This is a genomic window from Verrucomicrobiia bacterium (genome assembly GCA_019634635.1).
GTDB lineage: Bacteria > Verrucomicrobiota > Verrucomicrobiia > Limisphaerales > UBA9464 > UBA9464.
Genome location: JAHCBB010000002.1, coordinates 229,760 through 287,430 on the forward strand (window position 1 = coordinate 229,760; position 57,671 = coordinate 287,430).

The window sequence follows — 57,671 nt, forward strand, 5'->3', positions numbered from 1 at the left end:
CAGTAGCCCCCACTGAAAATGAACACCCGTATCCATTCCACCGATGAACTCCACCATTCGAACCTCCGACGCCGGTCATTGGTCTGCCGGCCGGCTGCCGGGCTTGCTCGTGCTCGCCGGGGTCCTGCTTACGAGCGGTCCGGCACTTCACGGCCATTCCGGGCCTGCCATTCATGAAGCGGCGCCTCCATTGCCAGCACCCGGCTTTCCTGGTTCGCCGGCGCTGTCTGCGTCCGCGCCTCCGTTGGCGCCCCCGGAAGCCGGGGCTGCGGATTGGGCGTTGGGTCCGGTAGCCCTCGACACCCGGTCGCTGCACGCCGAATCCCGGGCATCGGACCCGTCCATCGCCGCAGCGACCGATCCCGGGCAGCCGGGCACCGGCCTGCGGTCGGAGCCGGAGCGTCCGCTGCTCAAACCGGTGCTGAACCAGGTCATCACCGAGGGAATTCCGGTGCTGCGCGTCCGGTGGCTTGAGGCGGATCCCGGCAGAGGGGTTCGCCTGGAAGCAACGACTGCGGACGGCAATCGAACGGTGCGGGTCAACATCCTGCGGGACGGAGGACCGGTCCTTTTGGAACTGATCCCGGTGGTGCGCAATCTCTCCACCCCGGCGCGGACGACGGTGACGCTGACAGCCATCCTTCAGGGCGTCTCCCAAACAACCCATTTCGTGGTCACCATACACCCCCGGGATTTCTCGCCCATCGAGCCCCGAAGGTCGCCGGGCCCGGCCGGATGGAGTCTCCCGCAGGTTCCCCGATTCCCACCGCTTCCGTTGGCGGCTGCGGCCCATCGCCTTTTCTGGGTGGATGTGACCTTGGACGGCTACCCGGACTTGGCGACCGCTGTTGATGGCGCCGTCACCATGAATCCTTTTGCCCGATCGTTCAGCGGCACCCAGCCGATTTCCCGGGCGGATCCGGGGCCGCTTCAGGTCATGGCATGGGGCGACATGGACGGCGACGGAGTTCCCGATGCATTTGTGTCGGGTCCGCGTCTGATGGGCACGTTTCGCACCCGGCGCAACCGGGTCACGCCCTTCTTTGACCGGGTCACCAATCACCTGGAGGAGATTGCGGTGCAGGGGGCGTCCTGGGTGGATCTTGACGGCAACGGGACACTGGACCTCGTGTACTCCGGGGTGGCCGCCGATGAAAGCCGCCGGGTGGTTGTCGCCCTCAACGACGGTTCGGGAAAGTTGACGATGGTTTCGCACGATCTTCCGCCGGCAGGCGGGCCAATCGTTGCAGCGGACTTCAACCAGGACGGCCGCCCCGACCTGGTGCTGTTCAGCCGGTTGAATCCCGGAGGCAACCCGAGAGTTCAGTTCAACCGTGGCGGTGGTGTGTTTGAAGCAGGGCCGGTGGTGCCGGCGCTGCATCCCGTGACCGCCGCCGGGGCTCTCGACATCAACGGTGACGGGGTGACCGACCTGTGGCTGGTGGAGGATCCGCAGGGCGATCCCCGGCAGCGCGCGCTCCGGGTGCTGGTGCAGCGGGCGGGTCACTTTGTGGAATCGTACCGGGTGGGCGCGAGGGACTTTGCCACCGCCGCGGCTCCGGCCTGGGGGGATATGGATCATGACGGATGGCCGGACTTTGTGGCCCCGTATGAGGAGCTGGTGCTGCAGGCCTTCGGACGCGAAACCACCACGAATCACTTCGCCGTGTACCACAACCGCGGCGAAGGCCGGTTCGAGCGCGGACGGTTTCTCTTTGCCGGTCCGCCCCCATCGTCCACGGCCAGCGCGAGTTTTGTTCCGGTCGCGGCCGACTCGAACCTGGACGGCGCGCTCGACATCGTCGGTTACGAAGACGGATTCCGGATCTTCTTCAATCATCAACGGCAACCCAACCTGCCACCCGATGCCCCCTCGGGACTCCGGGCCTTCGACATGGGGGACGAGGTGCTGATGTTCTGGAACGTTGCAAGGGATCCCAACCAGACCACACCGCTGACCTACAATGTCCGCGCGGGCAGTTCGCCTGGTGCGCACGATCTCGTCTCAGCCCAGTCCCTCCCGGATGGCACCCGGCTTCTCCCGCAGGCCGGCAACGCGGGCCATCTGCTGACGTTCCAGTTCCGCCTGCCGCGTCCGGACATCAATCGTGTGTACTGGTCGGTGCAGGCCGTGGACGCCAGCATGTCCGGCGGTCCGTTCGCACCAGAACTCAGCCTTGCAGTTGGACGGCCGGACAACCGGCCTCCAGGCATCCTTGCCCCCTCGGTGTTCGTTCTCGCCGAGGACACGGCCGGGTATTTCGACATCGAGGTCAGCGACGATCTCACACCGGCCGGGGCCATCGAGGTTCGTGTCGAAACGGACCGGGGCGAACTGTTCGCCCGGCCACCCGCGGTGCAGCGTCCACCCACGGACGAAGACGGATCCGTGCGCCGGGTGACGTTGATCCCGGCACGCGACGCCTCGGGCAACGCCACATTGACGATTGTTGCCATGGACCGGAACGGGGCGGAGACACGAAGGCAGGTCTCGGTTCTCGTTCTGGAGGACAACGACCGGCCCACGATCACCGCGCAGATCGCCGGCCCCCAGTACCTGGGTCGTCCGATCACCGGGGTGGTGTGGGTCGGGGACGTCGAGACACCGCCGGACGCGCTGCGAATCACCGCACGCAGCTCCGAGCCGTCGCTGGTGCCGGATGCCCAGATCGTCGTGTCGGGTTCCGGTGCGGAGCGATCACTTCGGATCACGCCGCTTCGACCCGAGCCGGGAAGGGTGGTCATCACCCTGACGGTCACGGATGCCGATGGGTTGTCGGATTCAGTGGACCTGATTGGGCTCTGGCAGGCTCAGCTTCTGGATTCCGAGCGGCTCGCGGGGCCGGTCTCCGGGCTGACGTCGCCGCAGTGGGTGGACTTCGACGCGGACGGTCGCCTGGATTTGATCGGGATCGGCCCCGGGTCACCGTCGGAGGTTTCGGTTTGGCGACTAGGGGAGGATGGCACCTGGAGTGAGGCCCTGCGCCACGACACCGGCATGCCCATCGGGTCGCTCCACTTGTGGGATTTCGATGGTGATGGCGACGTGGATCTGCTGGTTGCCGCCCCGCCGGGTTCGGTCGGCGCCGAAGGCGTGACCCTGGTCGTGTTGGAGAACGAGGACGGCCGGATCGGCCAAAGCATCCGACTGCGGTCGGTGGACTCCTTTCAAACGCTGGCGATCTTCGATGCTGATGCCGACGGCGACCCCGACATTGTTGCGGCGCGAAGCGGCACCGAGCTCGAGCTCTGGCGCCATCCCGGAGGCCCCTTGTTGGGCGATGCGTCGGATCACTGGAGTCCGATGCCGCTGGTCAATCCGCGGTCGCTGACCGCGGGCATCACCGGGAGCTCATCCATGGAGGGCCTCCTTCCCGCTGACCTTGACGGGGATGGCCGCCTGGACCTGATCGTGACGCGCGATGCCAGCGCGGCCTCTTCGCGAAGCCGATGGCTGCGTCAGCAGCCGGACGGGCAATTCATCGTCGAGCCTCCCCGTTGGGTCCCGACCTCCCGGGCCCTGGGGTGGACCGATTTTTCCAACGATGGGGCTCCGGACCTGCTCGTTGAATTTCCTTTGAACACCGGTGTCCGCGTGAATCGGTTGTACCCGGACGGCGCGGGATCCGTGGATTTTCTGGTGGGGTCCGGATCGGGTCCGCTGGGCGACCTGGACGGTGATGGCTTCGAGGATCTGCTGGTGACATTTCGTGGAGCTCGCGATGTTTCCCTGGTTTCCAATTTGACGCGCACCCCCTATCGGGTCCTGCCACAGCTCGAATCCCTTGCCCGCTTTACTTCGTTGCTTCCGGCGGACGTCAGTGCTGACGGCCGTCTCGAACTCCTCGGGGTTTCACCCGATGGCCTGGAACTGATCCGCAATCTGGGTGCGCCCACCAACACTCCACCTTCGGTGCCGACGGGTCTGCGCGTGGAACGACTCGATGATGACACCGTGGAGCTCGTGTGGACGGCTGCGCGCGATCGCGAACAGGCCGGTGGTCTGAGCTATGGCGTCCGGATGGGAACAACGCCCGGCGGACACGACGTTGTCCCCGCCGTTGCACGGGCGGACGGCATTGCGCTGGTTCCCGGTCGCGGCAACGCCGGATGGCGGGGCCGGTTTCTCATCGCCGGGTTGCGGGCGGGGGAGACCTACCACTGGTCGGTGCAGGCGGTGGACAGCGGCTTTGCCCGGAGTGCCTTTGCCCCTGAAGTGTCCTTCACACTGAATGCGCGCCCGACAATCTCCAGACTCGCCGACGTGGTGCTGCCCGTGGGGGCTGGTCCTCAGGAACTGGCCTTTCAGGTTGCTGATCTCGAGACACCCTCGGAGGCCCTTGAAGTGACGGTGGCGTCCTCGAACCCGGTGCTCCTGCCGGCGTCGCGGGTGCAGATCACCGGAAGCGGTGCCGACCGCAGGGTGGTTTTTGAACTCAAGCCGGATCGTGCCGGGACCGCAGATGTCACGGTTCGGGTCACGGATGCGGACGCGCAGGTCACGGACCGGAGCTTTACGGTCTTCGTACCGTCGCCCGACGGCTGGGCCACCCGCGCCGTGAGAACCCTGGAGGTTCCCGCGGGCGGCGAATTGCCGTTTGTCCTGAGCGAGTTTGATCCCGAAGGTGATTTCCAGTCCTACCGGATCTCACTGCGGCCCCGGCATGGCCGCCTGATTGTGGAACCGGATGGCACCCAGGTGCGTTATCAGCCGGACACCGGGTTCCTCGGGCAGGACACGCTGGAGTTCATTGCCAGCACTCCGGGAAGCTGGAACGCGTGGGGACAGGTGCGGCTCCAGGTGATCCCCGCACACCGACTGCATCCCGAACTGAGGTTGGGTTCCTTCGGGGTGCCTTCGCGCCTGCGCCTCGTTCTGCGGGCACGCGAGGGCGTCACCCTTCGACTCGAACACAGCCGCGACCTCCGGAATTGGCAATCCCTGGGTGAACACCGGATGCCGCAGGATGAGGCGTTGCTGGTGGACCCGCCGGCACCTTCGGATGTCCTCCCGCAGTTCTTCCGCCTCCTGCGCGTTGATAATTAGGCAACGCAGGAACCCCAGCGGATGACGGGCACCGTAGTTCCGGGCGCGAGAACGGCGCCCGGGGGCACGTCCACCAGGCCGTTGGCCGCCGCGAGGGAGGCGAGGCGGTGCGAGGCTTGAGGCCCCGCGGACCGGACCCGTCCCGAGCGATCACAGTGCACCCGCATGAAATGTCGCCGTGGTTCGGGATTCGCCAGGGTCGCCGCCAGTACGCCGGGCGTTTCCGGGGGCAGCACGTCGCGCATTCCCTGGAGCCGGCGCAGCGCCGGCAACACCAGCAGCACCGCGGTCACAAACGCGGAGACTGGATTGCCGGGAACGCCCAGCACGGGGCGCCCCGCCAGGCGTCCGTGAAAGAGCGGTTTTCCCGGTTTGATGGCGATTCGCCAGTCCTGCACAACGCCGCCAGCATCGGTGATGACCCGGCGCACCAGGTCGTGGTCACCGACGGATGCCCCTCCGGCAGTCACCACCAGGTCCGCGCCAGCCGCGGCGGTCTCCAGGGCTGCCCGCAACGCGTCCGCATCGTCCGGCAGTGGCGGCGTCACATCCGCCAGCCCTCCGACACTTCGAATCAGCGCGGTGAGCATGATGGCGTTGCTTTCGTGGATTTGTCCGGGCTTCAGCGGCATTCCGGCGACCGCCAGTTCGTCACCGGTGACGCGGATGACCACGAGCGGTTGACGAAAGACCGCAACTTCGTGAACGCCCGCAGCCGCCAGCAACGCCAGCGCGGCGGCGTCCAACACCCGGCCTTCGGGCACCAGCGGCGCATCGAGGTTCACATCCTCCCCCCGAAATCTCACATGCTCCCAGGGCTTGACCGGGGTGAGGAACCGGATCCGTCCCGGGTCCTCCGGATCCGGTTCCGTATCCTCCTGCATGACGACGGCATCGGCGCCCTCCGGCAACGGGGCGCCCGTAAACACGCGGACCGTCTCTCCGGCACCGACGGGGGACTTGGGCCAGCCGCCGGCCGGGACAGTCTCGCGAAGCCAGAGGGCGACCGGCACGGTGCCCAGGTCGGCCGCACGGACCGCGTAACCATCCATGGCTGAATTGTCGAAGGGTGGCAGCGCCGTCCGGGCTCGCGGAGAGATTGCCATCACCCGTCCCGCGGCGGCGACCAGCGGCACGACCTCCTGCCCGACAGGCTCCAGTCCCGCCAGCAATTCCTCCCGAACGGATTCCAGTGCGCTCAGCATACCTCGTGATTGCGGGCCGGCCCGCAACGGGAGTCATCGTCAGCGTGCCGTTTGGTTCCTGGAAGGATTTCTCCAGATTTTCGGCCAATCGGGCACGACGCCTGCCACCCCGGTTCAGACCCTGGGCGATAGGAAGTCGACGGGTTGGCTGAGCCTTGACAACGCGTTACCTTCGTCTCGTGGATTGGCCTTCCCGAACAGGATGAAGGCGGCCTCGTTGCCACGGCCGTCTCGATGATTCGTTACGCGGGGCTGGGAATTGGCCCATTCGATCCCCTGCCGCAGCGTGTTGATGCCGCTATCGAGGATGCTGAGGATGGCGAAGGTATCGGTTTGGGTGGCGCTGGCGCCAAGCAGGAGGCGTTCGACGAACAACCACCGGGCCCAGCGGGCGTCTAAATCGTCGCCGGGAGGCGTAGTGAGCGCGGCGCTGAGCGTTCGGGGGGGGCACAGGTTTCTGGCGACCGTTCGCGCGGAGACGGTGACCGGCCACGGCTTCGGCGAGGTCCGGTAGCCGCACGGACTCCGCCATACCTGACGCCGTCGGGATGCGCCGTCAGATTGACCGGACCGCCGGCGGACCGCCGGGATTTGCCTGCGGGATCACATTCACTCCGCGCAGGCCGAAGCGCGGGGCGGCGGCGAGGAGGTGGGTGTCGTTGGAGTAAATCTCGGCGAATCCGTGTTCGGCGGCGGTGGCAAGGTGGAGGGCGTCGGCGGCGCGGAGATAGGCGGTGACCGGGGCAGTGGCGAAGACGCTTTCGACGCGGTCGAGGATGGTGTCGGTGAGGGGAAGCAGCAGGATGATCCCGGACAGGCAATCCGCACGAAACTGGGTCATGAGTCGCCGGAAATCAGCAGGCGAGGCGACCCCTTCCCTGACCTTGCGGAAGGCGGCAGACGCAAATTCTGCTCTTCCGTGATGAGCCGAATGAATTTCGCGGACGGTGGAGGCGTGAGCCCGGACTGCGATGGTTCCCGATTCCACGATCTGGAGTTTCAGCAGGTAACTGGCATCATAGTAGGCGGGATTCATCGGGCATCGCGGTCTTCTGAGAGGGCGATGGTGGAGTCGGTGCCGCCGCTGAAAGCGCCGTTCTTTAGCATCACTTCATACTCCGGCAGGAGTTTCCGGTTGGCCCATTTCGACTGGCTGCTGCTGGTGGCGGGGGGGGCGGCTTCCTCTGAGGCGATGGCCGCTTTCAGCAGGTGGATGGTCTCCTGGGTCACTGAACGACGATGGGCGGCGGCGATCTGCCGCAGTCTGGCGTGCAGATCTTCCGGGAATGCCTTGATGACGAGTGCAGGCACGATGCGAAAAAGGTGGCATTCTGCTTCCATCAAGCAACCAATGTTTCGGTCCCACGCCAGGTCCACGCAGCGTCGGTGCCACCTTCTGATACCTTACGGCCCGAACTCTGCCGGATGGGGCTGGAGACGTTCGACGAAGAACCATCTGGCCCAGCGGGCGTGGAATTCGTTGCCGGGGAACGCGGCGAGGGTGGCGCTGACCGCTGGCCACCGTTCGAGAGGTGCGGATTCCTGGAGGCCGTCCGCGCGGAGGCGGTGACCGGCCACGGCTTCGGCGAGTTCCGGCAGCCATGCGGGTGCGGGCAGGGGCGCGATCAAGACCGGCCAGACCCGGATCGAGGCATTCTCGTCGGCGCTCAGGCCGTAGCGCTCATCGGGACTGAGATCGGTGCGTCGGAGGCCGGGGGTGGGGCCGATACAACCGCCGAGCGGCAGCCCGCTTTCCGCATCCCAGAGGCGCGCGCGGTGGATATTGCCCGTGAGGATTCGCCGTCCGTCCGGGCTGACCGCGTTGAAGTAGGCCGTCTTGGAAAAGTCGAGCACCGACGCACTGATGGGCCGCAGCTCGGTGGCGTCCCATAACTGGGGGCTTCCGTCGTTTCCATTCAGCACGACGACGGTTCTGGTTGTTGTCGGCCGGGTCGGTGACGAAAAGGGCATCACCCGAAACAGAGACACCTGGTCTCCAGGCTCCCTGGCCATTCGTGGTCAACCAAGAGCTGCCACAGATCAGAAGGCACACGGATCGGAACATCATTTCATAGTGGAACCAAAAGCAGGAATTTGATCTTTATGGTCTCCGCCGGGGCTGGTTGCTCTGCGGTGTTGCCGCAAGAAATGGATGCCTTTCACCGCGCTTGACCCGGCATCCGGGAATTCGAAACTGGCCGCGTGCCAATTTACGAGTTCGCCTGTCCGCGTTGCCGGCGGATCTTCAGTTTTCTCTCCCGGACGGTGAACCCGACGCACACTCCGGCTTGTCCGCAATGCGGCTCCAAACGGTTGTCGAAGGAAGTGAGCCGCTTCGCGATGATCAAGGGGGTGTCAGAGCCCAAGGCGGCGGATCCCGGTGGCGACGAGGGGCCGCCCCTGCCGGACATGGATGATCCCCGGGTGGCCCGGGCCATGGCCGAGATGGAGCGGGACATGGAACATCTCGACGAAAACAACCCGCGTCACATGGCCCATATGCTCCGCAAGATGAAGGACGTCATGCCGGCAGGGACCATGCCGAAGGACTTCGAAGTGGCCATCCGGCGTCTCGAGGCGGGTGAAGACCCTGAAAAAATCGAAGCCGACATGGGAGACTTGTTGGGGGGACTGATGGGCGACGATCCCGAGGACGATGGCGGTGGCGGTGGCGGTGGTGCCTACAGCCGGGATCCCGGACTGTACGACTACTGAGCCGACGTCCGGATCGTCTCGGACGTTGGGAGGCGGCCAGAGACTGCTGGCGGTCCCCCTTTGGGCAAATCCGGCTTCCTTGCCGCTTCACCGATCATCGCTGCCGCCAAGTGATGGCGGGCGGGAGAGAAAGGACTCGATGTGCATCCAGGCATTGACCGGATCCCCCGGGGATTCCAACCAGTGACCGCCCCGTTCCAAGAATTCAAAGGTCACGGGAGCGCCCGCGCGCGCCGCCCGGAGCGCAGCGCGTCGGGGACGGTCGGATGGGATCACCGTGTCATCCCTTGCGTGCAGCACCAGAAACGGAACCTGGAGCGCTTCGAGTCGCGGCCGCTCGAGGGCTCCCCGCGGGCCTTCCAGCCACGCGCGCCGGACACGTCGCACCGTCGGGATCAACGGGCCACCCGAATCCTCAAGCCACGCCTTCAGGTCGAAGGCGGCGCCGAGGCTGGCTCCGGCCCGATACCCGCTGCCATCCGGTTCGAGTGCCAGCGCTGCAAGATACCCTCCGAAGCTCGCCCCCGCGACGGCCACTTCACCGGGAAGCGCAAACTGATGGGCCACGGCCCATGCGACGCCGTCCGCAAGATCCTCAACGGCTCCGGTACCCCACTGTCCTGCGCCCAATTCCTGAAACCGGCGGCCGAAGCCCGCCGATCCCCGGTAGTTGACCTGCAACACCGTCCATCCGCTGGCGGCGAAGACATGCGCCTCGGAGGACCAGGCCCAGGTATCGCGCGTCCAGGGTCCACCATGGATCAGGACCACCAGCCGCCCGGGGACGGCTCCGGGCGGCCGTGTAACATAGCCGCTGAGGGGTTCACCATCCCTGGCGGTCCATTCTACGGGGCGTCTGGAGAATCCGGGTGCCGGCGGCGGAGCGTCGGGCAGCTCAAGCCATCGGGGACCCATCGGATCCTCCAGCCGGATCCAGGCCCAGCGGTCCGGCTGCCGGTCACTGGTGATCCGAAAGAGCACGACGTCCCCGTTCAACGAGGCCGCAACTGGAATCCAGGCCTGGTCAGGATTCCGTTCGGCAATTGGCCGGACCGCCGCCGCCCATGCCGAATCCAGCCACTCGGTGTGCGGCAACATCCGCTCCCAGGCAACGGCGATCGGGTGGCCGCCGGCGAGTACCGGCGCGGTGGTGATGTCGAACCGGGAATCCTCCACCAACATCCTTCGGATCCGGGCACCCGGTACATCGAGCTCCGAGAGGCCGAGGGTGTCGCGTCCCAGGCGCGCCGTCAGCCAGGCGCGATCTCCATCCGATGTCATGGAGACGAGCGAGGCGGGATCGCGGACCGCATCGAACCGGGTCACCCGGTGCCAACGAATGGGTAGGGCCTCACCCTTGCGGACCCTCAGCTCGATCTGCGCTCCATCCACGGCGAGGGCGCCCCGGACCATTCCCGCATCATCTGAAATCCATTGAACCACGTCTCCCGGGTTGTGAGTTGCCCGCAGCAGGTGCCCGGTCTCCGGATCCACGGCCATCAGATCGAGCCACCGTCCGGAGCCCGACCGGTGCGAGCGACCCGGTGCCACGCCCTCGATCAACGCCACCCGGGCCGCCGAAGGCTGCGGATGCATCAGGCGAACCCAGGCCCCTCCGGGGGGCGGCTTCAGCAGATGGCCGTCCAGACGGGTCCGATGGACGGACCACAGGCCGCCGGACGCTTCAGGACCGAGGCCGAGGCAGATCACATGCTCCCGGCCCGCCCACGCGAAGTCTGCCACCGAGACGCCGTCGGGCAGTTGGAACCGCCGGGGTTGCTCTGCGGAATCCGTCCCGGTGAGCCAAAGGGCTGGATTGGCTTCGGACGCAATTGCGGCGACCTGGCTGCCGTCGGGTGCGAGCCGCACGGTGGTCCACGCGGTCGTGGGTATTACGGCGGCTCCCGCGGATGCGGCCAGGCTCAGCACCATCAGCCCGCGCGTGCACGGACGCTGGAGTGGGTTCATGACAGGTCCGGGGGACCGGTTGGCCGCGGCGTGCAACCGGCTGGCCGCAGGTGGTGTGGGAGGTGGGGTGACCGACGGGACTCGAACCCGCAACAACCAGAATCACAATCTGGGGATCTACCATTGATCTACGGCCACCAACCGGGCGGGAAGCTAGAAACGCCCCCCGGGACCGTCAAGCGACCCTTTGCCGCAGCCTCGGATCCGCGGAGTCGTCACGGCCGGGTCATCCGTTCCGGGTTCACCCATTCGTCGAATTGCCCGGCGGTCAGATACCCGAGGGACAGGGCCGCCTCACGAAGGCTGGTGCCTTCCTTTTGGGCCTTTTTTGCGATGGCGGCCGCCTTCTCGTAGCCGATGTGCGGATTGAGCGCCGTCACGTTCATGAGGCTGACCTTCAGGTAGTGCTCCACCACGTCGCGATTGACCTTCAGGCCCGTGAGGCAATGCCGGGCGAAACTGGTCATGGTATCGGCGAGGAGGCGAACCGAGTTGAGGAAGTTGAACACCATGACGGGGTTGAACACGTTGAGTTCAAAATTGCCCTGGCTGCCCGCGATCCCGATGGCGACGTCATTTCCAAGCACCTGCACGGCGACCATCGTCATCGCCTCGCTCTGGGTCGGGTTGACCTTGCCGGGCATGATGGAGGATCCGGGTTCGTTCTCCGGCAATTGCAGTTCACGCAACCCGCAGCGCGGTCCGGATCCGAGCCAGCGGATGTCATTGGCGATCTTCATGAGCGAACCCGCCAGGGTTCGCAGGGCACCGGACGCGAAGACAAATTCGTCGTGGGCGCTGAGGGCGGCGAATTTGTTGGGGTGACTGGCAAATGGCAGTCCGGTCAACTCCGCGATGCGGGCGGCTGCGCGGTGTCCGAACTCCGGGTGGGAATTCAGCCCCGTGCCCACCGCGGTGCCCCCGATGGCGAGGTCATACAACCCCGGCATCACGGCCTCGATACGCGCGAGATTTCGGTCCATCAATGCCACATATCCGGAAAACTCCTGGCCAAAGGTGATGGGCGTGGCGTCCTGCAGGTGCGTCCGCCCGACCTTGACGATCTCCTCGAGCTCGATCCGCTTCGCCTCAAGGGCGTCCCGGAACGCCTTGCAGGCGGGGACCAGGCGACGGACCACCTCCTCGGCCGCCGCCACGTGCATCGCGGTCGGAAAGGTGTCGTTTGACGACTGGGACATGTTGACGTCGTCGTTGGGGTGCACGGGTTTCTTGGAACCCAATTCGCCCCCGGCGAGCTCGATCGCCCGATTCGCGATGACCTCGTTGGCGTTCATGTTGGACTGCGTCCCCGAGCCGGTCTGCCAGATGTGCACGGGGAAATGGTCATCCAGACGTCCCTCAATGACGTCATCCGCGGCCGCCACGATGAGGCGCATTCGGTCGGCGGGGAGCTTGCCCAGGTCGCAGTTGACCTCGGCACAGGCCTTCTTCAGCAGTCCCATGGCGCGGATCACTGCGCGGGGCATGACGTCGGCCCCAATGTTGAAGAAGTGGATGCTCCGGGCGGTCTGGGCCCCCCAGTAGCGGTCAGCGGGGACCTCGATGGATCCCATGGTGTCGGTTTCAGTGCGGGTCTGGCTCATGGAACGATTCGGGGATATTGCGGACGTTGCCGCCGGCACCCAGCAGACTTCGGAGGATCCCCGACCTCACAGGCCGAGGCGCACCAGCTCCTTCTCGAGCGCCATCTGAAAATCCTGCATGTCCTGGGGTGAGGGACGGTAGCCCTTGGTGTCCGACACCAGTCCCGGGCGTCCGTATTGATCCACCAACCAGGCGGCTCCCTGGCCGTCGCTGAAAACCACGCGTCCGCTGACGAGAGCGCTGGGACGGGTCACGGCATCCACGGTGACCCGCACCCCCCCTGTTGCGGCACCTGCCGGCTCTGGAATCGGCGTGGCGGCCGCAGGCTCGGGGACCTTGGGCGGCTCGGGGTCCTTGGGCATCACCCGCAAGTCGTCCACCAGGAAGCGAACTTCCATGTAGGTGGACCGGATCCCCAACTCACTTTCGAGGCGCCTCTGAACCTCGGAAAGCTTCAGCCCCTCGGCAATCCACTGGCGCACCCGATCCTGCTGTTCTGCGGTCAACTGCATGGCGCGGAGACTAGGAAGCCCTCCGCCGGCCGGCAAGCGGGCTGAACCGTCGCGGAGCGATACCCTTCAGGCCTCCCAGGGCGTCAACGGCTGCCGGATTCTTCGACGAGGTCGGCCCTCAGGCGCAGGAAACGGTGGGTTCCCGTGCCGATGGGGACCACGTCGCGGACGGTGATGGTTCGAACACCGTCGTCCACGTCGTCCCGCACCACCACAACGGCCGCAGGGGTCCAGGCGGCGATGTTGTCGCTGATCTCGAATTCATCGGTGACCACATGCGTGATGCCGTCGGGACGTGAGTAGGTCAGCGTCAGATACTCCAGCCCATCCAGTGTGATGCGATCGGGATGCAGGGCCGGAGCGGCAATGGCGGCGACCTGAGATCCGGCGGCCGCCGGGCGGCTGGTGAGGGTGCTGGTCGCGGTGCCGGTTTCCTCGAGCCGCACGTAATCAAACTCCAGCCAGTAGCTGGTGTTTGGAGCGGCCGGTCCGGTGCGCACGAATTCGATCGTGTTGCCACCGCCGGTGGCCGCGACTTCGGCGGCCGTGAAGTCCACGCTGCGCTCCAGCGGTGCCGTCAGGCGGCCGCTGAAAAGGGTCACGTTGCGTCCCTGGCCGTTGCGGAACCGCACCACCACGTCGTGGGGTCCAAAGACCGGACGGTACACGCCCCCTTCCATCAGACCTGCCGAGCCGAACTCGAAGGTCAGCCGGAACCGGGACGCTGAACTGACCTGCGATGAATCCAGGAGGAAGTGCATCCGGTTCACCGGGTCCCCCAGCGTCAGCGCGCGTTCCCACGCTCTCGACGGTTCATCAAACGCCACGGCGAGCGATGCGGTGAGCGCGTTGAACCCTGCCGGATAGGTCCCCGCGAAGTAGAAATCGTCGTCCACTCCCGGATTGGTTGCCGCCGCATAGAGCGGATCCCCGGGCAACCGGGTCACGAGCCCCGGCGCGGGATTGCTGCGATTATTTTGCAGGGAAAACTCCGCCATCATCTCGGTTGACGAGGCGCCGGGGGGCGCGTTGTCTCCCACCTGCCACGCCCGCCGGAGGGATGGGGGAGGGAGAGAGGAAGGGGGAAGGGGGGCCGTCTGGGTTTCGAGCCGTACGTAATCGAACTCGATCCAGTAACTGGTATTGGCCGCGGCCGGGCCGGTGCGGACGAATTCAATCGTGTTGCCACCGGCGGTGGCTCCCACTTCGGCGGCCGTGAAATCCACGGAGCGCTCCAACGGCGCCGTCAGGCGGCCGCTGAACAGGGTGACGTTGCGTCCCTGGCCATTGCGGAACCGCACCACCACGTCGTGGGGTCCAAAGACCGGGCGGTACACGCCCCCTTCAATTAGGCCCCCCGAGCCGAACTCGAACGTCAGCCGGAACCGGGATCCGGAGAGGACCTGCGATGGATCCAGGATGAAGTGCATCCGGTTGACCGGATCCCCAAGCGTGAGCGCCCGTTCCCATGACTGCGAAGGCTCATCGAAGGCCACGGGCAGCGGCGCGGCCAGCCCGTTGAAGCCGGCCGGATAGGTCCCGGCAAAGTAGAAGTCATCATCCACCCCCGGATTGCTTGCCGCCGAATAGAGCGGGTCCCCGGGCACGCGGGTGACGAGGCCCGGGGCGGGGTTGCTGCGGTTGTTCTGCATCGAGAACTCGGCCATCATCACGGTGGACGACGCCCCTGGGGGGGCATTTTCGCCCACCTGCCATACGGTTCGGAGCGAGGAAGGCGGTGGAGGGGGCGCCGGGGACGTCTGGGCCTCAAGCCGGATGTAGTCGAACTCCACCCAGTAACTGGTGTTGGACTCCAGGGGGCCGGTGCGCGCGAATTCGATCGTGTTGCCGCCGGCGGTGGCCCCCACTTCGGCGGCGGTGAAGTCCACACCTTGTTCGAGCGGCGCCGTCAGGCGGCCGCTGAACAGGGTGACGGTGCGCCCCTGGCCGTTGCGGAATCGCACGACCACGTCGTGGGTGCCGAAGACGGGCCGGTAAACGCCCCCTTGCATGAACCCTCCCGACCCAAACTCGAATGTCAGCCGGAATCGAGACCCGGAACTGACCTGCGATGGATCGAGCATGAAATGCATCCGGTTGACCGGATCTCCTCGCGTCAACCCCCGCTCCCAAGAGGTCGAAGGTTCGTCAAAGGCCACCGGGAGTGGCGCCGTCAGACCGTTGAACCCGGCCGGATACGTTCCGGCAAAGTAAAAGTCGTCATCCGGCCTCGGGTTTGCTGCCGCCGAATAGAGCGGGTCGCCGGCCCGCCGGGTCACCAGCCCGGGGGACGGATTGCTTTGGCCGCTCGGCAGTGAGAATTCCGCCATCATCACCTCCGAGGAGGCCCCGGGAGGTGCATTCTCTCCGATCTGCCACACCGTCCGCAGGGACGACGGGGGCTGGGGTGGGGGTGGGGGTGACGCCACGGCACCCCGGACCACCACGGTAAACTGCGCGGTGGCGCTCAAAGCCGGCGCCCCATCATCCGTGACCTGCACCACCACCTGGTTGGTGGTGCCCGCCTGCGCCGTGGTCGGAGTCCAGGCGACCCTGCCGGTGGAGGACACCGTCAGTCCGGACGGCCCGCTGACCCGGGTGTAGGTCAGGCGGCTCGCCGGCGTCTCGAGATCCGTCGCCTGCAATTGCAGGGACCATGCCTGCTGCGCGTCGAGCAGTTGGGAGGGCACGGCGGGGAGCACGGGTGGCGTGTTGCCCGTGGACAGGGATTCGAGGCGGATAAAGTCGTACTCAAGCCAGTACGAGGTGCCCGCTGCGGCGGGTCCGGTGCGCACAAGCTCGATGGAATTCGCCCCCTCGGTGGCCCCGACGGAACCTGCGGTGAATTCCAGGGATCGCAGCGCTGAAGCGGTCAGTCGCTCGGTCAAAAGGGTCGTGGCGACGCCCCGCCCGTTCCGGAAACGCACCGTCAGGTCATGGATCCCGTAGCCCCGCTGGATCACCCCGTTGACCGAGAAACCGGCCATCGGGAATTCGAACACGAGCCGGAATCGCGAGCCGGCGCTCACCTGGCTGCCCGCCAGAACGAAATGCATGCGATTGATCGGATCCCCGAGGGTGTGGGCCCGCTCCCAGGAGCGCCAGGGCTCATCGTTGGGAACCGGCAATGGCGAGGTGAGCCCGTTGAAGCCGGCCGGATAGTTGCCGGCAAAGTAGTAGTGGTCATCGGGCCCGGGATTCGCCGCTGGCTGATACCTCGGATCGCCGGGGAGCCGGGTGACCTGTCCGGGCGCGGCATCCGTCCGGTTGTTCTGCATGGAGAAGTCCGCGTTGAAGCTCGGAGATCCCGCTGGTGTATCCTGGCCGATTTGCCAGACCGACCGGACCGCCGTTGGCGCCTGCCCGCCCTCGATGAAGTTGCGGACCAGTTGGATGCCTTCAGCGTGGGGCTCAAACGTCCCCAGCGGCGGCATGTGGTAGGGGCCCATCGTTGCGATGCGACGCCAGAGCACCGAGGCCTCCGGGTTGCCCGGGGTGACAATCCGGGCGCCCGGCACACCCAGATCATCCGTGGGAACCCCGTTGAGGATGCCTGAACCCGCCAGCGGTGTGGTGAAGCGACCATCCCAGACGCCGCGACCAATTCCGCCCGGCTGGTGGCAATAGGCACAATTGACCTCCAGATACGTCTTGAACCGATGCTCGAGGGTTGCACCGGTCTCGTTGACGTCCGCCAGACGTGGGAGCGTCGCCGGGTTGGGGGGCGGGGTCCTGAACAGGTTCAACGAGGCCATCCGGGAGATCTGATTCACGACCCCCGAACCGGAAGGAACATCCCGGTTGAGCTGCAGCGCGTTGAATCCCAGTACATGTTGGGCCGCACCGTTGTGGCAGGTCAGGCACTCCGAGCGGCCCGGATACCGCCACGTCTGCCTCCGCGACACGCCCCCTTCCTGAATCGTGATGGACTCCTCAAGCCCGGAATCCGGCACCAGGTCGGCGTTGGATCCGTCCGCACGCCACTTGTACGTGACTCCGTAAACGCCGTCGTCCGTCTTGATGAGAAAGCGGGTCTCCAGACGGCGGCGGGACGCCGGGTTCCCCCGGATCAGCTCCAGATCAAAATGCTTCACCCAGACCGAACCGGTCGGAAACGTCCACTGGCCGTCACTGTCGAACGCGATGCGGTCTGCGGCCTTTTGCATGAAGAACCACCGCCGCTTGATGGCGTGATCCGACCAGAAGGTCGAGGCGACCTCGTAAGGCATCACCCCGGCCTGGGGTGTCAGATTGGCCAGACTCGAAAACACCCGGGTGGCACTCAGCGTCTGCGGCAGCGCCGGGTCCTCCCGGTTGACCGTACGCCGCAATTTCATGATTCGGGAGCCCCACATCTGGGCCGTCAGGATCTCGCCGGTTCCCGGATGCAGCCCAAACGACGCCATGGCTGGACGCTGGGTGGTCAGGCGATTCACGGTCACCCGGCCGTTCGCAGCCTCCGACAAAGCCCAAATATGTCCGGTGACCGCATCGCCGAAGATGTACTTTCCGTAGAGGTCCGGATACGCGGTGCCCCGATAGCTCAGTCCGCCGATCACGGCCGACCCCTGAAAATTCGCGTCCGGCGCCGAATGAGGGTACTCGTAGATTGGCGGAATGGAGGTGAAACCCGCAGGCGGCGCTGGAAACTGCGGATTGGTCAGCGTGCCCTCGCGGTGGGCCCAGCCGTAGTTCCCTCCCCGCACATACCGGTTGATCTCCTCCATCCGGGCACCGCCGACGTCCCCTCCAAGGAGCTCCCCCGTCAAGGGATCTATGCTGAAGCGATGGGGATTCCGCAGCCCGGTCACCCAGAGTTCGGTCCGGACGGCACTCGGGGAAACCGGCAGTCCATTGTGCGAGGTGCGTCCGATGAAGGGGTTGTCTGGCGGAATGCGATACCCTGTGCGAAAGGCCGGATGCGGGTTGGGCGCCAGGCTTCCCGGACGTCCGTCCACGTCAATACGAATGATCCCGGCAAAGAAGTCCTTGTCAATCCGCTGGCTGTTCCGAAAGGGATCGTTCTGCATGCCCTCGTCACCCAGCGAGAGGTACAGGTAGCCGTCGGGCCCGAAGTGCATGTCTCCTCCCTGGTGAATATCGTGGCGATCCCATTGAGAAATCATGATTTGTTCCGAGCCGCGAAGCGCGCGCCATGGATTGGCGGGATCCGTCTGAAACCTTGAGAGGGTGTTGTAGGTGCGACCCTCGGTTCGATTGGTCCGGGTGTAGAAAATGTAGAAATACCTGTTCTGAGCATAGTTCGGGTGGAAGGCCATCCCGACGAGGCCGGATTCCGAACGGGCCGCACCCGGGCAAAACGTGTCCTGCGACACGTCCAGGAAGAGTGTTTTGGTCGGCGCCAGAAGGTTGGAGACGGCGTAAATCCTCCCGAAGAGGCCGTAGACGAACAGTTCGTTCGTCCTGCCCGGCGGCGTGGTCATGCCCACGATGTCGTCGGTTCCATACGGGAAACTCAGGGTGGGGAACGCGTTGACCGCCTCGTAGGCTGCGGACGGTGCAACGCTGGGCATGGCCGGCGGGTTGCTGACATACCACTGGGCATGAAGCGTTCCCCCAACAGCGATCAGGACCCCAAGAACCCATCCGAACGCCCATCGAACAAATCGAACTTCCAACACTCCATCATTCGACCATTTTCGCCAGACTTTGCAATCGCACATTTGGACAAGTGTCGCTTGTCGAATAATTTAGCGCTCCAAATGCGCCGGGCGCACGCAGCGCTCCCGGGTGGCCCTCCGAATACTGCCGGCTTGTCCCGCCCGCCGCCTTGCTTTGGCGGGGGCTCCGGATAGGGTCCGCCGATGAGGAACTCGTCGGGGCCGACGGCCGTGCTGGGAGCGGTCCTGGTGATGGCGGCAGCAGGGCAGGGGCTTCACCCTCCGGGTTTCCGACCGTCACCCCCTGGAACTCACGCCCTGGTCGGGGCGCGGGTGTTCACGCGTCCCGACACGTCGTATTCCAATGCCACGGTGGTCATCCGTGATGGTCGCATCGCGGCCATCGGACCCGAAGTGACCCCGCCCGCCGACGCGCGGGTGTGGGATATGTCCGGCTTGATCGTCTATCCGGGATTCTTCGATCCCTACCTCGCGCTGGAGGACAAGGTGCGTCCGGTTGCATCCCGGGGTGGCTCGGTGGTGGGCGATGGCGGACGCGAGGCCAGGGCCTCGGACGGCACCCAGGGGGCCGGCGGGTATCGCTTCTACGGATTGCCGAGTGGCGAGCGGGATGCCGGTGCTCCGGGCCCTGGATATTCGCTGACCTCCGTGACGCCGCAGCGGCGCATCGCGGACGGGTATGGTCCGGATCCAAAAAAGTTGGAGGAACTTCGGGAGTTGGGGTTCACCGCGGCCAATGTGGTGCCCGGGCACGGCATCTTTCGCGGACAGAGTGCCGTGGCGTTGCTGGGGGACGGTTCCCCCAATGAATCGTTGTTGATGCCGCGGACCGCCCTGGGGACCGCCCAGCACATCGCCTTTGAAGTTCCCGGAGGCGAGGGCGTGTTTCCGGATTCCCTGATGGGAACGATTGCGGCCGTCCGGCAGGCCTACCTCGACGCCGAGTGGTGGGGTGCCGCCCAGGCGGCGTTTGCCCGCGATCCGCTGCGTCGGACACGTCCGCCGGCCAACGAGGCGTTGGAGGCGTTGGCGGGTTCCCGTGGACAGCAGCCCGTCTTTTTTGAGCCGGGCAGCGTGCTCATGGTGGATCGCGCGCGCCGGATTGCGGCGGAGTTCGGCCTCAGCAATGCGGTGATCGTCGTCAGCGGCGGCGAATGGCGGCGGCCGGACCTGTTCTCTGGCGTGGGCGGCGCATACATCGTCCCCCTGAACTTTCCCGCACTGCCGAAGCTGCCTTCAGACGATGCCTGGGACAGCGTCAGCCTCGATGCCTTGCGGGCCTGGGATTGGGCACCGTCCAATCCGGAGCTGCTCGCCCGCTCGGGTGGGGCGGTGGCGCTGACGACGTTCGGCCTTCCGGACCGCAAGGATTTCCGGAAGAACCTCCGCGTCGCCCTGGACCGTGGGCTGACCGAGACGCAGGCCCTGGCCGCGCTCACAACGATCCCCGCCCAATTCTGCGGTGTGGAGGCCCTCCTGGGCACACTGGCCCCCGGAAAAATTGCCAACCTGACCGTTTGCGACGCCAAGGGGTACTTCGATCCGGAGGGCCGTGTGATCTCCGTGTGGATCGAGGGGCGTCCCTTCGAGATGGCGCCCAACGATTCACCGAAGGGAATCGCTCCGACAGCCGCACCGGGTGCCGCCGGTCTGGCGTCGTCGGACTCCGCACCAGGATCGCCCCAGGAGAAGGAGGGAGAGCGAAAGCGGGAGGAGGTGTTTCGGGACCTTGCGCGCAAGCGGACCGCGCGCAATCCCCTGGCGGATCGCGGACCGCTGACCAATCCCCCGAGCCTGCTGATCCGCGGGGCGACCCTGTGGACCTGCGGACCGGAGGGCGTCCTGACCAACGCCAGTCTGTGGGTGGAGGGCGGACGCATCCGCGCGGTGGGATTCCAGGTCCCGGAGCCGCGTCCGGACACCCGGGTCCTGGATGGATCCGGCCTGCATGTGACGCCGGGGCTGATTGATTGTCACAGCCACTCGGCGATTCTTGGAGGGGTCAACGAGGCCAGCCTGCCCAGCACTTCCATGGTCCGGATCGGGGATGTGGTGAACTCCGAGTCGCCGAACCTGTATCGCCAGCTGGCTGGCGGGCTCACGATGGCGAGCCTGCTCCACGGATCGGCGAATCCGATCGGCGGTCAGAACCAGGTGATCAAGCTGCGGGAGGGGGAACCGCCGGAGGGTTTGAAGTTCACCAACGCCCCGCAAGGCATCAAGTTTGCGCTGGGGGAGAACGTGAAGCAGTCCAACTGGGGGGAGCGTTTCACCACCCGCTTTCCTCAAACGCGGATGGGGGTGCCGACCTTTCATCAGAACCGGTTTACCGCCGCCCGTCAGTATGCCGCCGGGTGGCGGGATTGGGAGTCCGCCCGTGCACGGGACCCGGAAATGCCACCGCCCCGGCGCGACCTCGAGCTGGAGGCCCTTGCGGAGATCATTGCCGGGATCCGACTGATCCACTGCCACAGTTACCGGCAGGACGAAATCCTGGTGTTCCTGCGGGTCATGGAATCCTTCGGCGTGCGGGTGGCAACGCTCCAGCACGTGCTGGAAGGCTACAAGATTGCGGATGAAATCGCGCGTCACGGTGCCGGCGGCAGCGCCTTCTCCGACTGGTGGGCCTACAAGTACGAGGTCTTGGACGCCATCCCCTACGCAGGCAGTTTGATGCACGCCCGCGGGGTGAGTGTCAGCTTCAACTCGGACGATGACGACCTCGCGCGCCGAATGAACCTGGAGGCGGCGAAGGCGGTGAAGTACGGGGGGACTCCGGAAGTGGAGGCCCTGGCATTCGTGACCATCAACCCGGCGCGGCAGTTGGGTGTGGACCGCTGGGTCGGCTCGCTGGAGCCGGGCAAGGATGCCGACCTGGTGGTGTGGTCTGGTCCGCCGCTCGACAGCTTCAGCCGCTGCCTGGAGACTTGGGTTGACGGGAAACTGTACTTTGCCCGCGATGGGGCGGCGGCACGTGCTGCGGCGTTGTCGGGTGAACGCAACGACCTGCTGGCCAAGGCGCGCCAGATGGCCGGAGCCGGTGCGGACGCAACGGCGGGCGACGCGGCGCGGGGTCAGTTCTTTGAGAGAGCTCTGGAGACCGCGCGGCACCTCGGGGTGGCGCAGTGCCAGGATTGCGAACTGCCCCGCCGGGAATAGCGGTGACGGTCCTGTCGGGGAATGCTGGCACGAGTCCGGCGCGTCCAACTACCTTCCGCCCGCTGCATGATGGATTTTCTTCGTCGGCTGACGCCGACCCAGCGCATCGGCCTGCTGGCGCTCGCCGTCTTCCTCGCGGACCAGTTGACCAAGTTCCTGGTCCTCCGGGCGCTTGGGTTTCAGGAGGAACGGGTGCTGGTGGCGGGTTTCTTCAAGCTGGTGCATTGGGGCAACACGGGCGCCGCCTGGAGCCTGTTCCGGCACAACAACGGCATTCTCGCCATGGTTTCAGCCCTGGCCTTTGTGGCCCTGTGGGTTTTCCGAAGCCACTTCGAGGCGGGACGACCGGCCGGTCAGGTGGCCCTCGGATTTCTGTTCGGCGGGATTGCAGGCAACCTGCTGGATCGGCTGCTTCCCAGCCGCCAGCACGTGATTGATTTCATCCGGTTCTACATCGAACCGCGCGGAGGTGGTGGGGAAATCGGCTTCCCGGCATTCAACGTCGCGGACACGGCGATCTGCACCGGGGTGGGACTGCTCATCCTGATGACCTGGCAGCAGGATCGCCGGCGGTCCGCCGCCGCCGATCATCGCAGCTCATGAGCTCCGGGAACGAGCGTCCGTGCGCAATGCCGGTCGCGCCGGAGCTTCGTCCGGTGATCCTTGCCGGACCGACGGCCGCTGGAAAATCGGCGGTCGCCCTCGAACTCGCCGAACGTCTCGGCGGTGAGATCATCTCCGTGGACTGCATGCAGGTGTACCGGGGGATGGACTTGGGAACCGCAAAGCCGGGACCGGAGGACCGGCGCCGCGTGCCGCACCATCTCGTGGATCTGGTGCCCCTCGGAGCGTCCTTCGACGCCGCCCGCTTCGTGGCGTGGACCACGCGGCTGATTCCGGAGATCCAGCGGCGGGGTCGGGTCCCCATCCTTTGCGGTGGTACCGGGCTCTACTTCAATGCATGGATGTCCGGGCTGGGCGATGCCCCGCCTCCCGACCCGGCGCTGCGCCGGCAACTGGAGGAGATGCCCGATGCGGTGCTGCTCGAGGAACTGGCCCGGCGTGACCCGGCAACCTTCGATGCGATTGACCGGGCGAATCGCAGGCGGCTCGTCCGTGCGGTGGAAGTGATCCGCCTGACCGGACGCCCCTTTTCCCGGCAGCGAGCTTCATGGCCGGAAGATTTGCCCACGCTTGCCGGCCGCAGCTTCGGCCTGCGCCGCGAACGCGATGTTGCTGTCGCACGAATCCATGGCCGGGTGGATGCCATGTTCGAGGCGGGCCTTGTTGAGGAAACGAGGTGGTTGGTGGCGCGGGGATTGCGGGAGAATCCGACGGCGCGCAACGCCATCGGGTACCGTCAGGTGATGGAGCATTTGGAAGGTGTCCGGGGGCTCCTGGAGACCCGGGAAGCTGTAAAGGTCCGAACCCGCCAGTTTGCCAAACGCCAGATGACCTGGTTTCGGGGTCAAATGAGCCTCGACTGGCTTGATGTTGCCGACGACGAGCCACCGGACCGAACGGCGATTCGGCTGATGAGCCGGCTTGTCGGTGGCTGAGGCGGCGCGTTTCAAGAATCCGCACTGCCTTGGCGTCCGCATTGGCGCGATATCTGACCCGCCGCACAAAAAACCCGGTGACGATCGAATCGCCACCGGGTACAGGAGGAACAAAGGCAAAAACCCCGTTTCGCGTTGCAGAGCCTAGAGAGTGCCGAGACCAAGTCAAACCTCGAATTCCACGGGCTGGATGATTCCGATCAAGTTACCGATTGCGTAGATAGGTATAGCCCAATCCCCAGAGGATTAGAACCAAGATGACGAAAAGGGCGATGAACCGGTTTCGGGCGACCCGCCGCTCGTATCGGAGTGGTCTCAGGCCATGGATGCTGCCTGCGGCGAGCATCCGCGCCATGCGAGGGTTGTTGGCGGTTGGACCTCGGAGATGGCTGAGAGCACGCCGCCATGCGGCGACCGGATCAAACTTCTGTGCGGCCAGGTGGTTGATGGGAGTCGGGGCGGGGTCTGGGGGGCGGAGGGCCGGTGTGGGAACTGGAGGCGGGGGCGTGGATCGCGGCGGGGACTCCCGGGGGTGGATTTCGGACGGCTCCCGCACTGCTGAAATCGGCGTTGGCTCCTCGCGTGAAAGGCGCTCCACCTCTTCACGCAACCGTGCCAGCTCCGCCTCCAATTCGCGCTCGCGGGCCTTGAACGGATCGGTTGGCTTCTTGAAGGCGCCCCACATCGCGGTTTTGGACAGACGTTTCGGGTGATTTCCGGCTTCACTCGTGGCGGGGCTTGGTACGGACGGCACAGCGAGTCCGCGAGCCCCGGCCCGGGGCGGCCGTCATCGCCTCAACGTGAGCAGCAGGATGGCCCCGGCGAGGGCAAGCGCCCCCAGTACCAGGGGCCAGGTGAGGGCCAATCCAAGACGCCAAAGTTGCCCCAGCGGCAGCTGGGGCCAATGCGACGCTTCGGCTGATCCGGAGGCGGAAGCGTTGACCGGAGACCTTCCGTCCAGCAGCGGCCATTTCTGGCTTGCGGACTGAAACTCGAGCCGTGCGTTTTTGATGACCGCAAGCGCGCGGGTGAGTTCCTGCTCCCAGGTGTCCGAGGTCCACGCCTGTTCGTTCAACCGTTCCACCTGTTCCAGGCTGGATCGTAATCCCTCCAAGGTGCGCGCCATCTGCTCGGCGTCGCGCCGGGCATCCTGTTCGGCCTTTTCCAGCAATCCGATGCCCAAGGTCAGGGCCTGCAGCGTCTCCGTGCGGCCCGCGGTGAACTCCGCATGTCGCCGGCGCATCTCCTCCACGGCGGCGCGGGTCCGTTCGAGCTGTTCCTGGGCTTCGCGAAGTTTGGCGAGCTGCTGCTGGGTTCCCGTGAGTTGTGCATCCAGTTCCTCGCGCGTCGGCGCGCGTGGCCCCGGGCTCGGGGCCCGCGGACTGGTAAAATCGGTGTCCACAAAGTCAGTGCCGTCCAGCGCCATGCCGCCATCGTGGTCGCGCACCGACCTCTCCGCCAAGTACGGAGTGGGCACAAAGCGCCGCAAAGGCTCACGGAATCGGACGGACCCACAGGTCCTGGAACCAAACCTCGTCCCCATGGTCCTGAAGCAGGAGGGGCGTCGTCATCTTGGTGCCCCAGCCCGCCTCGTCGCGGAACTTGCTGGCGGCCTTCGCGGATTCGAGGGCGGGGGATCCCAGGGTGTAGCTGAGCACGCGGGCGCCGTTCAGCCAGTGCTCGACGTCGTTGCCGTGCACCACGATGCGCGAAACGTTGGTCTGGCCGACCGGTCGGAGCGGGGGGGCCACCGGGGGCAGGGCGTCGTAGAGGGACGCGGTCTGGCGTTTCGGGCCGTGCTGGGCATCGGGGTGTGCCGTATCGTCAATGATCTGGTACTCGTGCCCGATGGGCGCTCCCCGGCGCTCGTCAATGAAGTACTTCACGCCGCTGTTGGCGCCGGCCGCGACGCGCCAGGAGAATCCAAATTCGAAATCCGTGAACTGGTTGGTGGTGATGATGTCCCCGCCGCCACAGCCGGCCCGATGCTTAAGCCATCCCTCCTCAACCACCCAACCGACCAACGGGAATCTCGGCTTTCCGAAGCCGCGCCAGCCGGCGGTTGTCTGACCGTCAAACAACGCGATGCCTCCCGGGGGGGGCGGATCCCCCCACACGGGGGCGCCGGCAATCCATAACGCGAATCCGATTGCAGCCGCGGGACGCCTGCCGGGTAGTGCCATGGAAGCAAGCAACCCGCAGCCGGCGCCGCAAGTCAAGCGCGGCTGCGGTTTCCGACGCGTCACCATTCAATCAGCGCCGCCCCCCAGGTGAGGCCCGCGCCGAAGACCACGAGGAGCACGAGATCCCCGCGGCCGATCGCACCGGAGGCCACCGCCTCGTCGAGCGCGATCGCCACACTGGCCGCGGAGGTGTTGCCGTAGCGGTCCACATTCACAAAGACCTGATCCTCCCGGGCGCCCAGCCGCTCGGCGACGGCGGACAGAATCCGGCGGTTCGCCTGGTGCGGGATGATGCACTTGAGATCGGACACATGGACGCCGCAACGCCGCAGGGCCTCCTGACCCGCGGCGACCATGGCGTTGACCGCGTTCTTGAACGTCTCCTTGCCGTCCATTCGGAGAAAATGAAGCCGCCGGGCTACGGTGTCGGTTGTGGCCGGACAGGCGCTGCCCCCGGCCGGAAGCTCCAACAGGGAGGCTTTTCCGCCATCGGCACCCAGGCAGATGGTCAGCAATCCGTGGGCGTTGGGCCGGTTCTGAACCACCGCCGCACCGGCACCATCCCCAAACAACACGCAGGTGCCGCGATCCTTCCAGTCAATGACCGACGACATCTTTTCCGCACCGATGACCAGCACGGTGTTGAAGGTGTGCGAGGCCACGAAATGGCTCGCGATATCCAGCGCATAGACGAACCCGCTGCAGGCCGCCTCGATGTCGAATGCCGCGGCCCGGACCGCTCCCAGCCGGTGCTGCACCAGACAGGCCGTGCTCGGAAACAACATGTCCGGCGTCAGGGTGGCGACAATGATCAGGTCCACCTCCTCCGGGCGCACGCCGGCGGCCGCCAGCGCGCGCCGGCCGGCCATCGTCGCGAGGTCCGACGTTGCCTCGCCGTCCGCCGCCAGACGGCGCTCCCGGATCCCCGTCCGGGTCGTGATCCACTCGTCCGTGGTATCCACCATCCTTGCGAGCTCGGCATTCGTGAGCACGCGCTCCGGGACATACGATCCCATGCCGGTGATCGAGACCGTCCGCAGATGCGGACGATTGGCGCGGGGATTTCGAAAGCTGGCCATTGGGGGCGGCGGTGAAATCAGGTGAGTCCCGCCGCGCCGCCGGCTGCGGACACCTCGTGGACGATTTCGTCATTCAACCGCCGGTTCACCGCGCGCGCACTTTGCAGGATGGCGTGCTTGAGCGCGACGCGCTTTGCCGATCCGTGGATCTTGACCACGCTGCCCTGCAGCCCGAGCACCGGGGCGCCCCCGTAAGTCTCCGGATTCATCCGTTCGCGAATCCGCCGCAGCCCGCCCCGCGCCAGCAGCGCCCCAAGCGTGCGCAGCGGATTGGCCGTCAGCTCCGTCCGCAGCAGATGTCCGACCGTTCGCCCGAGCCCCTCGACCGCCTTGAGGATCAGATTGCCCACAAAGCCATCACAAACGCCGACGTCCACCCGCCCGCTGAAGAGATCCGATCCCTCCGCGAACCCCACGCAGTTCAGGCGCGTCTGCCGGATCAGCGCCAAGGCCTGCCGGGTGACTTCGGTTCCCTTGGTCTCCTCGGTTCCGTTGCTGAGCACACCCACCCGCGGATGCTCGACGCCGAGCATGCCCCGCGAATACACGGCCCCCATGACCGCGAACTGCAGCAGGATTTCGGGAGTGCAATCCGGATTCGCCCCGGCGTCCAAAAGCACAAAGGCACCGTCACGGGACGGCATGATGCAGGCCAGGGCCGGACGGCGGATGCCGTCAAGACGTCCCACGCGGACGGTCGCGCCCGCAATCAACGCCCCGGTGTTTCCGGAGGAAATGACGGCATCGGTGGTTTCGGCCCGCAGCAACTCCAGCGCCCGCATGAGCGACGAATCCTTTTTGCGTCGCACGGCGAGTCCGGGGTCGTCGTCCATCGTGAGCACTTCGGATGCCGCAACGTAGGTCACCCGGGAATCCGTCAGACCCACCTCCCGGGAAAGACCCCGGAGGGTTTCCTCCGGCCCGACGACCTGGAGCTCCGTGATGGACGGATCGGACTCAAGGCCCAACCGGATGCCGTGGAGCAACTCCGTCGGCCCGTGGTCGCCGCCCATGACATCGACGGCCAGACGCATAGCATCCACAGGCAGGCGCCGCGCCCGGTTCCGGACCGCGCGCCCAGCCGGTCGGGAGACTCCTCAGGCCTGGGCGGTCACCGAAATGACCTGCCGCCCGTTGTAGTATCCGCAGGAAGGGCAGACCCGATGAGATCGGAACGGGGCGGTGCACTGGGGGCAGGATGCGATCTTCGGCAGGGTCAGTACCGAGTTGTAGGCGCGGCGCATGCGCTGGCGGCTGCGGGACGGTTTGCGTTTCGGGACGCCCATAAGATGTTCAATTACAATTTGATACGATCCAGCGCAGCCCAAGGGGAGGGTCCGTCGGACTTGGAACCCCCAAGACGCGAATCGCGGGCCACTGCCATTTGCGGCAGCCCGCGACAGTCTGGTCTGCACAACGGATTCGCCGGCAGGCCAAGATAGATGTCCTCACGCAACAGGGGCGTCAAGTCTGCAAAATCCCCGTCGCGGGGCGGCGCCTCCTCGCCGGTCAGCGGCACGAGCGCCGCCAGATTCTCGACGCTCACCGGGAACGGGAACGGACGGAGGCACCGGGCGCATTCGCAGGAAGCCTCGGTTGCGACGGAGCCGGTGACGAGAATGCTGTCTCCCTGATGTTGCACCTCCAGTGCGTAGCGCATCGGGTTTTCGAGACGGATCAGCTCGTCCTTGAAGTCCGCGGCGTATTCCGCCGCGGGCACCTCCCCCTCCATCCGGAGTTCCTTCCGTTTCTCCAGTTGACGCAGGTTGACGGTGACCGGCATGGGTGGAGCCTAGCCGGTCCCGCGGAATTGCCAACGCTTCGGCGTGCCCTCAGTTGTGCTCGCCCAGCGGTCGCAGCCAGATGTTGCGGAACCGCGTCGGGTTGCCGTGATCCTGCAGGCTGAGGTGCCCACGTCCGGAGTAGGCCTTGTAGGGATCGGTCGCCCGGTGATTGGTCGGGCCGTTGAGCTCCTTGCGGTTTTGGACGCAGACCCCGTTTAGAAATGCGGTGATGAAGGCGGGCTTCACGAGGCGCCCCTCGGCGTCGAAGCGGGGCGCTTCAAACACGATGTCGTAGGTGTTCCACTCGCCCGGTGGCCGGATCGCATTCACCAGGGGCGGCCACTGTCCGTACAATGCGCCGGCCTGGCCGTCCGCGTAGGTCTTGTTGTTGTGACTGTCGAGGATCTGGACCTCGAACTGCCCGTGAAAGAACACTCCCGAGTTGCCGCGCCCCTGGCTGTCCCCTTCGACCTTGGACGGCGTCGCAAATTCCAAGTGCACCTGCGCGTCGCCGAACTGCTCGCGCGTCTCGATGCCACCGGTCTTGCCCACCACTTCCATGTAGCCGTTCTCAAGCGTCCACTGCGGGGTCTTGCCCCCTTGTGTCCAATGCCCGAAATCCTTGCCGTTGAAGAGCCAGATGGCGTCGCTTGGAGGGGGTGCCCCATTGCTGAAACTGGCGCCCGGTGTCACCGTCGGAGGGTTGGGGCGGTCCTTGTCGTGGACCCTCCATTGCTGGCCGCGGATTTGCGGTGTGTCCGTGTAACCGACACCCTGGGCCAGGGCCCCGATGGCAGTGATCGCGCCGAGGGAAAGGAAGAGCAAGCGTTTCATGGTGTGCCTGCAGAATCCCCGGGGTGTGCCCCCGAAGGCAAATGGATTCCAGGCGATGCGGAGGCGGCACCCACCGCCTCGACGCACCGCGGGCAAAGTTGGGGATGCGACGGCGCCACGCCAACGTCGGGCTCCCAGTGCCAGCAGCGTCCGCACTTGCGCCGTCCGGCCTCCGCCGCCGGTTGGACGTGCACCGTGACTTCCGTCGCCTCCGTGAGTTCGATGGCCGAGACGTTCAGGATCTCGCGCAGCACACCGGCGTGGTCGCGCGCGGACCCGAACGCGGACCCCGGGAGACCCACGTGGAGAACGGCATCCAGGGACTTGCCAATCTGCCCGGCCTGACGCGCCCGCTCCAGATCTCCCAGCACGCGCTCGCGCAGGGACAGCAAGGGCGGCAGGAGGGGTTCCTCCTCCGCCGATCCGGGCTGCCACACCGAAAGATGCACGGAATCCGTCCCACGCCCCGGAATGTGCTCCCAAGCCTCCTCCGCGGTGAACACCAGGATGGGGGAGAGCATCTGGCAGAGCCGTGTCACCAGATGGTGGAGCGCCGTCTGCGTGCTGCGGCGGCGCAAGGAGCCGGCAGGATCCGTGTACAGCCGGTCCTTCACCACATCGTGGTACAGCGCACTCAACTGCACGGCGATGAACTGCGAGAGCCGTTGGTAGACGACGTGGAATTCGTGCGCCTCGTAGGCGGCAGCCACCCCGGCCTCCAGGGCGGAGAAGCCGGACAGGATCCACCGATCCAGGGGCGTCATCCGATCGGGTGTCACCTCGTGCCGCCCGGGGTCGAAGTCGTACAGGTTGCTCAACTGGTATCGCAGCGTGTTCCGGATGAGGCGGTAGGTCTCGCCGACCTTCTTCAAACGCTCTTCGCTCACTTCAATGTCATTGCGGTAGTCCTGCGAGGCGACCCACAGGCGCAGCACATCGGCTCCGTGCTCCCGGAGGTAGCGATCCGCCGTCTGAGGCTTCTCGTAGCCGCCGGCACCCTGCTTTGATTTCGAGATCTTGATGCGGTCCGCGTCCACCATGAAGCCGTGGGTCAGCACGGTGTGGTAGGGCGGCGCGCCGTTGCCGGCGAGCGACAGCAGCAGGGAGGACTGGAACCAGCCGCGATGCTGGTCGGAGCCCTCGAGATACATGTCGGCCTGCCAGCGCCGGACCGGATCCGCGGCGGCATCGCCCGTGTGGGCCAGTTCAGGACGCCGCATCAGCACGGCGCGCGATGAACTCCCGGAGTCAATCCAGACGTCCAGGGTGTCGAGACCCTTTCGCGCGGCCTCCGGGCCGGTCCAGCCGTCCGGACGGCATTGCGCCCACAGTGCGTCCACCGGGGTGGCGAACCACACATTGCTCCCGTGCTCTCCAATGAGGGCGGCCGCCTTTCGAACGATGGTGGCGTTGAGCACCGGTTCACCCTGGGCATCGTAAAACGCCGGGATCGGCACGCCCCACGATCGCTGACGGGAGATGCACCAGTCGGGACGGGTCATCACCGCACCCTGGATGCGGTTGCGTCCCCAGTCCGGAACCCAGTTCACGCGCCCGATCGCCTCCAATGCCCGCTGCCGGAAGGAAACCCCGGCAACCTCATGATCCACGCGGATGAACCACTGGTCCACCGCCCGGAAGATGATGGGCGTCTTCGAGCGCCAGCAGTGGGGGTAGCTGTGGCGATACTCCTCGCGGAACACCAGTGCGCTTCGCTCGACGAGGAGTGCCAGTACGGCGTCATTGGCTTCGGAGCGATGGTGCTTCTCCAGCGTGGATTTCCCGTCGAGCGACTCCGGCAATTGCTGCCCGCGGGGCAGGTCCCGGGTCGGCGCCAGTCGGCCGTCGTCGTCCACCGGACAGTAGATCGGCAGACCCACCTCAACGCCGAGATGATAGTCGTCCATGCCGTGGCCGGGCGCGATGTGCACGAAGCCGGTGCCGGTGTCGCTGGTGACGAACGCCGCCGGGTACAGGCGCCCGGTGCGGTCGCAAAACGGATGTTCGTACTCCAGAGAGGCGAGTTCCTCGGCATGCACGGTGCGGACGATCTGGTAGCTCTCCCAGCCCAGCTTTTGGGAGACGGCGGCCAGCAGCGGGTTGGCAATCAGGTACGCGCCACCCTCGACCATCACGAGCGAGTAGTGGAACCCCGGGTGGAACGCCACGGCCAGATTCGCGGGCAATGTCCAGGGGGTGGTCGTCCAGATCAGCACGAACGTGTTCGGCTCGCCCTTGAGGCGGAACCGCACATACACGCTCTGGCTGACATGATCCGCGTATTCGACCTCCGCCTCGGCCAGCGCGGTCTTGAAGGGGATGCTCCAGTAGACCGGCTTTTTGCCCCGGTACACGAAACCCTGATCCACGAGGTCCGCGAGCAGGCTGAGTTCATCGGCCTCGTACTGCCGGTCAAGGGTCAGGTACGGATGCTCCCAATCCCCCAGCACGCCCAACCGTTTGAACTGGTCCCGCTGGGAGGCGACGAACCGCCGTGCGTACGCCTCACATTCGGTGCGAATGGTGGCGGCGTCGGCATCGGTGCGCCCGGCGGCCCGCAGTTCCTGGGTGACCTTGGACTCGATGGGCAGCCCATGGCAGTCCCATCCGGGCACATACGGCGCCTGACGCCCGCGCAGGGACTCGTGCCGGATGACCAGATCCTTGAGGATTTTGTTGAGGGCGGTGCCGATGTGGACGTCGCCATTGGCGAACGGCGGTCCGTCGTGGAGCACAAACCGGGTGGCGCCCTCCCGGGCCCGCTGGATCCGCCCGTACAAATCCTGGGCCTCCCACTGCGCGAGGCGCGCCGGTTCCCGTTGCACAAGCTGGGCCTGCATCGGGAAACAGGTGCGGGGCAGGTTGAGGGTGTTCTTGTAGTCCGGTTGGTCACTCATCGCGTGCCTCAAAAGAGCGCGCACGCTACTGGCGCGGCTCCGGTGCGGCAAAGTCCAATTCGGACGAGGGTGGGCTCCGGCCCCGGAACGCGCACTGCGCGCGTGCCAGCCGATCGGAACTTGCCGCGCCTGCCGCGGCGTGCGGTCCGATGGTCCATGCCCTTGTCGGGGCCTTGCGGAAGCATGGGTGCGACCGGGGCCGATGGAAGATCCGCGGGCGCCCGGGACGCCGGAATCACCAGCGCATCTGATACAGATTCGGACCTGCGGGCGGAGCGGGGTCGGTGACGCGGAAGGTGCTGTTGGTCGTTTCGAGCAGGAAATCGGGTACGGGGGACCAGTGGACCAAATCCGGCGACCGCCAGAGGACCGGGGAGATCCCGGCGGGGGCGTTTGCGGTGAGGCGGTGCAGGCCGGGGGCCGGGGGGCCGGGCGCCATCCGCACAAAGGGCGCGTCGGGCACCACGACTTCGAACAGGCCGGCCACCTGGGCGGGCGTTTTCCCGATGAGATCCTCCAGATCATTTCACAGCCATCCCATAGGGAGGCGTTTACAAATGGGATAGGTTCGGAATCCATTGGAATTCCGTTACGGCAGAGGAAAATGACTTTAAGGATTACATCAGTCAATCCAGCGGGGCATTTCCGGCGTCGTGCTGTCCCACAGCTTCAACAGAATTGTGGGAAAAAGCCTTGTTCCGGCCGCGCCAAGTTGCGGTAACTGCCCCGGGCTGTCCCATAGCGCCCTAAAATTTCCGGCAGATCCAGCGTTTGCCATATTTGAGAGCGCACCAAGGCAAAAAGCCTCACAAAGCTGTGCGTCCATTCATGCGCCCAAGCCAGGTATCTCAACAACAAATGAACCAGTAACGCCGTCCAGACCTGCCAGCGGATTGCATTGGCGCTATACCCGATCAGGTCACAGAGCTTGAGCGTCTGCTTCAGTTGTTTGAAGAACACCTCGATCTCCCACCGTGCCTTGTACAACGCGACCACCGTGCTCGCGGCCCACCTCAGTTCGTTGGTCAGAAAGACCATCTCCCGTTCCTGGCCGTCCACCTCCACCAGCGCGCGGATCCGGCGTGCGGAAAGGCCGTTGCTCAGGGCCACCCATTCGTCGGCCAGGATCTTTCCCCCTTGGGGCACCTCCCGCCGCTCCAGGACGTCGCACACCATCCCTTCCTTCCAGCGCGTCACCCAGACCACCTCCCGATCGGAAAGGTCCTTGAGGTGCTTCCGATCGACATACGCACGGTCGAAAACCACCACTTCCCCTGTTTTCAGGCCCGCGCACAGCTCTCGAGCCCGGCCGGCATCCGATTCCCGGGCGGTGTCCACCACCACGTAACCCGGCAACAGCGACTGAAAATTGAGGCGCACATGGGCTTTGGCGGCGGCCTTGCGCCGCCGGTGCTGAGCCCAGGGCATGCAGTTGGCCACCAGTTCAATCGTGGTCGAGTCCACCAGATGGATCGTCGCCTTGAATCGCCTCAGGCGCCCCGACAGCCGCCGTCCCCCGAAACCCGGACTCTGCTCGCGCAAATGCTCCAGGGTGCGCCAAAACAGATCCTCCGCCATCTTGCTGGGCCGCTCCTGATTGGCGTGCGAGAGGGTGTTGCGGTGTGGAGGGGTGGCCCCGCGGATGGCGGACAAGGGGCCGGAGTAGAGCTGCAGCGCATCGCACAGGTCATTGAGACCGAATGCATGGCTTAGCTTTCCATAGATCAGGGCCACCACATGGCTCCAGTGACTAAAGGTTCGGGCCTTGCTCTCCGCCCGGTGCTCCCTGGCCAAGGACGCCACCAAGTGCGGCGGAATCAGTTTGCAAAGCTGGCCGAGAATCGTGAACTTGCTGCGGGCTGAGTTGAGATGTTTTTTCATTCACGGACAGGCTGCGTCGCCCGCCCGCAAAACGTCAACTCAGCCTTTTTCCACCCCATTTCCTATGGGATGGCTGTGAGATCATTTCGAAGCAAACGCTCGGCGGCCAGATCGGCCTGCAAACCGTTCTGCGCGCGGGCGGCGAGGACATCCAACACCGCCTTCAGGTCGCTGATCATTGCGCGGGTGATGACCACCGAATCCGCCCGGGCCGAAAGCAGCGCGAGCACCGCCGGCTGAAACGCCAGGGCGACGCCAAGGGCGTCATTCATCAACGCAGGATCGGCGACCAGAATGTCCCGCACTTCACGGGAGTGCCGCCAATAAAGCTCAGCCAGCCGGGCTCCGCCCGAGGTGCCATTGAACAGGGACTCCAGGGCGTGGAAGCTTGCCAGGGAAATGGATGGGCCCTCAGCCGCATTTCTGGCCAGGGCCGTGGGCTGGGTCGCAAAGGAAATTCCCGCGAACCAGGCAAACAGGCAACGGTTGTGGATGAGGGCGATCGCGGCCTCCGGAAGGTCTCCAGCCCGGGCCGTATAGCGGCCCTTGGCACCCACACTTAACTCCACGTCCTTGCATCCGGATCTGACCCCGTGGTCCTGGATCGGCCGTTCGTCAAACGCGCTGAACCAGCGGACCCGCAGATTGCGGACATAGTCCTCCTGCCCGTTGGAGAAGCGGGCCTGCAGACAAAACGTCACCCATGCATTGTCAGAGTCGCTGCTGGGCGCCTGGTAATTTGGGCGGAAGAAGATGGATTGGATGGTGGAAAAGGCGGGCTGCAATTCCGTCCGCAACATTTCCCGTGCGGCATCCGACAACGTGATGGTGAAGGTGCGGGCTGGATAGGGGACGGAGATCAGGGTGAACCAGGAGGCATCGAATTCCGTGTTTTCATAACGCAGGTCCGCAAGCAGCGCGGCGATCGCTGCGCCGGAGGCGTTGAGGTTCAAGGTGCAGGTGACGCTCCCTTCAGTGATGGTGGCGGTGCCAAAAAACCGGCCGTCAAAATGGAGGCTGATGCCGGTACCGTCCGCTGCGCTGGCCGAAAAGGTCGCGGTGGGCAGTGCGGAGATGGTGCGAAACGAGAATCGGTCCACTCCCCTCACGAATCCGGAGGTGATCGCCACCACCAGGCTTCCTCCGTTCAGACTGCCTTCCGGTGCCGCGACGGACGCGTTCGGGGCGATGGCGAAGCCGTTGGGTGCCCCAGCCCGCCCAAATTGGTACTCCAAGGCTCCGCCCCCCAGATTGAGGCTTTCCACACGGGACCGGCCGGTCACGACGTATGCCTGCCCGGCACGGGGGCGGTCGCCACCCGGACCGGAGCGGTTTCGCGCGGACAACAGCAGGTCCTGGACCCCGTCTCCATTGACATCCCCCGCAACCGGTCCCCCGTTCAGGGAAAAACCCGGGGTGGTCAGGGTCATGTCGGCGCCGGTCGGACCCTCCAAGGCCATGTCCAGGGTGGCGGGGAAAGCGTCGGGCGGCTTGCGCCCCAGCACCACGCTCACCCGATTCCCCGCGTCCACCCGGTAGCCGAGCAGCAGATCCTCCACGCCGTCCCCGTTGAGGTCCCCGGTCGCCACCTTGTTGTCTCCGCCCAGCGGGCCCCGGCCGCCGTTCACTCCGTAGAGTGTGACCGTTGCCCCGGCGGTCCCGCCAACGGCGAGGTCCAAAATTGCGGGAAAATTCATCCGTCCGGCCACGATTTAGACCTCCCCGGCGTTCGATCGCAGCCCGCCCGGGCCATCCGCGAGACGGGCGGCCAGAATGAGGTCGCCCAAACCGTCGCCGGTCACATCGGCGGCTTGCAGTGCGTTGTCCCGGGAAAGTTGATCGCCGGAGTCGGCCCCGGAAATCCGCACATCCGCCTCTGGGCCCGCCAGTCCGGCCAGGTCCACCAGGGGCGGGAAATTGGGCCTTCCGAAAAGGATGTAGACCTCGCCACGATTGTCGTTGACCCCGAGCGCGGGGCCTTCCGCGCGTGAGGCGCCCAGCACGAGGTCCAGTTTCCCATCTCCGTTGAGATCCCAAAGACCCAAAGCAGGAATGCGGCGCGACAGGGCGTGGTGGACATGCGAATGAGCCGTTTAATGGTCTGGGTCTGGCCGCCAGGACACGGGGGGAGCGTATCGAAGGGGGTGCCATCCCGTTATGGAAAAATGAACCCATCGTCGGGATCCCATGCACTGCTCCATTCACTGAACGCCGACCGCGCGCTCTCTCGTGAATCCGGTGGCTGCCGCCACCGTCGTTCAGCCGGAGGGACGGTGAACGCCGGTTCCCGTGCCGATGGTCGCAGCGACGGCGGCGAAAAGCACAAATTGAAATGCCACCGCCGGAATTTGGAGGGGAAATTCGAACGCCGCCTGCAGGAGCAACCCCGCGATCGCCAGCACCAGCAGCGCCGCAAACTCCCGCGGAACCCGGAGTCCGCGGGTGGATCCGCGCAGAACCGCGAGGAGCACCACCATCAATCCGGCAAGAGCCAGGCCGCCCAGCCCCAGCGTGATGCGGATCTCCATCCAGTCATTGTGTGCATACGTCAGCCATCGGTCCTCGGGACCCGCGCGATACAGCGCCGACAGCCCGCCGAAGGACCCCGCCCCGGTTCCCAGCCACCCGGCATCGGCGGCCATCCGGCGCGCGATCTCCTGCACATCGGCACGATTCCCGACGGCGTCGGCGAAACGGGCGTCAAACCGGGTGCCCACCGGGGTGCCCGCGAGGATCGCCGCCACCCCGAGGAGCACCGCGAGTCCGGCCGCTCCCAGCCCGCGGCGGAGGCGTCCTTCGGGCCATCGCCCCGCGGCGAAGACCAGCAGGACCGCCCCCATCAATCCCAGGGCGACCAGGGCGCCGCTGCGCCCTCCGGACAGGAACGGACACAGGATCATCAGTCCCGTGGCCGGCAGCAGCATGACGGATGCGTCATCCCCGATGCGATGGGAGGCTCCGGAACGTCGCAGCGCCTCGTGGCGCAGGGTCCACCAGAATCCGAGGGCAACGGGCCAGATCAGGTTGAAGTAGGCCGCGCCGGCGGCCCGGACAGGGAACGGCCCCCAGATCTGGTCGGCCGTGTTGGGACCGGCCGGATGCCGCTGCCACGGAACCAGCGACCGGAGCATCCAGAGCAGGCGATCCGATCCTTCCCACCGCTGCGCAATGCTCGCCACGGCGAGGACGGCGCTGCTGGCACACAGGGTCCAGAGCAGGCGGCGCAGCCGCGCCGGCGGAAACGAGGGCGGTGAACTGGAGTGGCGCTCGCGGCGGGACCGTCCCAGCAGCCAGTCCCGCGCCGCCCAGAAGGTCAGCGAGAGCGCCAGCACGGCCAGCAGGGTGCGAAGCGTCGCCGGGGCGTCGTAGGTCGTGGGAAGCCACGACGTCGGCGTCCGGGCCGAATAGTCCAGATCCACGCCACTCAGCCCCATCCGAAGCGTGGCCCGCGGGTTCAACCAGCCAATCAGCAGGAAATCTGCGAGCAGCAATTGGACGACTGCCAGTCCCCGAAGGGCCCAGCGTCCGGCCGGCCTGGGCGTCCACCAGCGCTCCGGGCTGAAGTCGTGCTGGAGACGCACCAGCTGCTTGCCCAGCAGGAGCACGCCGAGGAGTCCTCCGGCTCCGTATAGGACGGCGCGGGACCACGGAACCGTCCCCCCAAACGCCCACGGGGCCCAGACCGTCATGCCGAGCAGCACGGCCCCGGACACCGCATCCAGGGCGTGGTGCAACGGCGGCGTGCGTACTCCGGTGTCCATGCAAGGGGCGCATTGAGCCGACCGCCCCCCCGTCAACGCAAGCCGGGAGACGCCGGAGGGACCTGCCGGGACGCACCTACCAGATTTTCACCCGGTCGGCCGGTGGCCGGTACAATGGGGAGGACTCCGGGATGGACCACGCCTCGTACCATGCCGGGGAGTTCACATGGGATCCGATGGCGCGAAACTGCCCGGGCGAATGCGGATCCACCACCAATCGCCGGCGCAGCTCGGGCTCCCGCCAGTTGACCCGCCACAGTTGCGACAGGCTGAGGAAGAACCGCTGTTCCGGCGTCAAGCCCTCCACGGTCCGGCGCCGGTCCGGATGCCGCTGCAGCGCGCGCTGCAGCGCCTCAAAGGCGATGTCCAGCCCGCCCAGGTCTGCCATGTTCTTCCCAAGGGTGAGTTGTCCGTTGACGAATTGTCCCGGCAGCGCCTCGTACCGGCTGAACTGTTCCTCCAGTTTGCGGGCGCGGGCTTCGAACTCCCGGGTGTCCGTCGCGGTCCACCAGTCCCGCAGGTTGCCTTCGGCGTCGTACTTGCGGCCCTGGTCGTCATAACCGTGCGTGATCTCGTGCCCGATCACCACCCCGATCGCCCCGTAGTTCACCGCGTCATCCATCTCGAAATCGAAGAACGGCGGCTGCAGGATTCCGGCGGGAAAGACGATCTCATTGTAGGCCGGGTTGAAGTAGGCGTTCACCGTCTGTGGGGTCATGCCCCATTCCGAGCGGTCCACCGGGCGGCCAATGCGGGCGAGCTGACGCTGCATCTCGAATTCCGCCGCCCGCCAGACGTTTCCCAGGTGATCGTCCGGCCGGATCTCAATGGCGCTGTAATCCCGGAAGGTGGATGGATGCCCGATCTTGGTGGTGAACCGCTCGAATTTCTCGAGGGCCAGGCGGCGTGTCGCCGGCTCCATCCATTCCACGCGCTGCAGCCGGTCCCGGAATACGGCCTTCAGGTCCTCGACCAGCTCATTCATGCGCTCCCGCGCCACCGGTGGGAAATGCCGGTCCACATACAGCCGGCCCAGTGCCTCGCCCAACGCGCCATCCAGGGTCCTGGCCGCCCGCTGCCATCGGGGTTCCGGTTGTGGCTGTCCCCGCAAGACGGTTCCGTAAAATGCAAAGTTTCGATCTTCGGCCTCGGCATTCAAATGGGCCGCGGTGTTGCGCAGCAAATGCCAGCGAAGGTAGGCGGTCCACGCCTCGCGATCCGTTTCCCCGGCAAGCCGGTCAAGCGCCTCCAGGAATTCAGGCTGTCCCACGATGACATGGGAGGGTGGCGGAATGTCCAGCGCCTCCACGTAGGCATCCCATGGTAGGTGCGGCGTCAGGGTCAGCAGCTGGTTCCAGCGCTTCTTGTGGTAGTTCTTCTCATCGTCCCGCAGTTCAGTTCGCGTCCGACTGGCCCTCGCCAGTTCGGTCTCCAGGGTCAGCACGTGCTCTGCGGCCCGGGCCGCCGCTTCCGGGGTGTCCCCAAGCAGGGTGAGCATGGAGGCCACATGACGCTGGTACTGCTCCCGCTGCGGACGGAATCCCTCCGACAGGTAGTAATCGCGGTCCGGCAGGCCGAGCCCGCCCTGCCAGATGTAGAGTGCGTACACGGCGCTGTCCTTGGGATCCGGCACCACGGAGGGCTCGAACAGAAGGTGAACGCCGCGCCGGTGAAGTCCGGCGACCCGCTGCATGCCCGCGGCACCGCTGTCCGCCGCCTCGATTCGCGCGAGGTCCGGCTGCAGGGGCCTGAGCCCGAGCGCTTCGAGACGGTTGGTGTCCATCGCCGCGCGAAAGAAGTCCCCGATCTGTCGTGTTGGGGAACGCGCCGGGGCCAGGGTGTCGGCAGCCGCCTCCTCCAGAAGCACCCGCACCAGGTGGAAATTGCGCTCCTGCAATTCGTCGAAGCCGGACCAGCGTGATTTGTCGGCCGGCACCGGGTTCTGGTCCAGCCAGCGTCCGCAGGCGAACCGGTAGAAATCCGCCGCCGGGTTCACCGAGGGATCCATGTAATTCGTGGAAAACCGCGGCACGACCGGCGCGGGAGCCGGCAGCGCGGCCGGGGCGGCCAGGGGCATCAGGATCGCGAGGCAGGATGCCAGCGCGGGGACCGGGGATTTCTTCGCGGATTCCATGGCGGTTGAGCCTGCCAAGTCCGCCCCGTTGCGCAAGGCGCGGCGTCTCACGCCGGCCGGCACCCACGGGCGGGGACGGTCGGTAATCGGCTTGCCCGCGGTCCGTGTTTCCAGGCATTGTGGACGGCCGTCACGCTTCGCGAATCCACACATTTCCACCGTCCCATGGGCAAGATCTTCAACAACATTGTCGAGACCGTCGGCCGCACACCGCTGGTCCGCCTCAATCGCATTCCCGCATCCGCGGGGGTGGACCCCTCCACGTCCATCCTGGTGAAGTGCGAGTTCTTCAATCCGCTGGGCAGCGTGAAGGACCGCATCGGCATGGCGATGATTGACGACGCCGAGCAGCGGGGGGTGATCAACCGCGATACCGTGATCATTGAGCCGACGTCGGGGAACACCGGCATCGCGCTCGCGTTTGTCGCGGCGGCCAAGGGATACAAGCTGGTGCTCACGATGCCGGAGACGATGTCGCTGGAACGGCGCGTTCTGCTGGCCATGCTCGGGGCGAAACTGGTGTTGACCCCCGGGGCGGAGGGCATGCGCGGGGCGATTGCGCGCGCCGAGCAACTGGCGAAGGAGACACCAAACTCATGGATTCCCCAGCAGTTCGAGAACCCGGCCAACCCGGCGGTTCACGCCCGGACCACGGCGGAGGAGATCTGGTCTGATACCGACGGGATGGTGGACATCCTGGTGTCGGCCGTGGGCACCGGCGGGACCATTACCGGCTGCTATGAGGTCCTCCATGCGCGCAAACCCAGCTTCACCGCGATCGCCGTGGAGCCGAAGGATTCCCCGGTGATCACGCAGACGCTCCGGGGTGAAGCGGTGAAGCCCGGGCCCCACAAGATCCAGGGTACCGGTGCGGGATTTGTCCCAAAGAACCTGCACCTCAAGGGACCCAACGGTGAACCACAGATCACCGAGACCGTCGAGGTATCCAATGAGGACGCGTTCACCATGGCGCGACGTCTGGCGAAGGAGGAAGGGATGCTGGTGGGCATCTCGACCGGCGCCAATGTCTGGGCAGCCATCGAGATTGCCAGACGGCCGGCGAACCTCGGCAAAACCCTGGTGACCATCGGATGCTCGACCGGAGAACGCTATTTGTCCACGGCGCTGGCCGCCGAGGCGCGCGCCGAGGTGGGAGGCTGAGGACGGGACCGGCTCCCGCGACGGTTCCGCCAGACCGCGGGCGCCTGCGGGTGCGGACCTCCGGGCCGGGGATTTCCCGCGTTGCGTGGGGCGGGTTCGGGGTACACGCTCCCGCCCGTGAATACGGTTCAGTCGGTTACCCTGTCCCGCGATTGCGATGCCGTGCAAATACCGGCCGGTAATACAGTCGTCCTCCCGGCCGGCACGGAGGTGGACATCACCCAGACGCTGGGGGGTTCCTACACGGTGCACGCGCTCGGGGCGTTGTTCCGGGTGGCCTCCAGGGACGCCGATGCCTTGGGATTGAATTCCGAGGCCGCCGCGCCGTCGGTTCCGGCCGCAGCGGGGACGGACAACGTCAACGAAGAGATGGTTTGGGACACCCTGCGCACCTGCTACGACCCGGAAATTCCGGTGAACATCGTGGACCTTGGACTGGTGTATGACATGGGCATCGAGGACCTCCCCACCGGCAACAAGAAGGTTTTTGTAAAAATGACCCTCACCGCGCCGGGATGCGGAATGGGGGCCACCATCGCCGGGGATGCCCAGCAGAAGATCCTGATGCTGCCCGCCGTCGAGGATGCCTCGGTGGAGATCGTCTGGGATCCACCCTGGCATCAGAGCATGATCACGCCGCAGGGCCGCCGCTCGCTGGGGATCGAATGATCGGGCGGGGTTCCGCCCGGGTGTGCGGCGCTGAGAAATGCCTTGCACGCCCGGGGGGCAGTCCTCAGTTTCCGCCCGAATTCCGCGGGGCGCGGTTAGCTCAGTGGTAGAGCACTACCTTGACACGGTAGGGGTCGCAGGTTCGAACCCTGCATCGCGCACCACTCCCCGCGAATTGCCGCCGGGTCGCCCGGGAGGTGTGTGGCGGGAGGGGGGGGCTCCGCGACGTGGCGGCTGAATCCGCAGTTGGCATCGGCCGTCCGACGGACAAGATTGCCTCCATGAGCCATCATCCATTCCAGCCGGAGCACCTTGCCCTGACCCGACGCGAGTTCATAAGCCGCTGCGGCATGGGCATGGGGTCGCTCGCGCTGGGGGCGATGCTCGGGTCCTTGGGAGCCACGGCCGTCGGGGCGGGACCCATGGAGGCAAACCCGCTGATGCCCAAGGCGCCGCAGTTCCGCGGGCGCGCCCGGAGAGTGCTGCACATCTTCCTGAACGGTGGGGCGTCGCATGTGGACACCTTCGATCCCAAGCCGGCGCTTGACCGCTGGCACGGGAAGGAAATCCCGGTCCACTTTGCGACCGAGCGGAAGACCGGAGCGGCCTTTCGGTCGCCCTTCAATTTTCAACGGTACGGCCGCTGCGGGATGGAGGTCAGCGAATTGTTCCACCACACCGCGCAGCATGCCGACGACCTGTGTGTGATCCGCTCCATGCATGCCGACGTGCCGAACCACGAACCGTCGCTGCTGCTGATGAACTGCGGGGAGGCGCGACTTCCCCGGCCCAGCATGGGTTCGTGGATCACCTACGGCCTGGGCACCGAGAACCAAAACCTGCCGGGGTTCATCGCCATGTGCCCGGGCGGGTATCCGATTCAGGAATCGCAGAACTGGCAGAGCGGCTTCCTGCCGGGCGTGTTCCAGGGCACCTACATCAACACCGAGCACACGCAGCTCGAGCAGTTGATTGAAAACATCCGGAGCCACCATGCGTCGCTGTCCGGACAGCGACGGCAGCTCGATCTCCTTCAGGCGCTGAACGCGAGGCATCAGGCGGCGCGCGCCGCCGACGCCCAGATCGAGGCGCGCATCCAGAGCTTCGAGCTGGCATACCGCATGCAGATGGAGGCTGCGGATGCGTTCGACATCCTGCGCGAGCCGGAGCCGGTGCGCGCGCGGTATGGCGACGGGGTGCAGGCGCGGCAGTTGCTGATCGCCCGGAGGTTGCTGGAGCGCGGCGTGCGGTTTGTCCAGGTGTGGCATGGTGCCGGGCAGCCCTGGGACAACCACGATGACATCGAGGACAACCATCGGCGGCTGGCAGGGCAGTGCGACCGGGCCATCGGAGCGCTGCTGACGGATCTCAAGGACCGGGGGATGTTGCAGGACACCCTGGTGATCTGCTCGGGAGAGTTCGGCCGCACCCCGACCGTGGAGTTGCCGACCCCCGGGGCCAACGCGGGCAAGCAGAACGGACGCGACCACAACAACCATGGGTTCACCACCTGGCTTGCAGGCGGCGGGGTCCGTGGGGGGTACGTTCATGGGGCGACCGACGAATTCGGGTTCGCAGCGGTCGAAAACAAGGTCCACGTGCACGACCTGCACGCCACCCTCCTGGCCCTGCTTGGCTTCGACCACGAAACCTTCACCTTCCGATACGCCGGCCGCGACTTCCGCCTGACGGACGTCCACGGTCAGGTGGTCCGCGAGCTGATGGCGTGAGCGCGGGCCCCGGAAAAGCAGAACGGCGCCCGGTGGGGGCGCCGCTTTCTGGCGTGTTGCGATTGATCCAGCCGGCCGGAGATATCAGGCGGTTGCCGGTGTTGCGGTCGCCGGTTGCGGTGCCGGTGCTGCAGAGCGATTCAGACGGACCTGGAGGCGGGAGCGTTTGCGGTCTGCCGTGTTGGACTTCACCGTGCCCGTCTTGACCGCTTTGCCGTATGCGGAGCTCACCTCTCGGAATGCGGTGGCCGCTTCCGGGTTCTTGCCGTCCTTGACGAGTGACAGGAAGCGCTTCTCGAGCGTCTTGAGGCGCGAGACCAACGACCGGTTGCGGGCGGCCTTGCTCGCGTTGGAGCGGGTGCGTTTTTCTGCGGACTTTGTATTCGGCATAGCGGGTGACTCGAAACTGAACCGCCACCCTATCGGGTGGACTGCTGTTGTCAACGACGCGGTGCGGCACCCCAAATTCCCGGATTCATCTCCGGTTGCGTGACCGTCGCCTTGGGATGGCCCCGTCACCGTCTTGGGCGCGACGACTTGAGGACGTCCGTCCGCCGGCCCATGAGAAACGTGCTTGCGCGCCCCGCAAAGAGCTCGTGAGGTGACGCCCGCCGTGGGGTCCGGAGCCCCGGCGGATCCCGGGGACACCGAACGGGCCCGGACTGGGAATTCTCACGCCCGGCATGCATCCTTGGTGGAAATCCATCGTTCTGCTGTCGCCAAGCAACCTCTTCATGGCGTTTGTCTGATGCTTCCCCCGATTCCACAAGGATGGAGGCGTCTCCTGGCGGGGGAGACTGCCCAGCCGTATTTCCGCGAGTTGGAGACTTTTCTGGAGGCGGATTCGGCTGCCGGCCGGGTGGTTCTGCCGGATCTTCCGGACGTCTTTCGCGCGCTCGAACTCACCCCGTACTCGGACGTCCGGGTCGCGATTCTTGGGCAGGACCCGTATCCCACACCGGGCCATGCCCACGGCCTGTCGTTCTCGGTTCGCCCCGGAGTGCGGCCCCTGCCCGGATCCCTGCGCAACGTTTTCCGCGAGTTGCGCGACGATGTGGGCTGCGAGGCGCCGTCGCATGGATGCCTGGAGTCGTGGGCGCACCAGGGGGTGCTTTTGCTGAACATGGTGCTCACCGTCCGGGCGCGGGAGCCGGCGTCCCATCAGGGCCGGGGCTGGGAGACCTTCACTCATCGCATCCTGGACCGCCTCAACGAGCGAGACACCCCTGTCGTGTTCCTGCTCTGGGGCCGCGCCGCGCAGGCCGGACGGCGCCGGATCACCGCATCGCATCATCACGTGATTGAGACCGCCCACCCGTCGCCCCTGTCGGCGCGCCACTTTTTCGGCTGCCGCTGCTTCTCGGCCACCAACCGCTGCCTTACCGGACTCGGGCTGCCGCCCGTGGACTGGCAGTTGCCACAGACATTGGAATAAGGCGGGGCCGGGGCATCGGCCAGGACGGTGACCTACCTGGAGGCGGTCCGCCCTCCGGCCTGGATCTGGCGCACCACCTTCAAGAGGGTCGCGACTTCTGCCTCCGTGCCGACGGTGATTCGCAGGTACGCGTTGACCTCCGGGGAACGGAACCAGCGCACCAAGATTTTGCGGTCCCGCAACCGTTGCAGCCATTCCTCGGCCGGCGGACCGGCCGGGCGTGCGAGCAGGAAATTGGCAGCGCTGGGCAGCACCGACCAGCCCAGGCCGGTCAATTCACGGCGCAACTGCTCCCGGGTTGCGATCAGGCGGCGGAAATTGCGCCGGTAATAGGGGAGGTCTGTCAGCGTCGCCAGGGCCGCCAACTGTCCGAGGCCGTTCACGTTGTAGCTGTCCCGGATGGTGTGCAGCGCGCGAATGAGCTCCGGGGGCCCGACGAAATAGCCCACGCGTTGGAAGCAAAGCGAGTAGGCCTTGGAGAAAGTGCGCGACACGATGACGTGCGGATGCTTCAGCGCGAGTTCCAGCGCGTTCTCCCGGGCGAAATCCACATAGGCCTCGTCCAGGATCACCACGCCCCGTAGCGACCGGCACAAGGCGTCGAGTTCCTCGGTCGCGTAGCCGCGTCCGCTGGGTGCATTGGGCGTGGTGACCAGCGTCAGTGCCGCGTTTGCCTCCCAGGTGGAGGACCGCCGGAGGTCGCGCAGTCGGGGCAGGGCGAAGTCCTGTGCGAGCGGTTGCGCGAGGGTGCGGGCCCCATGAATGCCCGCCAGGACGGGATACAGGGAGTAACTGGGGTGGAAGTATTGGATCGTCGCGAGGGCCGGATGAACCGCCGCGGCGGCCGAGTCGGCGGGCTCGACAAAGGCACGGGTCGCGAGCGCCAGCAGTTCGTCCGAGCCGTTGCCGACGATCAGGTGGTCGGCGGTGCAGCCGTGCAGGCGCGCCAGCCGGGCGCGCAGGGCATCCGCCCCCGGATTCGGGTACAACCGGAGCCGTCCGTCCACCGCCGCCCGCGTGGCCTTGAGGACCCGGGGCGAGGGAGGATACGGGTTCTCATTGGTGTTCAACTTGATCAGTCCCGACTCCCGCGGTTGCTCCCCGGGGGTGTAGCCTTCAAGCGCGCGGATCCCGGGACGGATTCGCGACGCGGCGCGTGATGCCATGCGCGGGGAATATCATCGCACCGGGGCCGCGGCAAACCGGACGGCAGCCGGCGGCCGCAGCCTGATCGAAACCCGGCCGCCGGCCGGGTGGGATGGACGGGGCCGTCCGGTCGCGAATCTTGGGGATGCGCAGGGAGCTGTGGACTCGGTAGAGAAGCCGGAATGCACTGGAATCTACGTCCCCTGCGGCGCCCCCGCGGCTTCACGCAGGTGGAATTGCTGATGACTGCGGCGATTCTGACTGTTCTGGCCGGGCTGCTGTTGCCGGCGGTGTCGCGGGCGCGATCCCGGGCCCTCGGAGCCGTATGCCGAAGCAACCTGCGCCAGTGGGGCATCGCCACGTTCCTCTTCGCTTCGGACAACAACGGGCTGCTGCCCCTGGACGGTACACCGAACGGGCGCTCGACGGACGCCGGATGGTATGTGGACCTGCCGCGCACCATGGGCATGGCCCCCTACCAGGCGATGGCCTGGCGCACAAACCCGTCGGTGCCGGTGGGGAACTCCATTTGGATCTGCCCGGCGAATCCCCGACGCAGCAACCAGCACAACCTCTTCCACTACTGCCTCAACCGGCACGTCAATGGCTCGGGGTCCGGCCTTCAGGCGTTGCTGGCCGACGTTCCGCGCCCGCAACGGACCATCTGGATGTTCGACAACGGAGGCCTGGCGGCGGTGGCGGGTCCGAATAATGTGCACACGAACCTGCATCGGCGCGGGTGTCACTTTCTGATGCTGGACGGCCACGCAGTTCGGCGTCCGAACTCCGAGTATTGGGACTTTCCGAATCAGCGGGGGCGAACCGATCACCCGGAACTGCGCTGGGATCCTTGGGAGTGAGGCCAGCGCATGTTCGGGCGTTCCCTTCCTGGATGCCGGTGGATAGTGTTCCGCCCATGGCGTTTCCCGTGTGCGATGAAGGATCCTCGATTCCGCGCGTCTCCCGACGACGCAGGCTGTCGGAACAGCTCGTTCTTCTACTGGTCGCCGCCGGGCTGTGTTCGACGGTGGGTTGGGCCCAGACGACCTCCGGACGTCACTCGCCGGCATTGACTCCGGGGACCCCCGCCGAGGTGGGTCTCTCGGCGGAACGGCTTGCCCGTGTGGATGCGCTCTGTGCCGGTGCCGTCGAAGACGGGCGGGTCCCAGGTGTCGAAGCCCTGATCGCGCGGCGCGGACGGATCGTGTACCACAGAGCGTTCGGCCTCGCCGATGCGGAGGCGGGACGTCCTCTGGAAGTGGACGCCATCTACCGCATCGCGTCGCAGTCCAAGGCGATCACGGCGACCGGCGTCATGATGCTCTGGGAGGAAGGTCGCTTCCGCCTCGATGACCCGGTGTCGAAGTTCCTCCCCGAGTTCAAGAATCCCCGAGTTCTGGACACCTTCAATGAGGAGGATGGCTCCTGGACCGCGGTGCCCGCGCGGCGCGAAATCACCATCCGGGACCTGTTGACCCACACCTCGGGACTGGGCTATGGCGTCATTGATGGAGACCCCCGCTTCAAGGCGATCTACCAGAAGGCGGGCATTGTGGATCTGTTCACCACCCGGCCGGTCACCCTCGCGGAAAACACCCGCCGCCTCGCGGAACTGCCCCTGCATCATCACCCCGGCGAGAAGTTTACCTATGGGGAGGGGCTCGACGTCCTCGGCCGGTTCATCGAGGTGGTCTCAGGGCAGCCGTTCGACGTGTTCCTGCAGGAGCGACTGTTTGGCCCGCTCGGCATGAAGGACACCGGATTCTACCTCCCGGCGGACAAGGCCGCGCGGCTGGTGCCGGTGCAACGGCCGGAGAATGGCCGCTGGGTTCGGATGCCGGTCACGTTCTATGACCCGGACTATCCGATCACCGGCGCGAAATCCTTCTTCTCCGGCGGCGCGGGATTGTGCAGCACCGCACGGGACTACGCGACATTCCTGCAAATGTATCTCAATGGCGGGGAACTCAATGGCGTGCGGATCCTCAGCCGCACCACCGTGGAAACGATCCAAAAGGAGCAGGTCGCACAGAATCTCTGGGGGGGCGGCGACAAGCACTACGGACTGGCCTTCGGGGTGGTCACGGAGAAGGGGCAGGCCCGCGGCGGAGAGGGCAGTCCCGGGACCTTTGACTGGGGCGGATACTTCAACACCCAGTATTTCGCCGACCCGCGCGAACAGCTCATCGGGATCCTCATGAAACAGACGCAGGGCGCCAGTGACGATACCTCCTGGCGGTTCCGGCTTCTGGTGGGTCAGTCGGTGGATGACTGATCGGGCTCACGGGGTCTGAACGGGTTCCGGCAGCTCCGGGTCCCGCCAGGCCACACGACCACCGACAACGGTCAGGACCGGGCGTCCCCGCAGCCGCCAGCCATGGAACGGGTTGTTGCGGGAACGACTGGCCGTGTCGGATCGGTCACAAGTCCATTCCCGGTCGGGGTGGAACACGGTCACGTCCGCCGGCCCGCCAACGCGCAGCTCGCCCCGGCCGTCGCGGAGGTTCAGCAGCCGGGCGGGCTGACAGGTCAGCTTGGCAAGCAGTTCCGGGAGCGGCAGCCGTCCGGAGTGGAGGAGGGCCATCAGGGACAGCGCCAGTTCCACTTCCAGCCCCACGATGCCGAACGGGGCCTGATCGAACTCGACGTCCTTGTCCGAATCGGTGTGAGGCGCGTGGTCGCTGGCGATGATCGCCAGCGTGCCGTCGGCGAGTCCGTCGAGGATCGCCGCGCGATCCGCCGCCGATCGCAGCGGCGGATTCATCTTGAAGTGCGTGTGGTAGGCGGGCCACGCAGGCAGGGGTTGCCCACCGAAGAATGCGGCCGCGAGGCAGGCCCCGTCGCCGTTCCAGAAGACCTCGCTGCCCGACAGCGCGGCATCGGTGAGGGTAAAGTGGTGCGGACAGGCCTCGCCGCTGACCGGGACGTTGCGGGCACGCGCCTCCCGGAGCAGGCGCACGCTCCCGGCCGCGCTCAGGTGCTGGCAGTGGATGGGGGTGCCGGTCAGTTCCGCGAGGACGATGTTGCGCGCCACAATGATCTCCTCGCCGGACGCGGGCCATCCGCGCAGGCCCAGGACGGCGGAATGAAGCCCCTCATGCATCACCCCATCCGCCACCAACCCGTAATCCTGGCAGTGGTCCATTACTGGCAGATCAAACATCCTGGCGTACTCGCACGCCCGGCGCATCAGATCGTTGTTCTGGATGCAGTGTCCGTCGTCGGTGAGCGCCACGACACCCGCCTTCGCGAGCGCCCCGATCGGGGCAAGTTCCTCGCCGGCGATCGAGCGGGTGAGCGCGCCGCTGACCTCGACCCGGACGGCGGCGCCCTGCGCCCGGTCCTGGATCAGGGCGACCGTGCCGGAGTTGTCCACGGCCGGCCTCGTGTTCGGCATGCAGACCACCGTGGTGAATCCGCCCCGGGCCGCCGCGAGGGCGCCGCTGTGGGTGTCCTCCTTGTGCGTCTGACCCGGTTCCCTGAGGTGGACGTGCAGGTCAATCAGTCCCGGGCAGACCACGTGGCCGGCGACATCGAGCACCGGGATGTCGGGCGGCGGAGCGATGCAGGGGGCCACCGCGGCCACGCGGCCCTCCTGGAGAAGCACATCGGCTGTCTGGTCCAGTCCGGAGGCCGGATCCACGACCCGTCCTCCCCGCAGCAGCAGCGTGTTCATGCGGCATGGACGCTATCCGGAAGCGGGTGGTGGAACAACTCCGGTGCATTCCGGAATGCCGGGTGGGGTGGCTCCCGGGACCCGCAACGCCTCGACGGGGGCGGACCCGAATGGTGCCTTTCCCCGTGTCCCTGGCACTTGGGGCCATACGCAGGATGGAAACCTCCGGTCGGACGACGACGATGCGTTCTGACGTGACAGGACCGGCCGGCACCCCAGGGTGCGGTTGGAGAAGACCGGAAGGCGGGGGCGTCCATCAATTATTCGCAGGCACGGGCGGATTTCATGATATCAATGCTGCTCCCGGTCTCGAGGAACGATTTAAGGCTTGAGAGCACGAGTGGCCAGCCCTTGGAGATCCTGCCCTGCATCGCCGAATCGCCCTTGAAGTTGCCGTGAATGACCGTAAGGCGCACCAGATCGTCAATGGGTTGGAGATCGAGGGTCACCACGGAGGCATCGTCCGGGTTCTCGGGATCCATCCATGACAGGACCAGGCGGGTGGGCGGTTTGCTCTCCAGAATCTCGCCGAAGACGTAGAGAGGATCACTGTCCTGTTCGTTCACATGCTCCCATCTGGAGCCCTTTGCCCAGTCGGAACGATTGATCATTCCGCCCCAATACTGGCGGGTTTGCGCGGGATCGGTCAGGGCTTCCCAGAGTTTGACCGGGGTGGTGCGGATGTACGTGATGTAAACGAATTCAGGTTTTTCCATGGTGGTGTTCCTTGTTGCCGGCTTCGAGATTCATCTTCAGAGCCCGCAGCCCTTGCAGGCGGGCGCGCTCATATTTTTCAATCCAGCGCCCGTAAATCTCGTGCAACGGGACCGGGTTGAGATAGTGCAGTTTCTCCCTTCCGTGCCAGAGGGTGGCGACGAGGTTTGCCGCCTCCAGGAGCGCAAGATGCTTGGTCACGGCCTGCCGCGACATGTCCAGCTGCGCACAGAGTTGGGTCAGGCTCTGGCCGTTGTCCTCATGAAGTGCATCCAAAAGCTTCCGGCGGCTTTCGTCCGCCAAGGCCTTGAACACTGCGTCCATCGGGAGACACGATATGCAACCGAATAGTTGCATGTCAAGCGCTGAGGGGAAAGGGAGGTGTGCCGCGAAGGGATCGGCAGGGGCGACGCCGAATTGAGGGCAATCCATGGACGATGCAGCCGGCGCGGTAGGTCGGCGTCTGGCTCTGCCGTCCCCCCGCGGAGAGCGTCGGCAAGGCATCGGCGCCTAAAAATCCGCCGGCCAATATCGCGGGATTCGATTGCAGCCGGCTGCTGCCGAAGCGGCGTGAACTCTTCGGAACCTAACCGTCCGGAATCCCAGGCTTGCGCCCGGTCGGCCGACTGGCTTTGCTTTGCCTCGGGCCGGATGCGGGCGTAGCTCAATGGTAGAGCGCCAGTCTTCCAAACTGGTTACGAGGGTTCGATTCCCTTCGCCCGCTCCAAATTCTTTCGGGCGCCGACTGTTGTCCCGGCCGGCTCTGGAAGGCTCTGAATCTTGCGAGTTGGGGGCAGGTCATGGAGTGCGCCAGTCCTCTGGCGCTTTTCCTTCGGAATGTTGGTGGGGTGGGGCCGGGGGCGGAACGTCATGCGTGGGCGGGGTGGTGCCCGGGGGGAAAGCGGTGGAGGGCCACCGCAGTCCAAGGCGCTTCGCGTGGAGCCCATCAATTTTGACCTTTTGGGGCGGGACCGGGAATGGTTGTCTTTCGACCAAGTTCCAAGTTCCATGATCCGTCTCCTCTCCCTCATCCTCGCTTCCCATGTTGCCTTCAATCTGCCGGCGGCGGACCTGCAGTCCTTCCAGGGCTCTTGGGTCATCACCGAGGCGGAATTCGATGGGGCGCCGGTGCCGGGAGGGGAGTTGTTGTCAGCGGTTCTCACGATCGAGGACGGACGCTATGGCTTCCTGATGGGTGATCTGCAGGCCCGGGGTACGGTGACGCTTGACGCTTCGAGATCGCCCGCGGTGATGGTGTTCGAGGAGACCGACGGCCCCAACGTCGGTCGCCAGCTCCGCGGTGTGGCCGAGCTGGCCGCAGAGGGCTGGCGCGCGTGTTATGCGATGGGCGAGGGCGGGATCCCGGATGGGTTCAAGACCGAACCCGGCAGCGGACGCCTCCTCCTGCGCTATGCTCGCAAGCCCGGGACCCGCACGGCCGGACCCCTCCGGGTCCTGCTGGTCACGGGAGGCTGCTGCCACGACTACGCGACCCAGAAGGAACTGCTCAAGGCCGGCCTTGAATCCCGGGCCAACGTCCGCGTGGACATCGTTTATTCACCCGACACCAGCACCCGGCCGCCGCTCGCCATCCTGGGAAATCCGGACTACGCACAGGGGTATGACGTGGTCCTGCACGATGAATGCGCGGCGGATGTCAATGATCCGGAGGTGGTCCGGGGCGTTCTGGCACCGCATCGGAAGGGGATCCCCGGGGTCAATCTTCATTGCGCCATGCACAGCTACCGGACGGGCAATCCCGGACAGGCTGCCACGCCGGGCACGCCCCACGCGCTGTGGTTCGAATACCTGGGGCTGCAGTCCAGCGGCCACGGCCCGCAGAAGCCGATTGAGCTGACGTTCACCGATCCGGTCCATCCGATCACCCGCGGCATGACCGCGTGGACCACGATCAACGAGGAACTCTACAACAATGTGAAGGTCTGGGAGTCCGCCCAGCCACTGGTGCAGGGCCGTCAGGGGGACGGGGATCGCCCCGGACAAAACAATGCGATCGTGGCCTGGACCCACGAGTATGGTCCGGCGAAGGCCCGGGTCTTCTCGACAACCCTGGGCCACAACAACGACACGGTGGCGGATGCCCGCTATCTGGACCTGGTGACCCGTGGCCTGCTCTGGGCCTGCGGACGCCTGCAGGAAGACGGGAGACCGGCGGTGGGCGCCGGGGCAGGCGGGCAATAGCTTGAAATTACAGGGCGCACGGGGCTACCGGCGCCGCAGGCGAAGGGCATCGAGATCGAACCACGCTTCACCGCGGTCGGCCCGGATCTCGAGGACAAATTCCACCTCAGCGTCGTCCTCGAGCTCAAATTCGTAATGGAGCGGCGTCCAGTCCGTGTCGCCGGACAGCGATTGCTGGCGGTCGGCACCGCTGATGCGCAATCCCGCCCCCCGGCCTGGCATGCCGGGCGCCACGGTGAGGGACTTCGTGCGCGCCAAACCCTCCAGCACGTATTCGCCTGGGGGCAGGACTTGTGAGGTCCGGTAGGAGGCCACGGTGCCTCTTCGCCGGGCTTCCAGATGTAGGGTCCTTCGTCCGTCCTCAGTCCGTTCGTCCAGGATCGCGGCGCCCTGTTGCGGGCGCGGATGCCATCCGGTCAGGGGCTCGGGAGGCATCGGTGCGGACTGCATTGCGGCGAGGGCGGCGTCCGGCGGGAGCCCAAGTTGCCGCCGCACATTGCGGATGCGCGCCGCGATGCGGTTGGACTGTTTGCGGAACTCGCGGGACCAGGACGGATGTTGTTCTGAGGAGTTTCCGGCCAGCACCGGCAGCAGCTGCGCCTCAACCAGGGCGAGATGGTTCGACATCCACTGCCACGTGAACTGCCGCTCCAGCAAGTTGGTGAGCTTCCGCCCATACCGGTCCCGAAATTCCGGCACCTCCAAGACCCGGCGCGCGATCAGCCCCTGCCAGTCCGGATTCACTGGAGCTCCCGGATCCGCAAACAACTGGTCCATTCCGTGCGGGATGAACACCGCGCGGCCGCTGACGGGGTCGAAGTAGATGCGGTAGTTGTTGCGGTTGCGTCCGTAGCCGTCCCAGTCGTCGGTCAAGGCCTGGATCGCGAGACAGGTGAGGAACCGGTCCACGTCCAGAACCTGCTCCAGGGAGGCCCCGCGTTTCGCCACCGGAGTGGTGGCGGCGCGGCGAAGCGCCCGGAGATCGGAATGATCCGCCGGTCCCTTCCCGGTGTCGCGCTCCAGCCGGGCGTCCACATCCTGCAGGAAGCCGCCATCATACAGGTTGCCCGGGGCGGGATTGCCGGACGGGAATTGACGGCGGAGAAAGAAGGCATCGTATCCCTCCTTGAGAACATACACACCGAGGTCGCGTCCGTTCAGCCGCACCCGGGCATGGCCGGAAAGCGCCGTGGGCACTCCGGCCTCGCGATGCAGCCGGCTGGCCAGAAACTCCGAGGTCAGGGAGTCGTCCTGGGCGGAATTGTTGAGATGCAGCTTTTCGAGGCCGGAACACCGCTGACCCTTGACGAACTTGTCGAAGTTCAGCGTCAGCGCAGGACGATCGTCAAAGTCGCGGAAGCTGCCCGCCGCCCCCTTGAGGTGGATGCCGACCCGGGTGTAGCGGACGCCGTCAACCCGGACTTCGGCCGGGACGTAGCTCCGCGGCTCGTGGCGCAGGCGGTCGGCATCATCCGGCGCCACGGTGATCTCAAACGTGGGCACGGGCCCGGCGAAGAGTGCCGCGGCCGCGGCCTCGCGGCCGGAGGCGGCGTGGAGGCCGGCGCCGGCCGCGAGCCATGCGGCCAGGAGGATCCAGACGACTCCCACGGTGGCGCACGGAGGACGCATGGACATTCGCATGATCAACGGTCCCTCGTTGTCGCAGTTCAAGCAACGAACGGGTGACGACGTCTCGTGCGCGACCCGCTACGCAGGGGTCCCTGCAGCGCGGGTCGGGATCATGCCGGTCCGGCGGGCATAATCGAAAATTCCCCCGGCATCCACCACCGGTCGCACTTCGCCAAGGGGCTTCAGTGCGTAGGTCTGTCCGGTCCCATGGTGTCGGATGAGGTTCGCATCAATGTCCACGGTGGCGACGTCCCCGGTCTTGAAGACCTCGCACAGGCGGTCCACGCACTCGATCGGGTATAGTTCCCCGGTCGCGATGCAGTTGCGGAAGAAGATGCGGGCGAAGCTTTCGGCGACCACGCACTGGCATTCGGCGGCGCCCATGGCGATCGGGGCATGCTCGCGGGAGCTGCCGCAGCCGAAGTTGCGTCCGGAGATCACGATGGGGTAGGGGGTGTCCATCTGTCCCGCGGCGACGAAGCGCACCGGGTACGCATCGTCGGGGAGTCCGCACAGGGCGAAGCTGCCGAGCTTCTCATATTCGTCGGGGATTGTGGGGACGAGGTTCAGGTACTGCGCGGGGATGATCTGGTCGGTGTCAATGTTGTCGCGGACGACATAGACCGGACCGGTGAACGTGCTCTGCATGGCCGGACCAGTATGGCGTGGCGGGTCCCCGGCGACAATCGGGGAAGTCGGAGCGCGGTCGCGAAAACATGAGGGCTTTATCGGGGGGAGTTCCTGGCTAGGGTTCGCGCATGACGTTGCGTGCATCGGTGCTGGCCGGCGGGATTCTTGTCGCGGCTCTGGGGATGGCGGCGGTGCTTTTCCCGGCGGCGGCCCTGCCGCCGGCGGTCACGGTGTCGGAAGTTCTGCCGGAAGCCACAGGGGTTGAAGTGCGGTGGCAATCGAGTCCGGGCGATCTTCGCTTCACCCTGGAAAGCCGGGAGGCCCTCGACGGGGCCGCCTGGGGGCCGGTGCCTGGCGGCGACTGGCCGGCCACCAACCGGGTGTTCCGCGATCTCCGGCCCGTCCCCGGATCACGCTACTTCCGCGTGGTGGCGGTTCCCGGTCCGGTGGACCGGGGACGCCTCCTGGCGGCGACCCACAAGACGCGGGTGCCGCAAAGCGAGCTCCAGGTTCTGTTCACCCTGCTGGGATTTCCAATCGTCGCCGAACGGGATGTCGTGTTGTACCGGGTGCTGTACGAAACGCCCGACGCCCACGGCCTGCGCACCCAGGCCTCCGGGCTTCTGGCGGTGCCCGTGGCCCCGGAGGGCCCGCTCCCCATGGTCAGCTACCAGCATGGAACGGTCTTTGACCGGAATGATGTCCCATCGCGGCTCAACCTTGAAGGAGCGCTTGGCGCGGCCTTTGCATCCTCCGGTTATGTGGCGGTGCTGCCGGACTACCTCGGGCTTGGGGATTCGCCGGGGTTTCATCCCTACCACCACGCGGACAGCACGGCCACCTCGGTGGTGGACCTGTTGCGCGCCGTGCGGACGCTGGCGGCCTCTGAGGGGATCCCGCTCGATTCGCGGCTGTTCCTGACCGGCTACTCGCAGGGCGGGCACGCCACCCTCGCGGCCCTGCGGGAGATCGAGGCCCGGCATGCCGGGGAATTCACGGTCACCGCCTGTGCCGCGGCGGCGGGTGCGTACGATCTTTCCGGGGTGACCACGGCTGATTTTCTTTCCGGACGGCCCCGTCCGAATCCCGCCTACCTCGTCTACCTGCTGGCGGCGATGCGGGAGGTTTACGGAATGCCGAACTATCTCGACGAACCCTATGCCACAACAGTGCCGCCCCTGCTGGATGGCACCCGCGACGCTGCCGCGATCAATGCAGTGCTGCCTGCCGATCCCACGCTGGCCCTCGCGCCGGGGGTGCGGGAGGCGCTGGTCACGGACCTGGCCCATCCGCTTCGCCTGGTCCTGCGCCGCAATGACGTGCTCGACTGGACCCCGAGGGTACCGTTGCGGCTCTACCACTGTGCCGGAGACACGGAGGTGCCGGTGGCGAACGCCCAGGTGGCGCGGGATGCCTTTGCGGAGCGAGGGGTCGCCGTGGAGTTCGTGGATCCGGCGCCAGCGGCCGACCACACCGGCTGCGTTGAGCCGACCCTCCTGTTGATCAAGGCCTGGTTCGACTCGTTTCGCTGAATTCACCGGCCCCCAGTGGATGTCCGACCCTTTCCGGCAAGGTTGGTGGCGTGAATGATCCACGCCCTTGTGCCGCCCCCGACCGCAGGTCCAGCCGGACCGTCACCCTTCGCGGGTTCCCAAAACCCTGCCGCGTCCCGGCGTCCCTCCGTCCCGCCCTGCATCGCTGCGGGATCCGCACTTCGGATGCCCACTGGGGCGCGTCTCCCGCGCGCACGGTCGGGGAATACCTCCTGGCCTCCCTGGTGGTGTTCCTCGCCCTGTGCGCCTTGTTGCTCTGAAGCCGGCCGGCGCATTCCTGTTGCGCGAGGGACCCCGCAGCCCACACTCCGCGCGCATTGCGGCCGGTGGATGGTGGCCGTCCGCACCCTGAAGGATGAGCACGGCGATTCTCGCATTGGAAGACGGCACGGTATTTGAGGGCGGCGCCTTTGGCGCGCGGGCCACGGTCGCAGGTGAGGTGTGCTTCAACACCTCGATGACGGGCTACCAGGAGATCCTCACGGATCCCTCCTACAAGGGCCAGATCGTCACAATGACCTACCCGCTCATCGGGAATTACGGTGTCAGTGACCAGGATTCGGAGTCGTGGGCGCCGCATGCCGCCGGCCTCGTGATCCGCGAATTGTCCCCGGTGGTCAGCAACTGGCGGGCCGACCGGTCGCTGTCGGCGTACCTCGAATCCCATGGGATCCCGGGAATCCAGGGTTTGGACACCCGGGCCCTCACCAAGAAGCTCCGCGTGCGGGGTGCCATGGCGGGTTGCCTGTCCACGGCGGGACTTTCCGCGGAGGCGGCATTGGATCAGGCGCGGACCTGGGGGGGCATGGAGGGGCGGGATTACGTCTCGGCGGTCACCCACAAGGAGCCCTTCGATTGGGATCCTGACGATCGTGAATCGCCGGCATTCGCCGTCACCCAGGGGGGCGATGCCGTTGACCCACGTCAGGTTCGCGGGGCGTTGCCCCCGGCCGACCTGCCGATCGTCGCCTTCGACTACGGCATGAAATACAACATCCTGAGACGGCTGCGTCAGCACGGCTTCCGGGTGCGAGTGGTGCCGGCACATACCCCGGCTGCGGAGGTTCTGCGACAGCGTCCGGCAGGAGTGTTTCTGTCGAACGGGCCGGGAGACCCGGCGGCGCTGGGAGACATCGTGCGCGAGGCACGCGCGCTGGTGGA

Annotated in this window: 46 protein-coding genes and 3 tRNA genes (1 of these 49 cut by a window edge); 17 read left to right on the top strand and 32 right to left on the bottom strand. The window is 66.1% G+C overall.

From position 1 onward, the window contains the following. Nucleotides 1-43 precede the first annotated feature (43 nt). Nucleotides 44-5,047 carry a VCBS repeat-containing protein gene (locus KF791_02320; GenBank protein ID MBX3731412.1) on the top strand — a complete coding sequence of 1,668 codons (5,004 nt, stop codon included), beginning with the start codon at nt 44-46 and terminating at the stop codon, nt 5,045-5,047. On the opposite strand, the gene KF791_02325 is transcribed toward KF791_02320, so the two are convergent. From KF791_02325 to KF791_02345, 5 genes are all read right to left on the bottom strand, one after another. Next, nucleotides 5,044-6,252: a molybdopterin molybdotransferase MoeA gene (locus KF791_02325; protein MBX3731413.1), complete on the bottom strand. Its 1,209-nt coding sequence runs from the start codon at nt 6,250-6,252 to the stop codon at nt 5,044-5,046. The genes KF791_02320 and KF791_02325 overlap by 4 nt on opposite strands. A 114-nt stretch (nt 6,253-6,366) precedes the next feature. Next, a complete protein-coding gene (locus tag KF791_02330) occupies nt 6,367-6,627 on the bottom strand; it encodes a hypothetical protein (protein MBX3731414.1) in 261 nt (86 codons plus the stop codon). Between the two features lie 181 nt (nt 6,628-6,808). After that, entirely contained in the window at nt 6,809-7,288 is a 480-nt protein-coding gene (locus KF791_02335; GenBank protein ID MBX3731415.1) for a type II toxin-antitoxin system VapC family toxin, read from the bottom strand. Further along, a complete protein-coding gene (locus KF791_02340; GenBank protein ID MBX3731416.1) occupies nt 7,285-7,593 on the bottom strand; it encodes a hypothetical protein in 309 nt (102 codons plus the stop codon). Before KF791_02340 ends, KF791_02335 begins: the two co-directional genes overlap by 4 nt. 63 nt (nt 7,594-7,656) lie before the next feature. Next, a complete protein-coding gene (locus tag KF791_02345) occupies nt 7,657-8,175 on the bottom strand; it encodes a hypothetical protein (protein MBX3731417.1) in 519 nt (172 codons plus the stop codon). 279 nt (nt 8,176-8,454) lie between these two features. On the opposite strand from KF791_02345, the gene KF791_02350 reads away from it, so the two are divergent. Beyond that, nucleotides 8,455-8,967, top strand: coding sequence for a zinc ribbon domain-containing protein (locus KF791_02350; protein MBX3731418.1), 513 nt, complete (start codon nt 8,455-8,457; stop codon nt 8,965-8,967). Between the two features lie 87 nt (nt 8,968-9,054). On the opposite strand, the gene KF791_02355 is transcribed toward KF791_02350, so the two are convergent. The 5 genes from KF791_02355 to KF791_02375 all read right to left on the bottom strand — a co-directional run bounded on the left by KF791_02355 (nt 9,055) and on the right by KF791_02375 (nt 18,694). Then, on the bottom strand, nt 9,055-10,935 hold the full coding sequence (locus KF791_02355; GenBank protein MBX3731419.1) for a S9 family peptidase: 1,881 nt from the start codon (nt 10,933-10,935) through the stop codon (nt 9,055-9,057). A gap of 63 nt (nt 10,936-10,998) precedes the next feature. Continuing rightward, a tRNA-His gene (locus tag KF791_02360) sits at nt 10,999-11,073 on the bottom strand. Between the two features lie 77 nt (nt 11,074-11,150). Continuing rightward, on the bottom strand, nt 11,151-12,539 hold the full coding sequence (gene fumC, locus KF791_02365; GenBank protein MBX3731420.1) for a class II fumarate hydratase: 1,389 nt from the start codon (nt 12,537-12,539) through the stop codon (nt 11,151-11,153). Nucleotides 12,540-12,605: 66 nt separating this feature from the next. Then, nucleotides 12,606-13,052, bottom strand: coding sequence for a hypothetical protein (locus KF791_02370; GenBank protein ID MBX3731421.1), 447 nt, complete (start codon nt 13,050-13,052; stop codon nt 12,606-12,608). 83 nt (nt 13,053-13,135) lie between these two features. After that, nucleotides 13,136-18,694, bottom strand: coding sequence for a PQQ-dependent sugar dehydrogenase (locus KF791_02375; GenBank protein MBX3731422.1), 5,559 nt, complete (start codon nt 18,692-18,694; stop codon nt 13,136-13,138). A 183-nt stretch (nt 18,695-18,877) separates the two neighbouring features. Between KF791_02375 and KF791_02380 the strand changes: the two genes are divergently transcribed. The 3 genes from KF791_02380 (at nt 18,878) to miaA (ending at nt 23,412) form a co-directional block, all read left to right on the top strand. Beyond that, a complete protein-coding gene (locus tag KF791_02380; protein MBX3731423.1) occupies nt 18,878-21,853 on the top strand; it encodes an amidohydrolase family protein in 2,976 nt (991 codons plus the stop codon). Between the two features lie 69 nt (nt 21,854-21,922). Next, nucleotides 21,923-22,456, top strand: coding sequence for a signal peptidase II (lspA, locus tag KF791_02385; GenBank protein ID MBX3731424.1), 534 nt, complete (start codon nt 21,923-21,925; stop codon nt 22,454-22,456). Further along, a complete protein-coding gene (gene miaA, locus KF791_02390; GenBank protein ID MBX3731425.1) occupies nt 22,453-23,412 on the top strand; it encodes a tRNA (adenosine(37)-N6)-dimethylallyltransferase MiaA in 960 nt (319 codons plus the stop codon). The genes lspA and miaA overlap by 4 nt, the downstream gene beginning before the upstream one ends. A gap of 205 nt (nt 23,413-23,617) precedes the next feature. Here the strand turns inward: miaA and KF791_02395 are convergent, their stop codons facing one another. The 15 genes from KF791_02395 to KF791_02465 all read right to left on the bottom strand — a co-directional run bounded on the left by KF791_02395 (nt 23,618) and on the right by KF791_02465 (nt 39,965). Further along, the gene (locus KF791_02395) at nt 23,618-24,097 is read right to left on the bottom strand and encodes a hypothetical protein (protein MBX3731426.1); all 480 of its coding nucleotides are present in this window, start codon (nt 24,095-24,097) and stop codon (nt 23,618-23,620) included. 102 nt (nt 24,098-24,199) lie between these two features. Further along, on the bottom strand, nt 24,200-24,889 hold the full coding sequence (locus KF791_02400) for a hypothetical protein (GenBank protein ID MBX3731427.1): 690 nt from the start codon (nt 24,887-24,889) through the stop codon (nt 24,200-24,202). Nucleotides 24,890-24,905: 16 nt separating this feature from the next. Beyond that, the gene (locus tag KF791_02405; protein MBX3731428.1) at nt 24,906-25,595 is read right to left on the bottom strand and encodes a DUF1080 domain-containing protein; all 690 of its coding nucleotides are present in this window, start codon (nt 25,593-25,595) and stop codon (nt 24,906-24,908) included. 59 nt (nt 25,596-25,654) lie between these two features. Next, complete coding sequence (locus KF791_02410; protein ID MBX3731429.1) at nt 25,655-26,674, bottom strand: ketoacyl-ACP synthase III; 1,020 nt, start codon at nt 26,672-26,674, stop codon at nt 25,655-25,657. 17 nt (nt 26,675-26,691) lie between these two features. Next, the gene (gene plsX / locus KF791_02415) at nt 26,692-27,708 is read right to left on the bottom strand and encodes a phosphate acyltransferase PlsX (GenBank protein ID MBX3731430.1); all 1,017 of its coding nucleotides are present in this window, start codon (nt 27,706-27,708) and stop codon (nt 26,692-26,694) included. 63 nt (nt 27,709-27,771) lie between these two features. Then, the gene (gene rpmF, locus KF791_02420; GenBank protein ID MBX3731431.1) at nt 27,772-27,960 is read right to left on the bottom strand and encodes a 50S ribosomal protein L32; all 189 of its coding nucleotides are present in this window, start codon (nt 27,958-27,960) and stop codon (nt 27,772-27,774) included. 11 nt (nt 27,961-27,971) lie between these two features. Further along, nucleotides 27,972-28,457 carry a DUF177 domain-containing protein gene (locus KF791_02425; protein MBX3731432.1) on the bottom strand — a complete coding sequence of 162 codons (486 nt, stop codon included), beginning with the start codon at nt 28,455-28,457 and terminating at the stop codon, nt 27,972-27,974. Between the two features lie 49 nt (nt 28,458-28,506). After that, the gene (locus KF791_02430; GenBank protein ID MBX3731433.1) at nt 28,507-29,292 is read right to left on the bottom strand and encodes a DUF1080 domain-containing protein; all 786 of its coding nucleotides are present in this window, start codon (nt 29,290-29,292) and stop codon (nt 28,507-28,509) included. Next, nucleotides 29,289-32,189, bottom strand: coding sequence for an isoleucine--tRNA ligase (gene ileS, locus KF791_02435; protein ID MBX3731434.1), 2,901 nt, complete (start codon nt 32,187-32,189; stop codon nt 29,289-29,291). Before ileS ends, KF791_02430 begins: the two co-directional genes overlap by 4 nt. A gap of 235 nt (nt 32,190-32,424) precedes the next feature. Continuing rightward, entirely contained in the window at nt 32,425-32,676 is a 252-nt protein-coding gene (locus KF791_02440) for a hypothetical protein (protein MBX3731435.1), read from the bottom strand. Nucleotides 32,677-32,858: 182 nt separating this feature from the next. Next, nucleotides 32,859-34,070, bottom strand: coding sequence for an IS4 family transposase (locus tag KF791_02445; protein ID MBX3731436.1), 1,212 nt, complete (start codon nt 34,068-34,070; stop codon nt 32,859-32,861). A 62-nt stretch (nt 34,071-34,132) separates the two neighbouring features. Beyond that, complete coding sequence (locus tag KF791_02450) at nt 34,133-35,767, bottom strand: VCBS repeat-containing protein (protein MBX3731437.1); 1,635 nt, start codon at nt 35,765-35,767, stop codon at nt 34,133-34,135. Between the two features lie 15 nt (nt 35,768-35,782). Next, nucleotides 35,783-36,115 carry an FG-GAP repeat protein gene (locus KF791_02455; protein ID MBX3731438.1) on the bottom strand — a complete coding sequence of 111 codons (333 nt, stop codon included), beginning with the start codon at nt 36,113-36,115 and terminating at the stop codon, nt 35,783-35,785. Between the two features lie 213 nt (nt 36,116-36,328). Next, nucleotides 36,329-37,831 (bottom strand): O-antigen ligase family protein, encoded by a 1,503-nt coding sequence (locus tag KF791_02460; protein ID MBX3731439.1) that lies wholly within the window; start codon nt 37,829-37,831, stop codon nt 36,329-36,331. A gap of 76 nt (nt 37,832-37,907) precedes the next feature. Then, nucleotides 37,908-39,965: a M13 family metallopeptidase gene (locus KF791_02465; protein ID MBX3731440.1), complete on the bottom strand. Its 2,058-nt coding sequence runs from the start codon at nt 39,963-39,965 to the stop codon at nt 37,908-37,910. A gap of 165 nt (nt 39,966-40,130) precedes the next feature. On the opposite strand from KF791_02465, the gene cysK reads away from it, so the two are divergent. The 4 genes from cysK (at nt 40,131) to KF791_02485 (ending at nt 43,525) form a co-directional block, all read left to right on the top strand. Next, a complete protein-coding gene (cysK, locus tag KF791_02470) occupies nt 40,131-41,126 on the top strand; it encodes a cysteine synthase A (GenBank protein ID MBX3731441.1) in 996 nt (331 codons plus the stop codon). Nucleotides 41,127-41,243: 117 nt separating this feature from the next. Next, entirely contained in the window at nt 41,244-41,795 is a 552-nt protein-coding gene (gene sufT, locus KF791_02475; GenBank protein MBX3731442.1) for a putative Fe-S cluster assembly protein SufT, read from the top strand. A gap of 89 nt (nt 41,796-41,884) precedes the next feature. Beyond that, nucleotides 41,885-41,959, top strand: a tRNA-Val gene (locus KF791_02480). Between the two features lie 117 nt (nt 41,960-42,076). Further along, nucleotides 42,077-43,525: a DUF1501 domain-containing protein gene (locus KF791_02485; GenBank protein ID MBX3731443.1), complete on the top strand. Its 1,449-nt coding sequence runs from the start codon at nt 42,077-42,079 to the stop codon at nt 43,523-43,525. Nucleotides 43,526-43,609: 84 nt separating this feature from the next. Here the strand turns inward: KF791_02485 and rpsT are convergent, their stop codons facing one another. Then, complete coding sequence (gene rpsT / locus KF791_02490; GenBank protein ID MBX3731444.1) at nt 43,610-43,915, bottom strand: 30S ribosomal protein S20; 306 nt, start codon at nt 43,913-43,915, stop codon at nt 43,610-43,612. 358 nt (nt 43,916-44,273) lie between these two features. Between rpsT and ung the strand changes: the two genes are divergently transcribed. Further along, nucleotides 44,274-44,960 (top strand): uracil-DNA glycosylase, encoded by a 687-nt coding sequence (ung, locus tag KF791_02495; GenBank protein ID MBX3731445.1) that lies wholly within the window; start codon nt 44,274-44,276, stop codon nt 44,958-44,960. A gap of 32 nt (nt 44,961-44,992) precedes the next feature. Here the strand turns inward: ung and hisC are convergent, their stop codons facing one another. After that, nucleotides 44,993-46,126 carry a histidinol-phosphate transaminase gene (gene hisC / locus KF791_02500; GenBank protein ID MBX3731446.1) on the bottom strand — a complete coding sequence of 378 codons (1,134 nt, stop codon included), beginning with the start codon at nt 46,124-46,126 and terminating at the stop codon, nt 44,993-44,995. Nucleotides 46,127-46,288: 162 nt separating this feature from the next. Between hisC and KF791_02505 the strand changes: the two genes are divergently transcribed. Beyond that, the gene (locus tag KF791_02505; GenBank protein ID MBX3731447.1) at nt 46,289-46,966 is read left to right on the top strand and encodes a type II secretion system protein; all 678 of its coding nucleotides are present in this window, start codon (nt 46,289-46,291) and stop codon (nt 46,964-46,966) included. Between the two features lie 56 nt (nt 46,967-47,022). Continuing rightward, nucleotides 47,023-48,381, top strand: a complete 1,359-nt coding sequence (locus KF791_02510; protein ID MBX3731448.1) for a beta-lactamase family protein — start codon at nt 47,023-47,025, stop codon at nt 48,379-48,381. A gap of 6 nt (nt 48,382-48,387) precedes the next feature. Here the strand turns inward: KF791_02510 and KF791_02515 are convergent, their stop codons facing one another. The 3 genes from KF791_02515 to KF791_02525 all read right to left on the bottom strand — a co-directional run bounded on the left by KF791_02515 (nt 48,388) and on the right by KF791_02525 (nt 50,820). Beyond that, the gene (locus KF791_02515) at nt 48,388-49,782 is read right to left on the bottom strand and encodes a dihydroorotase (protein MBX3731449.1); all 1,395 of its coding nucleotides are present in this window, start codon (nt 49,780-49,782) and stop codon (nt 48,388-48,390) included. A gap of 260 nt (nt 49,783-50,042) precedes the next feature. Beyond that, complete coding sequence (locus KF791_02520; protein MBX3731450.1) at nt 50,043-50,498, bottom strand: SRPBCC family protein; 456 nt, start codon at nt 50,496-50,498, stop codon at nt 50,043-50,045. After that, nucleotides 50,485-50,820: a helix-turn-helix transcriptional regulator gene (locus KF791_02525; protein ID MBX3731451.1), complete on the bottom strand. Its 336-nt coding sequence runs from the start codon at nt 50,818-50,820 to the stop codon at nt 50,485-50,487. Before KF791_02525 ends, KF791_02520 begins: the two co-directional genes overlap by 14 nt. A gap of 329 nt (nt 50,821-51,149) precedes the next feature. Between KF791_02525 and KF791_02530 the strand changes: the two genes are divergently transcribed. Beyond that, nucleotides 51,150-51,223, top strand: a tRNA-Gly gene (locus tag KF791_02530). A gap of 281 nt (nt 51,224-51,504) precedes the next feature. Beyond that, the gene (locus KF791_02535) at nt 51,505-52,698 is read left to right on the top strand and encodes a ThuA domain-containing protein (GenBank protein ID MBX3731452.1); all 1,194 of its coding nucleotides are present in this window, start codon (nt 51,505-51,507) and stop codon (nt 52,696-52,698) included. Nucleotides 52,699-52,722: 24 nt separating this feature from the next. Here the strand turns inward: KF791_02535 and KF791_02540 are convergent, their stop codons facing one another. Beyond that, nucleotides 52,723-54,327, bottom strand: a complete 1,605-nt coding sequence (locus KF791_02540; GenBank protein MBX3731453.1) for a CotH kinase family protein — start codon at nt 54,325-54,327, stop codon at nt 52,723-52,725. Nucleotides 54,328-54,405: 78 nt separating this feature from the next. Beyond that, entirely contained in the window at nt 54,406-54,975 is a 570-nt protein-coding gene (locus KF791_02545) for a 3-isopropylmalate dehydratase (GenBank protein MBX3731454.1), read from the bottom strand. A 110-nt stretch (nt 54,976-55,085) separates the two neighbouring features. Here KF791_02545 and KF791_02550 point away from each other — a divergent pair, with 110 nt between their 5' ends. The 3 genes from KF791_02550 to carA form a co-directional block, all read left to right on the top strand. Beyond that, entirely contained in the window at nt 55,086-56,489 is a 1,404-nt protein-coding gene (locus tag KF791_02550; GenBank protein ID MBX3731455.1) for a hypothetical protein, read from the top strand. A gap of 50 nt (nt 56,490-56,539) precedes the next feature. Further along, entirely contained in the window at nt 56,540-56,770 is a 231-nt protein-coding gene (locus tag KF791_02555; GenBank protein MBX3731456.1) for a hypothetical protein, read from the top strand. A gap of 95 nt (nt 56,771-56,865) precedes the next feature. Beyond that, on the top strand, nt 56,866-57,671 hold the 5' portion of the coding sequence (carA, locus tag KF791_02560) for a glutamine-hydrolyzing carbamoyl-phosphate synthase small subunit (protein MBX3731457.1). It continues 358 nt past the right edge of the window; the window shows 806 of its 1,164 coding nt (coding positions 1-806); the start codon lies at nt 56,866-56,868; its stop codon lies beyond the right edge, outside the window.

Coding starts and splice junctions, on each gene's coding strand:
- KF791_02430 (MBX3731433.1), bottom strand. CDS start 29,292: ATGAAACGCTTGCTCTTCCTTTCCCTCGGCGCGATCACTGCCATCGGG.
- KF791_02515 (MBX3731449.1), bottom strand. CDS start 49,782: ATGAACACGCTGCTGCTGCGGGGAGGACGGGTCGTGGATCCGGCCTCC.
- ileS (MBX3731434.1), bottom strand. CDS start 32,189: ATGAGTGACCAACCGGACTACAAGAACACCCTCAACCTGCCCCGCACC.
- KF791_02445 (MBX3731436.1), bottom strand. CDS start 34,070: ATGAAAAAACATCTCAACTCAGCCCGCAGCAAGTTCACGATTCTCGGC.
- KF791_02450 (MBX3731437.1), bottom strand. CDS start 35,767: ATGAATTTTCCCGCAATTTTGGACCTCGCCGTTGGCGGGACCGCCGGG.
- KF791_02405 (MBX3731428.1), bottom strand. CDS start 25,595: ATGGCACTACCCGGCAGGCGTCCCGCGGCTGCAATCGGATTCGCGTTA.
- KF791_02485 (MBX3731443.1), top strand. CDS start 42,077: ATGAGCCATCATCCATTCCAGCCGGAGCACCTTGCCCTGACCCGACGC.
- KF791_02550 (MBX3731455.1), top strand. CDS start 55,086: ATGACGTTGCGTGCATCGGTGCTGGCCGGCGGGATTCTTGTCGCGGCT.
- KF791_02410 (MBX3731429.1), bottom strand. CDS start 26,674: ATGGCCAGCTTTCGAAATCCCCGCGCCAATCGTCCGCATCTGCGGACG.
- KF791_02465 (MBX3731440.1), bottom strand. CDS start 39,965: ATGGAATCCGCGAAGAAATCCCCGGTCCCCGCGCTGGCATCCTGCCTC.
- ung (MBX3731445.1), top strand. CDS start 44,274: ATGCTTCCCCCGATTCCACAAGGATGGAGGCGTCTCCTGGCGGGGGAG.
- lspA (MBX3731424.1), top strand. CDS start 21,923: ATGGATTTTCTTCGTCGGCTGACGCCGACCCAGCGCATCGGCCTGCTG.
- KF791_02505 (MBX3731447.1), top strand. CDS start 46,289: ATGCACTGGAATCTACGTCCCCTGCGGCGCCCCCGCGGCTTCACGCAG.
- rpmF (MBX3731431.1), bottom strand. CDS start 27,960: ATGGGCGTCCCGAAACGCAAACCGTCCCGCAGCCGCCAGCGCATGCGC.
- KF791_02335 (MBX3731415.1), bottom strand. CDS start 7,288: ATGAATCCCGCCTACTATGATGCCAGTTACCTGCTGAAACTCCAGATC.
- KF791_02395 (MBX3731426.1), bottom strand. CDS start 24,097: ATGTGGGGCGCCTTCAAGAAGCCAACCGATCCGTTCAAGGCCCGCGAG.
- KF791_02380 (MBX3731423.1), top strand. CDS start 18,878: ATGAGGAACTCGTCGGGGCCGACGGCCGTGCTGGGAGCGGTCCTGGTG.
- KF791_02320 (MBX3731412.1), top strand. CDS start 44: ATGAACTCCACCATTCGAACCTCCGACGCCGGTCATTGGTCTGCCGGC.
- KF791_02355 (MBX3731419.1), bottom strand. CDS start 10,935: ATGAACCCACTCCAGCGTCCGTGCACGCGCGGGCTGATGGTGCTGAGC.
- KF791_02520 (MBX3731450.1), bottom strand. CDS start 50,498: ATGGAAAAACCTGAATTCGTTTACATCACGTACATCCGCACCACCCCG.
- cysK (MBX3731441.1), top strand. CDS start 40,131: ATGGGCAAGATCTTCAACAACATTGTCGAGACCGTCGGCCGCACACCG.
- KF791_02460 (MBX3731439.1), bottom strand. CDS start 37,831: ATGGACACCGGAGTACGCACGCCGCCGTTGCACCACGCCCTGGATGCG.
- miaA (MBX3731425.1), top strand. CDS start 22,453: ATGAGCTCCGGGAACGAGCGTCCGTGCGCAATGCCGGTCGCGCCGGAG.
- KF791_02325 (MBX3731413.1), bottom strand. CDS start 6,252: ATGCTGAGCGCACTGGAATCCGTTCGGGAGGAATTGCTGGCGGGACTG.
- KF791_02370 (MBX3731421.1), bottom strand. CDS start 13,052: ATGCAGTTGACCGCAGAACAGCAGGATCGGGTGCGCCAGTGGATTGCC.
- KF791_02545 (MBX3731454.1), bottom strand. CDS start 54,975: ATGCAGAGCACGTTCACCGGTCCGGTCTATGTCGTCCGCGACAACATT.
- rpsT (MBX3731444.1), bottom strand. CDS start 43,915: ATGCCGAATACAAAGTCCGCAGAAAAACGCACCCGCTCCAACGCGAGC.
- KF791_02425 (MBX3731432.1), bottom strand. CDS start 28,457: ATGCCGGTCACCGTCAACCTGCGTCAACTGGAGAAACGGAAGGAACTC.
- KF791_02340 (MBX3731416.1), bottom strand. CDS start 7,593: ATGGAAGCAGAATGCCACCTTTTTCGCATCGTGCCTGCACTCGTCATC.
- KF791_02525 (MBX3731451.1), bottom strand. CDS start 50,820: ATGGACGCAGTGTTCAAGGCCTTGGCGGACGAAAGCCGCCGGAAGCTT.
- KF791_02535 (MBX3731452.1), top strand. CDS start 51,505: ATGATCCGTCTCCTCTCCCTCATCCTCGCTTCCCATGTTGCCTTCAAT.
- plsX (MBX3731430.1), bottom strand. CDS start 27,708: ATGCGTCTGGCCGTCGATGTCATGGGCGGCGACCACGGGCCGACGGAG.
- KF791_02540 (MBX3731453.1), bottom strand. CDS start 54,327: ATGCGTCCTCCGTGCGCCACCGTGGGAGTCGTCTGGATCCTCCTGGCC.
- hisC (MBX3731446.1), bottom strand. CDS start 46,126: ATGGCATCACGCGCCGCGTCGCGAATCCGTCCCGGGATCCGCGCGCTT.
- KF791_02510 (MBX3731448.1), top strand. CDS start 47,023: ATGGCGTTTCCCGTGTGCGATGAAGGATCCTCGATTCCGCGCGTCTCC.
- fumC (MBX3731420.1), bottom strand. CDS start 12,539: ATGAGCCAGACCCGCACTGAAACCGACACCATGGGATCCATCGAGGTC.